46 protein-coding genes, 1 tRNA gene, 1 pseudogene and 2 riboswitches (1 of these 50 running past the window's edge) are annotated in these 57,671 nt (G+C 53.6%); of the genes and pseudogenes, 29 read left to right on the top strand and 19 right to left on the bottom strand.

Going from position 1 to position 57,671, the window contains the following annotated elements; genetic code table 11:
* The 6 genes in view from E9531_RS11895 to E9531_RS11870 are tightly spaced (at most 12 nt apart) and all read left to right on the top strand, a layout consistent with a single transcriptional unit that may run on beyond the window.
* Positions 1 to 2,074 carry the 3' portion of a monovalent cation/H+ antiporter subunit A gene (locus E9531_RS11895; protein WP_136573983.1) on the top strand. 944 nt of this gene lie to the left of the window's left edge, so only the last 2,074 of its 3,018 coding nucleotides appear in the window; the start codon falls outside the window, past its left edge; its stop codon occupies positions 2,072 to 2,074.
* A gap of 12 nt (positions 2,075 to 2,086) precedes the next feature.
* Complete coding sequence (locus tag E9531_RS11890) at positions 2,087 to 2,452, top strand: Na+/H+ antiporter subunit C (protein WP_136573982.1); 366 nt, start codon at positions 2,087 to 2,089, stop codon at positions 2,450 to 2,452.
* Positions 2,449 to 4,191 (top strand): monovalent cation/H+ antiporter subunit D, encoded by a 1,743-nt coding sequence (locus E9531_RS11885; protein WP_136573981.1) that lies wholly within the window; start codon positions 2,449 to 2,451, stop codon positions 4,189 to 4,191. The genes E9531_RS11890 and E9531_RS11885 overlap by 4 nt, the downstream gene beginning before the upstream one ends.
* Positions 4,188 to 4,694, top strand: a complete 507-nt coding sequence (locus E9531_RS11880; RefSeq protein WP_244610093.1) for a Na+/H+ antiporter subunit E — start codon at positions 4,188 to 4,190, stop codon at positions 4,692 to 4,694. Before E9531_RS11885 ends, E9531_RS11880 begins: the two co-directional genes overlap by 4 nt.
* Positions 4,691 to 4,972: a K+/H+ antiporter subunit F gene (locus tag E9531_RS11875; RefSeq protein WP_136573980.1), complete on the top strand. Its 282-nt coding sequence runs from the start codon at positions 4,691 to 4,693 to the stop codon at positions 4,970 to 4,972. The genes E9531_RS11880 and E9531_RS11875 overlap by 4 nt, the downstream gene beginning before the upstream one ends.
* Positions 4,969 to 5,469 carry a cation:proton antiporter gene (locus tag E9531_RS11870; protein ID WP_136573979.1) on the top strand — a complete coding sequence of 167 codons (501 nt, stop codon included), beginning with the start codon at positions 4,969 to 4,971 and terminating at the stop codon, positions 5,467 to 5,469. Before E9531_RS11875 ends, E9531_RS11870 begins: the two co-directional genes overlap by 4 nt.
* A 110-nt stretch (positions 5,470 to 5,579) precedes the next feature.
* Here the strand turns inward: E9531_RS11870 and E9531_RS11865 are convergent, their stop codons facing one another.
* Positions 5,580 to 7,085 (bottom strand): ATP-binding protein, encoded by a 1,506-nt coding sequence (locus tag E9531_RS11865; protein WP_158291776.1) that lies wholly within the window; start codon positions 7,083 to 7,085, stop codon positions 5,580 to 5,582.
* 130 nt (positions 7,086 to 7,215) lie between these two features.
* Positions 7,216 to 7,866 carry a trimeric intracellular cation channel family protein gene (locus tag E9531_RS11860; RefSeq protein ID WP_211343430.1) on the bottom strand — a complete coding sequence of 217 codons (651 nt, stop codon included), beginning with the start codon at positions 7,864 to 7,866 and terminating at the stop codon, positions 7,216 to 7,218.
* A gap of 325 nt (positions 7,867 to 8,191) precedes the next feature.
* Between E9531_RS11860 and E9531_RS11855 the strand changes: the two genes are divergently transcribed.
* Both E9531_RS11855 and queF read left to right on the top strand, forming a co-directional pair.
* Positions 8,192 to 9,277 carry a branched-chain amino acid aminotransferase gene (locus E9531_RS11855; RefSeq protein ID WP_136573977.1) on the top strand — a complete coding sequence of 362 codons (1,086 nt, stop codon included), beginning with the start codon at positions 8,192 to 8,194 and terminating at the stop codon, positions 9,275 to 9,277.
* A gap of 14 nt (positions 9,278 to 9,291) precedes the next feature.
* The gene (gene queF, locus E9531_RS11850; RefSeq protein ID WP_136573976.1) at positions 9,292 to 10,146 is read left to right on the top strand and encodes an NADPH-dependent 7-cyano-7-deazaguanine reductase QueF; all 855 of its coding nucleotides are present in this window, start codon (positions 9,292 to 9,294) and stop codon (positions 10,144 to 10,146) included.
* An 84-nt stretch (positions 10,147 to 10,230) separates the two neighbouring features.
* Here queF and E9531_RS11845 read toward each other — a convergent pair whose 3' ends face one another.
* Entirely contained in the window at positions 10,231 to 10,872 is a 642-nt protein-coding gene (locus E9531_RS11845) for an NYN domain-containing protein (protein ID WP_136573975.1), read from the bottom strand.
* A gap of 370 nt (positions 10,873 to 11,242) precedes the next feature.
* On the opposite strand from E9531_RS11845, the gene uvrA reads away from it, so the two are divergent.
* The 4 genes from uvrA (at position 11,243) to E9531_RS11825 (ending at position 19,676) form a co-directional block, all read left to right on the top strand.
* Positions 11,243 to 17,341, top strand: coding sequence for an excinuclease ABC subunit UvrA (uvrA, locus tag E9531_RS11840; protein ID WP_136573974.1), 6,099 nt, complete (start codon positions 11,243 to 11,245; stop codon positions 17,339 to 17,341).
* Between the two features lie 192 nt (positions 17,342 to 17,533).
* Positions 17,534 to 18,685 (top strand): P-loop ATPase, Sll1717 family, encoded by a 1,152-nt coding sequence (locus E9531_RS11835; RefSeq protein ID WP_136573973.1) that lies wholly within the window; start codon positions 17,534 to 17,536, stop codon positions 18,683 to 18,685.
* A 476-nt stretch (positions 18,686 to 19,161) separates the two neighbouring features.
* The gene (locus E9531_RS11830) at positions 19,162 to 19,416 is read left to right on the top strand and encodes a type II toxin-antitoxin system Phd/YefM family antitoxin (RefSeq protein ID WP_136573972.1); all 255 of its coding nucleotides are present in this window, start codon (positions 19,162 to 19,164) and stop codon (positions 19,414 to 19,416) included.
* Positions 19,413 to 19,676 (top strand): Txe/YoeB family addiction module toxin, encoded by a 264-nt coding sequence (locus tag E9531_RS11825; RefSeq protein ID WP_136573971.1) that lies wholly within the window; start codon positions 19,413 to 19,415, stop codon positions 19,674 to 19,676. The genes E9531_RS11830 and E9531_RS11825 overlap by 4 nt, the downstream gene beginning before the upstream one ends.
* Positions 19,677 to 19,833: 157 nt before the next feature.
* Here E9531_RS11825 and E9531_RS11820 read toward each other — a convergent pair whose 3' ends face one another.
* The 3 genes and pseudogenes from E9531_RS11820 to E9531_RS11815 form a co-directional block, all read right to left on the bottom strand.
* Positions 19,834 to 20,682 carry a HipA domain-containing protein gene (locus tag E9531_RS11820; protein WP_342210861.1) on the bottom strand — a complete coding sequence of 283 codons (849 nt, stop codon included), beginning with the start codon at positions 20,680 to 20,682 and terminating at the stop codon, positions 19,834 to 19,836.
* A gap of 132 nt (positions 20,683 to 20,814) precedes the next feature.
* Positions 20,815 to 21,117, bottom strand: a pseudogene (locus E9531_RS17945) (HipA N-terminal domain-containing protein); the annotation flags it as partial.
* Entirely contained in the window at positions 21,114 to 21,434 is a 321-nt protein-coding gene (locus E9531_RS11815) for a helix-turn-helix domain-containing protein (protein ID WP_136573969.1), read from the bottom strand. The gene E9531_RS11815 and the pseudogene E9531_RS17945, both read right to left, overlap by 4 nt.
* Positions 21,435 to 21,996: 562 nt before the next feature.
* Between E9531_RS11815 and E9531_RS11810 the strand changes: the two genes are divergently transcribed.
* The gene (locus tag E9531_RS11810; protein WP_136573968.1) at positions 21,997 to 22,353 is read left to right on the top strand and encodes an FKBP-type peptidyl-prolyl cis-trans isomerase; all 357 of its coding nucleotides are present in this window, start codon (positions 21,997 to 21,999) and stop codon (positions 22,351 to 22,353) included.
* A gap of 153 nt (positions 22,354 to 22,506) precedes the next feature.
* Here the strand turns inward: E9531_RS11810 and E9531_RS11805 are convergent, their stop codons facing one another.
* Positions 22,507 to 23,292: a transporter substrate-binding domain-containing protein gene (locus E9531_RS11805; protein WP_136573967.1), complete on the bottom strand. Its 786-nt coding sequence runs from the start codon at positions 23,290 to 23,292 to the stop codon at positions 22,507 to 22,509.
* 367 nt (positions 23,293 to 23,659) lie between these two features.
* Between E9531_RS11805 and E9531_RS11800 the strand changes: the two genes are divergently transcribed.
* The 7 genes from E9531_RS11800 to E9531_RS11770 all read left to right on the top strand — a co-directional run bounded on the left by E9531_RS11800 (position 23,660) and on the right by E9531_RS11770 (position 33,468).
* Positions 23,660 to 25,294, top strand: a complete 1,635-nt coding sequence (locus E9531_RS11800; protein ID WP_211343429.1) for an ABC transporter substrate-binding protein — start codon at positions 23,660 to 23,662, stop codon at positions 25,292 to 25,294.
* Positions 25,295 to 25,322: 28 nt separating this feature from the next.
* A complete protein-coding gene (locus tag E9531_RS11795) occupies positions 25,323 to 26,960 on the top strand; it encodes an ABC transporter substrate-binding protein (RefSeq protein ID WP_136573965.1) in 1,638 nt (545 codons plus the stop codon).
* An 81-nt stretch (positions 26,961 to 27,041) separates the two neighbouring features.
* Positions 27,042 to 28,067: an ABC transporter permease gene (locus tag E9531_RS11790; protein ID WP_136573964.1), complete on the top strand. Its 1,026-nt coding sequence runs from the start codon at positions 27,042 to 27,044 to the stop codon at positions 28,065 to 28,067.
* Between the two features lies 1 nt (position 28,068).
* Positions 28,069 to 28,962, top strand: a complete 894-nt coding sequence (locus tag E9531_RS11785; RefSeq protein ID WP_136573963.1) for an ABC transporter permease — start codon at positions 28,069 to 28,071, stop codon at positions 28,960 to 28,962.
* Positions 28,959 to 30,665 carry a dipeptide ABC transporter ATP-binding protein gene (locus E9531_RS11780; RefSeq protein WP_136573962.1) on the top strand — a complete coding sequence of 569 codons (1,707 nt, stop codon included), beginning with the start codon at positions 28,959 to 28,961 and terminating at the stop codon, positions 30,663 to 30,665. The genes E9531_RS11785 and E9531_RS11780 overlap by 4 nt, the downstream gene beginning before the upstream one ends.
* 45 nt (positions 30,666 to 30,710) lie before the next feature.
* Positions 30,711 to 32,012 carry an acyl-CoA dehydrogenase family protein gene (locus E9531_RS11775; protein ID WP_136573961.1) on the top strand — a complete coding sequence of 434 codons (1,302 nt, stop codon included), beginning with the start codon at positions 30,711 to 30,713 and terminating at the stop codon, positions 32,010 to 32,012.
* A gap of 61 nt (positions 32,013 to 32,073) precedes the next feature.
* Positions 32,074 to 33,468: an LLM class flavin-dependent oxidoreductase gene (locus E9531_RS11770; RefSeq protein ID WP_136573960.1), complete on the top strand. Its 1,395-nt coding sequence runs from the start codon at positions 32,074 to 32,076 to the stop codon at positions 33,466 to 33,468.
* A gap of 153 nt (positions 33,469 to 33,621) precedes the next feature.
* Here E9531_RS11770 and E9531_RS11765 read toward each other — a convergent pair whose 3' ends face one another.
* From E9531_RS11765 to E9531_RS11745, 5 genes are all read right to left on the bottom strand, one after another.
* Positions 33,622 to 35,730: a family 2A encapsulin nanocompartment cargo protein cysteine desulfurase gene (locus E9531_RS11765; protein WP_244610092.1), complete on the bottom strand. Its 2,109-nt coding sequence runs from the start codon at positions 35,728 to 35,730 to the stop codon at positions 33,622 to 33,624.
* 15 nt (positions 35,731 to 35,745) lie between these two features.
* Entirely contained in the window at positions 35,746 to 36,684 is a 939-nt protein-coding gene (locus tag E9531_RS11760) for a family 2A encapsulin nanocompartment shell protein (protein WP_136573959.1), read from the bottom strand.
* A 179-nt stretch (positions 36,685 to 36,863) separates the two neighbouring features.
* On the bottom strand, positions 36,864 to 37,223 hold the full coding sequence (locus E9531_RS11755) for a helix-turn-helix domain-containing protein (protein ID WP_136573958.1): 360 nt from the start codon (positions 37,221 to 37,223) through the stop codon (positions 36,864 to 36,866).
* Complete coding sequence (epsC, locus tag E9531_RS11750) at positions 37,223 to 38,137, bottom strand: serine O-acetyltransferase EpsC (RefSeq protein WP_136573957.1); 915 nt, start codon at positions 38,135 to 38,137, stop codon at positions 37,223 to 37,225. Before epsC ends, E9531_RS11755 begins: the two co-directional genes overlap by 1 nt.
* Before the next feature lie 147 nt (positions 38,138 to 38,284).
* Entirely contained in the window at positions 38,285 to 38,764 is a 480-nt protein-coding gene (locus E9531_RS11745) for a rhodanese-like domain-containing protein (protein WP_136573956.1), read from the bottom strand.
* 216 nt (positions 38,765 to 38,980) lie between these two features.
* A riboswitch (glycine riboswitch) is annotated at positions 38,981 to 39,100 on the top strand.
* 12 nt (positions 39,101 to 39,112) lie between these two features.
* A riboswitch (glycine riboswitch) is annotated at positions 39,113 to 39,240 on the top strand.
* A gap of 48 nt (positions 39,241 to 39,288) precedes the next feature.
* Here E9531_RS11745 and gcvT point away from each other — a divergent pair.
* From gcvT to gcvP, 3 genes are all read left to right on the top strand, one after another.
* Positions 39,289 to 40,428 (top strand): glycine cleavage system aminomethyltransferase GcvT, encoded by a 1,140-nt coding sequence (gene gcvT, locus E9531_RS11740; RefSeq protein WP_136573955.1) that lies wholly within the window; start codon positions 39,289 to 39,291, stop codon positions 40,426 to 40,428.
* A gap of 174 nt (positions 40,429 to 40,602) precedes the next feature.
* Positions 40,603 to 40,977, top strand: a complete 375-nt coding sequence (gene gcvH / locus E9531_RS11735) for a glycine cleavage system protein GcvH (protein ID WP_136573954.1) — start codon at positions 40,603 to 40,605, stop codon at positions 40,975 to 40,977.
* Between the two features lie 94 nt (positions 40,978 to 41,071).
* Positions 41,072 to 43,981, top strand: coding sequence for an aminomethyl-transferring glycine dehydrogenase (gcvP, locus tag E9531_RS11730; RefSeq protein ID WP_136573953.1), 2,910 nt, complete (start codon positions 41,072 to 41,074; stop codon positions 43,979 to 43,981).
* Between the two features lie 101 nt (positions 43,982 to 44,082).
* Here gcvP and E9531_RS11725 read toward each other — a convergent pair whose 3' ends face one another.
* Positions 44,083 to 45,534, bottom strand: coding sequence for an MFS transporter (locus E9531_RS11725; RefSeq protein WP_136573952.1), 1,452 nt, complete (start codon positions 45,532 to 45,534; stop codon positions 44,083 to 44,085).
* Positions 45,535 to 45,632: 98 nt separating this feature from the next.
* On the opposite strand from E9531_RS11725, the gene E9531_RS11720 reads away from it, so the two are divergent.
* On the top strand, positions 45,633 to 46,436 hold the full coding sequence (locus E9531_RS11720; RefSeq protein WP_136573951.1) for a helix-turn-helix transcriptional regulator: 804 nt from the start codon (positions 45,633 to 45,635) through the stop codon (positions 46,434 to 46,436).
* A 113-nt stretch (positions 46,437 to 46,549) separates the two neighbouring features.
* Here E9531_RS11720 and E9531_RS11715 read toward each other — a convergent pair whose 3' ends face one another.
* Positions 46,550 to 47,329, bottom strand: a complete 780-nt coding sequence (locus tag E9531_RS11715; RefSeq protein WP_136573950.1) for an enoyl-CoA hydratase — start codon at positions 47,327 to 47,329, stop codon at positions 46,550 to 46,552.
* 130 nt (positions 47,330 to 47,459) lie between these two features.
* Positions 47,460 to 49,382 (bottom strand): M61 family metallopeptidase, encoded by a 1,923-nt coding sequence (locus E9531_RS11710; RefSeq protein WP_136573949.1) that lies wholly within the window; start codon positions 49,380 to 49,382, stop codon positions 47,460 to 47,462.
* A 545-nt stretch (positions 49,383 to 49,927) separates the two neighbouring features.
* Here E9531_RS11710 and E9531_RS17810 point away from each other — a divergent pair.
* Positions 49,928 to 50,617, top strand: coding sequence for a C40 family peptidase (locus tag E9531_RS17810; RefSeq protein ID WP_244610091.1), 690 nt, complete (start codon positions 49,928 to 49,930; stop codon positions 50,615 to 50,617).
* An 83-nt stretch (positions 50,618 to 50,700) separates the two neighbouring features.
* Here E9531_RS17810 and phaR read toward each other — a convergent pair whose 3' ends face one another.
* Positions 50,701 to 51,264: a polyhydroxyalkanoate synthesis repressor PhaR gene (gene phaR, locus E9531_RS11700; protein ID WP_136573948.1), complete on the bottom strand. Its 564-nt coding sequence runs from the start codon at positions 51,262 to 51,264 to the stop codon at positions 50,701 to 50,703.
* Positions 51,265 to 51,476: 212 nt separating this feature from the next.
* Here phaR and fumC point away from each other — a divergent pair, with 212 nt between their 5' ends.
* Positions 51,477 to 52,871 carry a class II fumarate hydratase gene (gene fumC / locus E9531_RS11695; protein ID WP_136573947.1) on the top strand — a complete coding sequence of 465 codons (1,395 nt, stop codon included), beginning with the start codon at positions 51,477 to 51,479 and terminating at the stop codon, positions 52,869 to 52,871.
* Positions 52,872 to 53,027: 156 nt separating this feature from the next.
* Here the strand turns inward: fumC and serB are convergent, their stop codons facing one another.
* Both serB and E9531_RS11685 read right to left on the bottom strand, forming a co-directional pair.
* Positions 53,028 to 53,741 carry a phosphoserine phosphatase SerB gene (gene serB / locus E9531_RS11690; RefSeq protein WP_136573946.1) on the bottom strand — a complete coding sequence of 238 codons (714 nt, stop codon included), beginning with the start codon at positions 53,739 to 53,741 and terminating at the stop codon, positions 53,028 to 53,030.
* Between the two features lie 238 nt (positions 53,742 to 53,979).
* On the bottom strand, positions 53,980 to 54,576 hold the full coding sequence (locus tag E9531_RS11685; RefSeq protein ID WP_136573945.1) for a LysE family translocator: 597 nt from the start codon (positions 54,574 to 54,576) through the stop codon (positions 53,980 to 53,982).
* A 126-nt stretch (positions 54,577 to 54,702) separates the two neighbouring features.
* On the opposite strand from E9531_RS11685, the gene E9531_RS11680 reads away from it, so the two are divergent.
* The 3 genes from E9531_RS11680 to E9531_RS11675 all read left to right on the top strand — a co-directional run bounded on the left by E9531_RS11680 (position 54,703) and on the right by E9531_RS11675 (position 57,147).
* A complete protein-coding gene (locus tag E9531_RS11680) occupies positions 54,703 to 56,160 on the top strand; it encodes an aminotransferase-like domain-containing protein (RefSeq protein ID WP_244610090.1) in 1,458 nt (485 codons plus the stop codon).
* 196 nt (positions 56,161 to 56,356) lie between these two features.
* Positions 56,357 to 56,533: a hypothetical protein gene (locus tag E9531_RS17990; RefSeq protein WP_425293589.1), complete on the top strand. Its 177-nt coding sequence runs from the start codon at positions 56,357 to 56,359 to the stop codon at positions 56,531 to 56,533.
* Between the two features lie 523 nt (positions 56,534 to 57,056).
* Positions 57,057 to 57,147 (top strand) — tRNA-Ser (locus E9531_RS11675).
* Positions 57,148 to 57,288: 141 nt separating this feature from the next.
* Here E9531_RS11675 and E9531_RS17805 read toward each other — a convergent pair.
* Positions 57,289 to 57,671: transposase (locus E9531_RS17805; RefSeq protein WP_342210860.1), on the bottom strand; the 383-nt coding region annotated here is incomplete at its 5' end.

The raw sequence follows: 57,671 nt of genomic DNA, 5'->3' as shown, positions 1-57,671 counted from the left end.
GCTCTTCGGTCTTAACCGCGAGTTGGCAGCTGTTGCGGCAGTATTCCACATCATGAATCATGCCACTTTCAAGGCCTCCTTATTCATGGTCGTCGGCATTGTCGACCATGAAGCAGGAACACGCGATATCAGCCGCTTATCAGGTCTGCGCAAGTTGATGCCGGTCACTTTTGGACTTGCCGTAGTGGCCACAGCTGCCATGGCCGGAGTGCCTTTCTTCAACGGTTTTCTTTCCAAAGAAATGTTCTTTGCCGAAACCGTTTTGGTGCATGCCCCCGCCTACATTCAGGCTAGTTTGCCCGTAATTGCAGTTATTTTCGGTATTTTTAGCGCCATTTATTCGCTGCATTTTGCCTATGACGTCTTTTTTGGACCCAAAGCCGATGACCTGCCCAAAAAACCCCATGATCCTCCGATTTGGATGAATGTTCCGGTCGGCTTTTTGGTCGTATTGTGCGTATTGGTTGGCGTCTTGCCTAACGTGATTGTGGGCCCCTTCTTGGCCGCCGCAGCAACCCCCGTAGTTGGTGGCGACTTACCCTATTACAGCCTCGCTGTATGGCATGGAGTGAACAAGCCTTTGATCATGAGTGTCATCGCGCTTTGCACAGGCACATTCCTGTTTTTCTTTGTCATCAAGTACATCCGTGGCAAAGACTATTTGGCCGACTATGCCTTCTCATGGTCTCTCACAGGCCAGCGCATTTTTGAATACGCCTTGGCCTCCTTAACCAGAACCAGCCGCAGTTTACGCCTGCGCTTGACAACGCACCGCCTGCAGTGGCAAATGTTCTGGGTACTCATGGTCACGTTCTTGGCCGTTGGGCTGCCACTCTGGTACGGCGGCTTAACAATTGGAGACAGACCCACACAACCACTTTCACCAGCATTCGGTGTCATCTGGTTCATTGGCTCTATTTGTGCCATTGCAGCTGCATGGCAAGCCAAATTCCACCGCCTGGCTGCCATGATCATGTTAGGCGCCACTGGTCTCTGCGTGGTACTGACATTCCTGTGGTTTTCTGCGCCGGACTTGGGCTTGACTCAACTTTCCGTAGAGGTTGTCACCACTATCTTGCTGCTGCTTGGGCTGCGCTGGTTGCCACAACGCGATAAATCGATCCGCCCAGCGTCCTGGGTGATCGATCAGAGCGTCGCACAAGCGCGCCGCGCCCGTGACTTGATCATTGCACTGATCGCAGGCATTGGCATCGCCCTGCTCACTTATGCAATGCTCAGTCGCCCATTCGACAATAGTGCCTCAACTTTCTACCTGGAACGAGCCCAACAAGAAGGAGGCGGCACCAATGTGGTCAACGTGATGTTGGTGGATTTCCGCGCATTCGACACGTTTGGCGAAATCGTAGTGCTGGCCATTGTGGGATTGACCATCTATGCATTGCTGCGGCGTTTCCGTCCTGCGCGTGAAACCATGGATTTGCCAATGCAGCAGCGTGTATTGCCCAGCGATTTGATTACGGACTTGTTCAATCCCCGTCAAGCCAAAGATACGGCGATTGGTTACCTCACGGTTCCAGCTGTCTTGGTGCGTTTGTTGCTGCCAGTCACCACGCTCGTCTCGATTTACTTCTTCCTACGCGGGCACAATGAACCTGGCGGGGGCTTTGTAGCAGGCTTAATTTTCTCTGTGGGCCTGCTGCTGCAATACATTGTTTCGGGCACGCAATGGGTGGAAGCCAACTTGACCCTCTTCCCACGCCGGTGGATTGCATTTGGTTTGGTATGTGCCATTGCCACCGGCGCAGGCTCCTTCTATTGGGGCTATCCATTCATGACCACGCACACCGCACACCTCACATTGCCTTATCTGGGTGAGATGCATATTGCCAGCGCCATGTTCTTTGATTTGGGGGTCTTTACCGTTGTCGTGGGCTCCACGCTATTGATTCTTACTGCTTTGGCTCACCAATCAACTCGTGCACACCGTTACCACGCTCGCATGCTGGAGGACGAAGCCGAGGCCAAAGAAACCCAAACGCGTGAAAGTAACTTTGCCCGCATTCAAGCAGCCTACGACAAGGTTGCCCTTTTCAATATTCACCAAAAACCCTGAAAGTACAAGCGCATGGAGATTGTTTTGGCCATTGCCATTGGTGTGTTAACAAGCGCAGGCGTGTGGCTGCTGCTGCGCCCGCGCACCTTCCAAGTCATTATTGGACTGGCATTGCTCAGCTACGCGGTGAATTTGTTTATTTTTTCAATGGGCAGGCTGGGCTTGGCCATTGACAAAGAACCCGTCTTGCGCCCGGGCATTCCTACCGATTTGCAGCACTACGCCGATCCTTTGCCGCAGGCATTGGTATTGACGGCGATTGTGATTGGTTTTGCGACTACCGCCCTCTTCTTGGTCGTATTGCTGGCTTTGCGCGGCATGTCTGGCACCGATCACGTAGACGGCAGTTTGGCCGCTGAGAAGGGCGAGGCATCATGAGAGAGTGGTTAAGTGCATTGATGCCGCATCTCATTTTGGCCCCCATCTTGGTGCCTATGGCTGCAGCAGCCATCATCTTGTTTCTAGGTGAAGAACGCCAACGTATCAAATTAATCGTCAATGTCTTTGCGTGCTTAATCCTGCTTGTATTGTCGATCTTCTTGCTGCAATGGAGTCATCAGCAATCGTCGTCCACCTCAATGGGCGTCTACATGACGGGCAACTGGCCTTCTGAGTTTGGCATTGTCTTGGTGTTGGACCGCCTCTCGGCACTGATGCTCACACTGACCTCCATTCTGGCATTGGCCAGTGTGGTGTATTCAGCCGCGCACTGGCACCGTGCTGGTGTCCACTTTCATCCCATGTTCTTGTTGCAGTTAATGGGGCTGAACGGGGTGTTTCTCACAGGGGATTTATTCAACCTCTTTGTATTCATCGAAATTCTCTTGGCTGCCTCTTACGGTTTGCTGCTGCACGGCTCGGGACGTGTGCGCGTTCAGTCAGGGCTGCACTACATTGCCATCAACTTACTGGCATCGTCATTGTTGCTCATCAGCATCTCCATGTTTTATGGCATCACTGGCACGCTCAATCTGGCCAGTCTAGCCAGCATCATCCCCAACATTGCCGATGAGGACCGTGCGTTACTGCATGTCGCCGCGGGCATCTTGGCCGTCGCCATCCTGATCAAAGCCGCGGTTTGGCCCATGAATTTCTGGCTCACGCGAGCTTATAGCGCTGCCACCGCCCCTGCTGGCGCTTTATTTGCCATCATGACCAAAGTCGGCATCTACATGATTTTGCGCTTATGGACTTTGCTCTTTGGCTATGACGCTGGGGCCTCTGCCTTGTATGGTGGGCAGTGGCTTACTTATGCGGGAATGGCAACGATCGCTGTTGGCTCCATTGGTGTACTCAGTTCCCAAAAATTAGGCCATCTGGCAGGCTACAGTGCCATTGTCTCCTCAGGCACTTTACTGGCCGCGCTCGGGTTTGGTCAGAACTTACTCACTGCGGGCCTGCTTTATTACTTGGTCAGTTCTACCTTGGCCGTTAGCGCCTGCTTCCTGCTGGCGGACCTGATGGACCGCTGGCGCAATGACGGCAAAGACTACGCTCCTTATGAAGAAGAAGACGAAGCCCCCTTCCTTACCCCGGACCTTGAAGGCAAGCAAGATGCATTCAATCTGGATGAGAAAGAGCAAGCCCTAGTCGGGCGAGCCATGCCGGCGGCCGTTGCACTGCTGGGTATGTGTTTTATGGCTTGCACACTCTTGATTGCAGGCTTGCCTCCGCTATCTGGTTTCATCGGCAAATTCGCTATGCTCTCCGCCATGCTCAATCCATTGGGAATGGGCGCGTCTTCAGGACAATCGCCCGGAACAGATGGTTGGTTCCTGTTGGCGCTGCTGATCGCTTCTGGTTTATTGGCACTGATTGCATTTTCTCGTGCCGGTATTCGCCATTTCTGGGCATCGCATGACCGGTCTCCGCCAGTAGTCAAAGTGGTTGAAGGCATCCCCCTCGTGATTCTGCTCGGAGCCTGTGTGGCCATCACCATTCAGGCTGACAGCATCATGCGCTACATGCAAACTACTGCCAACAGTTTGTATGCGCCTGACGACTACATCCAGTCCGTGCTGCAAATGCAACCCAAACCCTACCCAAGCCAAACACCTGTTGGGTCGTCGCTAACGGGTGCTGGCGATAGCGAAACCGATGAAGGAGCGCAACCATGAAGCGATTGTTGCGTACCATTTTTCCAGCCCCATTACTCTCCACACTGCTGATTGCTTTGTGGATGGTAATGACCCAAAGCTACAGCCTGGCCAATTTCGTATTGGCTTTGGTACTGGGCTTAGCAATTCCCATTTTCAGTGATGCATTGCGGCCCCGCTACGTGCGAGTGCGCCATCCAATCACCATTGTGAAACTGGCCTTCACCGTCATGATCGATGCGTGGCACTCCAACCTGATGGTGATTCGGATTTTGTTCAAAAAAAATGCCACCAAGGAAGACACATCGATCTTCATCCGTATTCCTCTGGAAATGCGCGATCCGAATGCATTGGCTGTACTGGCCGTTATTACCACCATTACGCCGGGCAATGCTTGGGCAGAACTATCAATGGACCGCAGCACCCTTCTGCTGCATGTCTTTGATGGCAACGTCAACCAGGACGAAGTCATCAAAACAGTCAAAGAACGTTATGAACGCCCTTTGATGGAGATTTTCGAATGAATGGACAAATTCTCGCCTGGGCTTTACCCATCACGCTGGCCATGCTGGCCATTGCCATGTTGATGGTCATCATTCGCCTGTTGATTGGCCCATCTGCCCAAGACCGCATTTTGGCGCTCGACTGCGTCTTTGTTTTAGGCATGTACGTCATGCTGAGTCTTTCGATGTACTACGAAAGTACCGCTTACTTTGAAGCTGCGCTATTGATCGCTTTGCTGGGCTTTGTCAGTAGTACGGCCATGGCCAAGTTTCTGCTGCGTGGGGAGGTTATCGAATGACCGAAGCACCGAGTTTCATTCTCCCATTGTGGGCTGAAATCGCCGTGGCCTTTTTTGCCTTGTGTGGGGGGCTCATTGCGCTTTTGGGGGCTTCAGGTGTACTACGCTTGAAAACGTTTTTTTCACGCATTCATGCTCCAGCTTTGATCACCACGGCAGGCATCTGGTGCCTCATGCTCGCCACAATCACCTATTTTTCATTTCAAACAGGCAAGCCAGCGCTCAATATTTTATTGCTGGGGGTATTCATTGCCATTACCTCCCCTGTGACCACCATTTTCCTGATGCGTGCGGCCTTATTCAGATCTCGCCAACGGGGTGAGAATGTGCCTCGCAGCGTCAATATGCTGCAGTTGGCAACCCCAAAAATGGCACCAGAAAAAGACGATGATGAAGAAGGGGCCCCCTCTGAAACTGAGTGGCAAACCGAAACAGAAGCTTCAACACCGACATCCGCCGGTGATGCAGAAAAGAACCAATCGCCCCGGTCAGGTTGAAAAATAAGAACGTCTCTCGATTTTCTTAGTCCATTGAGAAATATTAGTAAAAAAAGTCCTGATTAAGGGCTTTTTTTACGATCATTAAATAGAGCCATTCTCAACCCCACTCAAGCAGCCAGCATGCGTTCACGGCGCAGTTTTTCTTGCTCTGCAGCTTGAACGGCTGCTGGGGTCTGCAAGCGAGTGAGCGGTAAATCTATTTGAAAACAAGACCCCTGCCCGACCACACTCTGAATCTGTAAATGCCCGCCATGGCGCTGCGCGACATGCTTGACGATGGCCAAGCCTAAACCAGTACCACCCGTTTCACGCGAGCGGCTTCTATCTACCCGGTAAAAGCGCTCTGTCAAACGCGGAATATGTTCAGCCGCAATGCCCGGTCCAGTATCTCGCACACTGAAACTGGCACTGCCATCTGTATGCCACGACCAAACCAGCGTGATCGAACCTCCGGCAGGCGTATAGCGCACAGCATTGGCCACCAGATTGGAAAATGCGCTGTAAATTTCCTTGTCCACACCAGCCAAACGCCCCATCGTACCAGGCCATGTGGTATTCATCCCCGCAGAATTAAGCGCATCCGTGGTGTCAGGTGGCATGCGCGGATCGTGTCTTGTACTAGACATGGATGAGCCTTTCAAGAGCTGCTCTTGGCCATGTTCATCCGCATATTTCAGCGAGAGTTGGTGCACCGGCTCATTCGCTTGCGGTGCCAATGAAACAGATAACGCAGCGGCTTCATCCAGACAACGTAAAAGCAAAGGCTTGATTTCCACAAACTCACTGAGATTGGGCAGAGGACTGCCTTCCAATCGAGACAAGGTCAGCAAATCCTCAACCAATACCTGCATACGCGTGGCTTGCTGATGCATGCGCTGGTAGTAGCGCTCACGATCGGCCTGCTCCAAAGGCAAGGTTTGCAAGGTTTCAACATAACCAGAAAAAATCGTCAGCGGAGTGCGAATTTCGTGCGATACGTTGGCAATGAAATCCCGGCGCATCGCTTCAGTGCGCTGAACATGTGTCACATCCCGCGAAAGCATCAGCTGTTTATCATCGCCATACGGAAAAACCTGGATCGAAAGTCGGCGTCGATCTCCCACAACAGATCCAACGCCACGCCCATCCATTTCAAGAGTTTCGCGAAAATCTCCGACAGCGCAATAACTGGCGAACTCAGGGTCTCGCACCAAGGTCAGCAAGTTTTGCCCCATGTCTTGGTCTACATTGAGACCAAAATGTTCACACGCCATATGGTTGAGCCAAACAATAGACCATTCATGATCCAGCAACATCACACCATTTGGGGAAGCCTGAATCGCCATACGCAATTCTTGCAAATTACGCTCTTGGCGCTCCTCTCGATACTGGTGTTTTCGCTGCAACTTACGCCAAAAATACTGTAAGTTCGCCCAATACCCCCAAAAACGATTAGATGCTTGGCCTTCTCCTTTCGCCCAATGGTAAAACCGCGCACTTTGCCACGCCGCAAGCAACCACCAAAGCCAAGCTCCAGCCAATGCGCCCAGCACAATTTGCCACCCATGCACGCCAAGCCACCAGGCTGCGGCTATGCCAAGAATTTGTAAAAATAGAAAGCCAAGTAAAGCCATGCGCGCATCGTAAATCAGGCAATGCATTCACTTGCCAAAATGCGATTCGATACCCGTGTAAAAAACAAGGAAAAATGACACTTCATCGCCTTGTCATGGAGAGCGCCGATTTAGTTGTGCTGTGGCGCATCTAGCGCGACTCATCAGGGTCCAAACCGCCAAATGTTGGCAAGTGCCAGTGCCAGCGCAGTGCAGCCAAGCGGATCAACCAAGTCGTCAACATACCCCCAAGCATGGCTGGCAAAGATTGCCCTGTCCAAGCATGCACCGCCGTTAATACAATGCCCCCTGCTATACAGGCTGTCGCATAAACCTCTCGGCACAGCACCATGGGGACTTCACGGGCTAACACGTCTCGAATCACTCCGCCACCAACGCCAGTCAGCACGCCCATCCCCACCGCAACAATCGCAGGAGCGCCCACTGACAGCGCCTTGTTTGCCCCGATCGCAGTAAACGTGGCCAGCCCTAAAGCATCCGCATGCAGCAGCAGCCACGCGACTTTGGCCCGTGAAAGTAACCGAGCCAACGGAATAGCCAGCGCACAAGTCACCACAATCAGAACCAAGTAATGCGATTGGGTAACCCAAAAGACCGGGCGAATCCCCAATACCAGATCTCGAATCGTGCCCCCACCTATCGCCGTCACACTTGCCAGAACCAATAAACCAAAACCATCCATCTGCAAGCGCCGTGCTATCAACACACCGCTGAGCGCAAACACCACCGTCCCCATCCAATCCAGGGCACGAATGAAATCATCAGGAGTCAACATCATCATGGGCGCTATTGTCAGGGCGATTGTTTCTCCCTTGGCACGCCCCACACTCTGGTTAACCCTTGGCGCAATCTAACTATTCGATTAGGCTAATCGCTTCAACAAGGCACACACGACCAAGCCAATATTCACCGATGGCAGCACTCTTCAATTAGAAACACGAATGAAGCAGGCTTTCCTGTCACTTTGGGTGCCAAGGCTCGCCACAATCGTTATCATGCAAGGCTATGCCTGATGTGCGCATGACCGGGGGACTCGCCCTCAGCCCACAGGCAGCACTCATTTCTTTTTTTCGCTATTTGTTGACGAAAGCCTTGCTGGAGCCACTATGTCCAATGCACTGAAATTCAGCCATATTCCTACAGATACCCCTACCTCGGCAGCCGATCGCGAAGCGATTCTGGCCAAAGGTGGCTTTGGTACGGCATTCTCCGACCACATGGTCACTATCGAATGGACGGAGGGGCGCGGCTGGCATGACGCACAAATTCGCAAACGTGAAGCATTCAAAATCGACCCTGCCGCAGCAGTGTTGCATTACGCACAGGAAATTTTCGAAGGCATGAAAGCCTATCGCGGTGAAGGGGACACCGTCACCCTGTTCCGTGCAGACCAAAACGCCGACCGTTTCAATGCTTCAGCCACCCGCATGGCAATGCCCACACTGCCACAAGAAGTGTTTGTTGAAGCAGTAGAGCAGTTGGTGCGCATTGACAAGGAATGGATTCCTGGCGGCAATGGCAGCTTGTACATGCGTCCCTTCATGTTTGCGGACGAGCCCTTCTTGGGCGTGCGCCCAGCGCATCACTTCGTCTTCTGCGTGATTGCATCGCCTGTGGGCGACTATTTCAAAAGCGGCCCTAAACCCGTGAAGGTCTGGGTTTCGAAGGAATACACGCGCGCAGCTGTTGGCGGCACAGGCGCTGCCAAATGTGGGGGCAACTACGCAGCCAGCTTAGTTGCACAAGCGCAAGCTTATGAAAATGGTTGTGAACAAGTCGTTTTCCTGGATGCCGCAGAACACCAATGGATTGAAGAGTTGGGCGGCATGAATATTTTCTTCGTCCAAGACGATGGGCATATTTTCACGACCCCACTGGGTACCATCCTGCCCGGCATCACCCGCGCCTCCTTGATTGAACTGGCCCGCAGCAAAGGCATTACCGTAGAAGAGCGGAAATACTCTTTCGCCCAATGGCAAGCCGATGTGGCAAGCGGCAAAGTCAAAGAAACCTTTGCTTGTGGTACTGCCGCTGTGGTCGCCTCTATCGGTGAAGTCAAATTCGACGGTGGTTCCTTCACCATCGGCAATGGTGAAAGTGGTCCCATCACTAACGCGTTGCGCGACGAGCTCTCTGGCCTGCAGCGCGGCAAAATTGCCGACACACGCGGCTGGGTACGCACTATTAAATAATGGCGCACCAGCACATGCCGGTTACAGCCACTGATCTGCCTTTGGGCAAAGAGGTGGCGTATCCACAAACCTACCAGCCGCAACTGCTGTGCCCCATTCCAAGGTTGGCGCAGCGTCAAGCTTTAGGCATAGGCCTTGATCGCCTGCCATTCATGGGTGCTGATGTATGGACTGCGTTTGAGTTGAGTTGGCTGAATGCGCGCGGCAAGCCGCAGGTAGCCATTGCGCATCTGACGTTCCCGTGCGAAACACCCAATATTGTGGAAAGCAAATCCCTTAAGCTCTACTTGAATAGTCTCAATAACAGCGTTTTTGCGGATAAGGCTGCTGTGCGTGATTGCATTCGTAAAGATTTAAGTGAAGCCGCTTGGCGTGGCAGTCCATTACCAACAGGCAGCATTGGCGTTCGGATCATTGAACCTGCATCTTTCGATGCGGAGCCTATTCACGAACTCAGCGGCTTGGATCTGGATCGTTTGGATGTGGAGTGCTCCCATTACACCCCGCAACCCAATCTGCTCTTTAGCCAACAAGAGCAGTCACACACCACAGAAACACTGACAAGCCGCTTGCTCAAAAGCAATTGTCCTGTCACAGGTCAACCCGATTGGGCCAGCCTTCAAATCAGCTACAGTGGCCACCCGATTGATCAAGCTGGCTTATTGCAATATATCGTGAGCTTTCGCAACCACACTGGTTTCCATGAAAACTGTGTGGAGCAAATATTCATCGACATATGGCAACGCTGCGCTCCCTTGGAGTTGAGCGTTCAGGCGCGCTACACCCGCCGTGGCGGGCTAGATATCAACCCATTGCGAAGCAGCAAGCCACACGCGCTGCCTGCCAACATTCGCACTGCACGGCAGTGACACTTTTCATTCTCCACGCTTGCCAATACCATACAAAAGGCTCCCATTGGGAGCCTTTTTCTATCGTCTGTGGTTTGCGCACTATCAATGAAACAGATCGCCCAGCAAATGCTCATACTCATCATCAACAGTGCCATCAATCAATTCAGACAGCGGCAAGGAGTATGTAGCCTCTTCCAGCAAGCGTTGTGAAGTTTTGGCGTAGTTGGGCAAATCAAATGCGGGTACCATCACGCGGGTTCCAATGCTTTGCAACTTGCGCACCAAAGGCGAAAAATCAGCCGCTCCGGTAAACAATACAACCACATCAAACTGGCGATTCACAGTCAGGTCATAGGTTTCCAGCGCTAGGCTGATATCTACGCCTTTTTCCTCAGGCGGATTGGCCGCTTCATTCATTGGCTGGTAATGCGCCACCACGCCAGCCCACATCAAGACCTGGTCCTGAAAGCGGTCCGTCTCCAGTTGCTTTAACGGATCACGCGTCGCTTGCACTGCCTTGAGCGAAAACCGTCCGCGAAAAAAATGCGCCTCACTAATCTGGCACAGTGTTGCAATGCCATCTTTTTCGATGGCGGCAATATGGTGGCGCAAATAGTTGTGCAGCGCACTGATGTTTAGATGGCTTTGGCGCTCGTGCGTAAAACGATAGAAATTGCTGATGCGCCAGAAAAAACTGCCGTCATAAATGACGGCGATTTTGAGTAAGCTTTGACCGTGGTTCATTGGAGTAGTCAGGTGCCCGAAGAAATATATAAATGATTCAACTCGGTGTAAAAGAATCAGGTTTACAAAGGATACTTGAGCGAAGTCAAGCGAACCGACAATTGTAGATAAAAAGCAAACTCACGTCATATCCATACAAAATCTGCGTATTCACATACGCAAAAAAAAACTTTGCCACCCCAAGAAAACAAGGGTTTACCACTAAGACATCTCAAACCTCATTTGCCATATCTGCATCCCAGGCAAGGCACTTGGTTTCTGTGAAATGCCCCAAAATAAAGACCATACCTTCATGCATGCCTCTCTAAATTTGGCATTCAGCCCTTTGTTTCGCTGATGCAATGCAGCATGAACCTCGCCTGCACTCTCTATGAATACCCCAGAAAACACCTCTGAAATCCGGGCCATCGAAACAGATGAAACCGCAAAACCAGACAGCACCATCCGCATTCGCGGTGCGCGCCAGCACAATCTGAAGAATCTGGATATCGACATCCAAACCGGCGAGCTAACGGTGTTCACCGGCCCTAGCGGTAGCGGCAAGTCTTCTTTGGTGTTTGACACGCTTTATGCCGAAGGCCAGCGCCGCTATGTGGAGACCTTCTCTGCCTATGCACGCCAGTTTCTGGACCGCATGGACAAACCGGCCGTTGACAAGATCGAAGGCGTGCCGCCCGCGATTGCGATTGATCAGACCAATCCGGTGCGCAACAGCCGCTCCACCGTGGGCACGATGACGGAGCTCAACGACCATTTGAAGCTCTTGTTCGCCCGCACCGCGCACTTGTACGACCGCGTGACAGCCGAGCCCGTGCAGCACGACACGCCCGAGAGCGTGTACCGTCGTTTGACGGCGCAATACGGCGAAGGCAAACCCGGCGGCGACGCGCGCCTGATCATCACTTTTGCCGTGGAGTTGCCGGCCAATACCACGGAAGAGCAAATGCAGCAGTGGTTATCCGCCAGCGGCTTTACCAAAGTGCAGGCCGAGCGCATGGTGGATGTAGTGGTCGATGCGGCCAGCGTAGATCCGAAAAAATCCAGCAAAACCAAAGCGCCTAAAACCAAAAAACCGGCAGCGCCCGAGCAGCGCAAAGTGCTGGACGTCGTGGCCGATCGCTTCCGCGCCAGCCGCGTGGAGCAAGGCCGCTTTGTCGAAGCGTTGGAAGTCGCTTTCAAACGCGGCAATGGCCGCTTGGCGGTGTACGTGCAGCCGGATGACTCCGAGGACGTAACCCGACTTCGACAGGCTCAGCCTGAACGGAGTGTGAGTCCTGCAGAAGGAAGCGAACTGACCCTCTCCTTCTCCCAAGGCCTGCACAGCCCTGCCAGCAACATTCGCTACCAAGAGCCGACGCCGTCGATGTTCTCCTTCAACTCGCCCGCAGGTGCGTGTGAAGCCTGCCGCGGGTTTGGCCGCGTCATTGGGGTGGATTGGGGCCTCGTCATCCCCGATGAAAAACTCACGCTGCGCAAAGGCGCCATCAAAGCCATTCAAACACCGGCTTGGAAGGAAATCCAAGACGACCTGATGCGCCACGCCGGTGAAGAAGGCATTCCGCGCGATACCGCCTGGAACCAGCTCACGCAGGAGCAAAAAGACTGGGTCATCCACGGCAGCCCCAAGTGGAATGGCAAGTGGAACCAGACGTGGTACGGCATCGCCCGCTTTTTTGAGTATTTAGAGAGCAAAGCTTACAAGATGCACATCCGCGTGCTGCTCTCCAAATATCGCAGCTACACCACCTGCCCCACCTGCGCCGGTGCGCGCTTGAAAACCGAAAGCCTGCTCTGGCGCATTGGCACCCGAGCCGCAGCCGATGCGGCCATGCCATCAGCCAAACGCTTCAAACCTACCGGCGTGCAATGGAGCGATGCGCAACTGGCCGCCCTGCCCGGCCTGTGTCTGCACGACTTGATGCAATTGCCGCTGCGTGACCTCTATGCTTTCACGCAATCGCTGCAGCCCGAAGCCGACGAACACGATGCCGAGGCGCAAGCCACGCGCATGTTGCTGGAAGAGATCAACACCCGCCTGAAATTCCTAAACGAAGTGGGCATTGGCTACCTCACGCTGGATCGGCAAAGCCGCACCTTGTCGGGCGGCGAAGTGCAGCGCATCAACCTCACGACTGCGCTGGGCACCTCGCTGGTCAATACTTTGTTTGTGCTGGACGAGCCCAGCATTGGCCTGCACCCGCGCGACATGCAGCGCATCAACCAAGCCATGCTGCGCCTGCGCGATGCGGGTAACACGCTGGTGGTGGTGGAGCACGACCCTGCCGTGATGCTGGCGGCTGATCGCATCATCGACATGGGCCCCAAACCCGGTAGCGGCGGCGGCCAGATCGTGTTTGACGGCACGCCCGAGGCGCTGCGCAGCGCCCACACGCTGACCGGCGATTACCTGGGTGCGCGCCTGCGCATCGAAAACCCCGCCCAACGCCCGGTGCTGGCCAACACACCGCGCCTGCTGTTGCAAGGCGCGCGCGCCAACAATCTTCAGAACGTGGATGTGGAGTTCCCGCTGGAACGCATGGTCTGCGTGACCGGTGTCTCCGGCTCCGGCAAATCCACGTTGATTCAAGACGTGCTCGCCCCGGCACTGATGCGCGCCTTTGGCAAAGCCACCGATGCACCCGGAGCGCATGACGCCTTGCTGGGCACGGATTTTCTGGCCGATGCGGTGTTCGTGGACCAATCGCCCATTGGCAAAACTGCCCGCTCCAACCCCGCCAGTTACGTGGGCGCGTGGGATGCCATTCGCACCCTGTTTGCGCAAACACCGATGGCCAACCAGCGCGGCTACACCGCGTCAAAGTTCAGCTTCAACAGCGGCGATGGGCGCTGTCCGGTTTGCGGCGGCAGTGGTTTTGAACATGTGGAGATGCAGTTCCTCTCCGACGTCTACCTGCGCTGCCCCGAATGCGATGGCAGCCGGTATCGGCCCGAGATTTTGGAGGTCAAAATTGAACGGCCAGCAGCGACAGCCTCCTTTGTTGGAGAAACCTCGCACCCCACCGTTCGCCCTGAGCTTGTCGAAGTGCATGAGCATGACGCCGATGCATCTGTGAACCGGCTTCGACAGGCTCAGCCTGAACGGAGCAAGACAAGTTCGCTTGCAAAAAATCACGCTTACAGTGTCGCTGACATCCTCGAACTCACTGTCGAACAAGCCCTACAAGTCTTCGCCCAAGACCGCGATGTGGTGCGCGCCCTGCAACCCATTGCCGATGTTGGGCTGGAATACCTGCGCTTAGGGCAACCGGTGCCCACGCTTTCCGGTGGTGAGGCACAGCGCCTCAAGCTCGCCGGTTTCTTGGCTGAAGCCGCGCAATCGGCCAGCAAAAGCCGCCAGACTTTGGCGCGCAAAGGTACGCTGTTCCTGTTTGATGAGCCAACCACCGGCCTGCACTTTGACGACATCGCCAAGCTCATGCGCGCGCTGCGCAAGCTGCTGGCGGCTGGGCATTCGCTCATCATCATTGAGCACAATCTGGACGTGATGCGCTCCTCCGATTGGCTGATCGACCTCGGCCCCGATGCAGGCGACCAAGGTGGTCACATCGTCGTGCAAGGCACACCGCAAGAAGTGGCGAAGCACCCCACCTCGTTCACCGCTGCGGCCTTGCGCGAGTACGAGGCCACCATGGGGCAGCCGATTGCGGCAGCCAAGCAAGAGCACGCCGTGCACGAAGCTGCTGTGGCCTATGCCGCTGCGGATCGCAAGGCGAATGCCAGCAGCCAAATCGAGGCGATTCAAATCGTCCACGCCCGCGAGCACAATCTCAAGAATCTCTCCGTCAACATCCCGCGCGGCAAGTTCAACGTCATCACCGGCGTGTCAGGCTCGGGCAAATCCACCTTGGCCTTTGACATTCTGTTCAGCGAAGGCCAGCGCCGCTATTTGGAATCCCTCAACGCCTATGCGCGCTCCATCGTGCAGCCCGCTTCGCGCCCCGATGTGGATGCCGTGCACGGCATTCCGCCCACGGTGGCAATTGAGCAGCGCCTTTCTCGCGGCGGTCGCAAGAGTACCGTGGGCACCGCCACCGAGATTTGGCACTACCTGCGCCTGCTCTACGTAAAGCTGGGCACCCAGCACTGCGTGAACGATGATGCCGCCGTGCAGCCCCAGTCACAAGACAGCATCGTCGCCCACATCCTGCGGCAATTCCGTGGGCAGCACATTGGCTTGCTGGCGCCGCTGGTGGTCAACCGCAAAGGCATTTACACCGATCTGGCCGATTGGGCACGCCTGCGCGGCCACACGCATTTGCGCGTGGACGGTGCCTTTGTGCCCACCGCGCCCTTCCCCAAACTCGATCGCTTCAAAGAGCACAGCATTGAGCTGCCCGTTTTCAGCTTGGACATCACGCCCGAGAACGAAGCCGAGCTGCGCACGCAAATCGCCAAAGCCTTGGAACATGGCAAGGGCGTGATGCAAGTCATCAGCCAGCTGGACGGTTTGAGCGCTGCGCTGGAAAACGGCAGCTCTACCCTCGGCATTGGCGAGGTGACGGCCTACTCCACTTTGCGCGCTTGCCCGGTGTGCTGCACCTCCTACCCCGAGCTGGACCCGCGTCTGTTCTCGTACAACAGCAAGCACGGCTGGTGCCCCGATTGCGTGGGCACCGGCGTGGCGCTGACGAAAGAACAGCGTAAAGCCTTGGACGACTCCGGCCCGCAAGACGACAACCGCGGCCGAGAGCGCAGCTTTGAAGAGCCGGACGCCGAAGACATGGGCGATGCCGCCTGCCCCACCTGCCACGGCACGCGCTTGAACGCCACCGCGCGCAAAGTGCGCTTCCACGGCCAAGCGATTACCGACATCGCGCAACTCTCCGTCAGCGACATTCGCCAATGGGTCGAAGCCCTCACCAGCAGCGGCCAGATGAACAGCCGCGAAGCCGATATTGCCCGCGACCTGCTGCCGGAAATCCGCTCGCGCCTCGCGTTTTTAGAGCAAGTCGGCCTCGGCTACCTCACCCTTGATCGCGGAGCGCCCACGCTGTCGGGCGGCGAAGCACAGCGCATTCGCCTCGCGGCGCAATTGGGCAGCAACCTGCAAGGCGTGTGTTACGTGCTGGACGAACCCACCATCGGCTTGCACGCGCGGGACAACCAAATTCTGCTGGGCGCGCTGCAAAGCCTGAGCGACAAGGGCAACACCTTGGTGGTGGTGGAACACGACGAAGACACCATTCGCCACGCCGATTATTTGATCGACGTCGGCCCCGGCGCAGGCGTGCGCGGTGGCACCATCGTCGCCGAAGGCAAGCCCGAGGAAGTCGCGCAAAACCCAGACTCCATCACCGGCAAATACCTGCGCGATGCCATGCGCCACCCCTTCAGCCCGCGCCGCGAAGTTCAACTTGGCATGCCTGCCCTCACCCTGCAAGGCGCAACTTTGCACAACCTGCAAAACGTCGGCAGTTGGGTGCCGCTGCAGCGTTTGGTGGCCATCACCGGCGTTTCGGGTTCCGGCAAATCCACCCTCGCCCGCGATGTGCTGCTGGCCAATGTGGCGCGCGTCGTCAGCCAGCAATCCACCAAAGCCGGCCGCGAAGCCTTGGAGCAAACGGGCCCCACCCCGCACCTGCAGCACCTCAAGGGCCTGCAAGGGTTTGAGGGCATTGACCGCGTGTTGGAGGTGGACCAAACCCCCATCGGCAAAACCCCGCGCAGCTGCCCAGCCACCTACATCGGCTTTTGGGATACCGTGCGCAAGCTCTTTGCCGACACGCTGGAAGCCAAAGCCCGTGGCTACAGCGCCAGCCGTTTCAGCTTCAACACCGGCGAAGGCCGCTGCCCCGCCTGCGAAGGCCAAGGCATGCGCACCATTGAAATGAGCTTCCTGCCCGATGTGAAAGTGCCTTGTGAAACCTGCCACGGCGCGCGCTTCAACCCCGAAACGCTCTCCGTCACCTGGCGCGGCAAAACCATTGGTGACGTGCTGCAAATGGAGGTGGACGATGCCGTCACCTTCTTCGCCAGCATGCCCACCATCGCGCACCCGCTGCAACTGCTCAAAGACGTGGGCTTGGGCTACCTCACCCTCGGCCAGCCAAGCCCCACGCTATCGGGTGGCGAAGCCCAGCGCATCAAGCTCGTGACCGAACTCACCAAAGTGCGCGACGACATCACCAAACGCGGCAACAAAATGTTGCATACTTTGTATGTGCTGGACGAACCCACCGTCGGCCTGCACATGGCCGATGTGGAAAAACTCATCCACGTGCTCCACCGACTGGTGAACGGCGGGCACAGCGTAATCGTCATTGAACACGATTTGGATGTGATTGCCGAAGCCGACTGGATCATTGACCTCGGCCCCGATGGCGGGAAAAACGGCGGTCAGATTGTGGCTGCTGGGACGCCGGAGGATGTGGTGAAGGAAGGGACGTTTACGGGCGTGGCGATTGCGCCGTTGCTGAATTTACATAAAAACGAAAACTTGCTTCAATAGCTTGTATTTTCTCTAGCATCAGTAATTTTACTTATTTTAATTGATGCAGCGATATCAACGGAATATTTAAGTAAAATCTCATACCTAATAAATTTTTAAAAAGAAAATTTATTAGGCATCTTTTGTTTAGCAATTATTTTTGATATAAAATTAAATTTTAATATCAAAAACTCAAAAACCAATTGGATATCTATGATCTTTGACTTTGATGAAATGTTTGGTAGAGATGCAGGCGAAACTGAAAAAATTGAGAACTTAAAAAGCTACTTTTTAAAGCAAAGAAGTTTCAGCAAATTCATCAACGAAAATAACAACTTTCTCATAGCCAGTGGTCGAAAAGGAATGGGAAAGTCGGCACTTCTAAAAATAACTGAACATACCGCCAAAGAAAATGAAAAAAATATTGTTATATCGATAAAAGGCAATGAGCTTCTTGGTCTCACTGAGATTAAAGACAAGTCGCACATATATCTTGAAAATCACTGGAAAAAAGTAATATGCAAAAAAATATGCATGCATATTGGTAGCACTATAAAACTTGCCATAAATGATGATGATATTTATTTAGTCGAGAATGCGGAAATTGAAAATTTCAAGGACAAAAACTTATTTTCATCAATAGCAAATAGACTTGGAGATTTAATTTCAAATTTAACTGGAATAAATCCTGAAGCCAAAAAATTAGAAATAAATAATTACTATCCACTTCTAAAAAGAAAGCAAGAAAAAAATTCATATACCATTTGGTTAATTGTTGATGATATAGATGCGAAATTCAAAAATACAGCTGAATTTCAAGATAGGGTTTCCGCATTTTTTACAGCAACATTCAATCTGGCAAATTCTGTTTCAGGTCTTATTATTAGAACCAGCATTCGCTCAGATGTATGGAGCAATCTTAGAAGTATGGAAGATCAAGACAAACTGAGAGAATTCTTGATTAATATTAAATACACTCAAAATGAACTTGATCAACTGGTTTCAAAAAGAATTTCCAGTTACATTGAGAGGAAAAAAGTTCTAATTTCTGGAAAAAAAATTATAGATAGAAATCCTCATGAAATTTCAAAAATCGTTTTTGAAGACCCGATGCGCTGGAATGGAGGCACCGACAAATGCTTGCTTGTATTAAGGACTCTTGCTGGTCATAGACCAAGATGGATAGGTCAACTTTGCAAAATAGCTGGTGAAAAATCAGAAGGCAGAATCATAAGATTTGAAAATATAATTCATGCAATGGATGTTTTTGGTCGTGATAAGATATCCGACATAACAAAAGAGCACATTCATCAATTTAGTGAAATAGAAAAACTTATAAATAGCTTCCGATCAAAAAAAAAATGATTACAATAAATTTTCAATTGAAAAACACATAGAGCAAAATTTCACAAGCAAATTCAAATCAATTCCAGATGTAAATGGATATCCATTTACAAGCAACGCTCAATTAGCTGCATTTCTTTTTGAGATTGATTTTATATTTGCCACTCCAATGAATAAAAATTTAAACATGACATATGAAGATAATCCAACACTCTACGACTCTAATGACAATTGCGAAAATAAAATAAAATGGGTTATTAATTCAAGCTTTAGAAATTATTTAAATACAAATAAATGATTTTCAAAAATCAAATACAAACATAACGGCTTTATTGCATAAATACCTGTAGCTAAGCGGTAATATTGCAGCTAGCATGAGGTGGGCCACTGTCTACCCACCTTACACCCGCCCTGTGTGATCTCTCCATCACTGGATGGTGCGTATTGCTTTGCATCATCCAAACTTGTACAACTTACGGCACATGTCAGGAGGTGTTATGCAAGTCATCAGTTTCAGTCAAGCGCGTAGCCAGTTGAAAAGAGTGATCGACCGTGTGGTGGCGGATAGCGATACCACGCTGATCCTCCGCCGCGATGGGGAGAATGCGGTGGTGATGTCGGAGTCGACCTATAACAGCATGGTCGAGACGCTGCATTTGCTCTCCACCTCTGCCAACGCTGCGCGCCTGATGCGCGCTGTCGAACAAGACCAACAAGGCCAAGCAGTTCAGCGCGCACTGCTTGACGAATGAGCCGTTCGATTCAATTCCTGCCCGACGCTTGGGACGACTATCTGTATTGGCAAGGTCAAGATAAGAAAACGCTCAAACGCATCAACCTGTTGATCACCGAAGCCAGCCGAGACCCCTTCACCGGCACGGGCAAGCCAGAGCCTCTGGTAGGCAATCTTTCGGGTTACTGGTCACGGCGCATCGACCAAACCCACCGCTTGGTCTACCGTGCAACGGATGATGCCTTGGTCATCCTGCAATGTCGGCTGCACTATGGATAGCAGATAGCGCGGGTAGGATGGATAACTTGTTACCCATGCGGATGGCGTAGTGCGAAACATCTAAGGGGCATCGGACACCAAGTCAACCTCGTATCACGGGCTTTGCGCAACGCACTCTTTTTTCACTTCCGCTGGCGTGGGTAACGAGTTACCCACCTTACGTGATTTGCTGCAGCATTTCTTGCAACACCATGTGTTCCATGACGTTGAGCACGCGGTGTTCTGCCGCTTGGGTGGAAGGCAAATTCAATGTTTGGTGGCGCTCGACCCAAGCTTGTTTTTCTTTCGTAAAAGCCACTGGCAAAGCATTGGCCAGTTGTTGCACCATGCGTTTGGCGGTGACGGGCTTGATGCCCAGCACCTCGCCTGCGGCCAGTAAGTTCGCCATGCGCACGTCGGCAAACGTGCTGGCGCCTGGCAGTGCAATGGTCAATAAGGATTGGGGCCAGTGGGCGGCGTACTCGCTCAAGGCTTTGGTTTCGTAAGCGGCAGTGCAAAGCAAGTCGTAATGCGGGCTCAGGTGAAAGCCTTGTGGAGACACCATGAACGACAGGTTTTTCAAATGGGCGTCGTTATTGCCCATCAAGGTGTTGAACACCAACCACAAGAAAAGCCGCTGACGTGCAATAGCCGGTGCAGCGCAGGCGGATGCGATTTTGACCAAGGTGCTGAGCGAGGCTTCGGTGTATTTGTACGAGCGGCTTTGCCCCAGCAACTGACTGGCATCGATGGTGTGCAGGCGCGATTGGGAGCCGTTGCGGTCAAACCGTTCGATCAGGTAAACCGGCTCTGGCACATAACGCACATACACGTTGGGCACCTGCAAGCCAACCGTTTGGGCGATGCGCATCGTCACGTATCCGTTGATGACGGAGCAGGCGTAGTGCTGCTGGTTGTCATGTTCGGGCTTGAGAATCGCGGTGGAAGCGGTGGCGCCTTCGGGCTCAAACAACTGCTCTCCTTCCTGAATCACCAGCAGTTTGTGCTGCGCCCCTGCGAGGGACATGCGCTTGGGCGATTCGGCAGTCAAGGAGATGCGCGGCAGGTTGCGGATGCGGGCACTGAGTGCGTCATCCGTCAGAAGCCGCTTGGAATGGGCGTGTGGCAATGGTGCATCGGGTGGCAGCAAACTGAGTGCCCCGGCCGATTCCGAGCCCAGATAAGCCAGCAGCGCAAAGGCATCGGCCTCTGGAATGCGCGCTTCCTTGGCCATCAAGCTGCGCAGTTGCTCTTCGGGCAGTAAGTTATCGAAGAACCACTGCACATGCCGATGGGTGCTGCCGTCTTCCACGCGCTGTTGCTGTCAGGTGATGAACGGCGATAAGTCGAACGTGCCCGATTCGATCCATGACGCAGCGTACTCAAAACACCAAATGTCCGAGCGCTCGTGCAACTGACCGATGAGTACATCATTCGTGTAGACATTCAAACTTCGGCTCATGGTTGGGCCTTTGCCGTTTCAGTGGTATCTGTCTGCTTTATGGCGTTCTCTGCCTTTGTTGCCTGCGCTGCTTGGATGTCGGCTAATTTCTCCAGCACTGGCTCTGGCACCTCGACTTCCAGTCGAATACCCAACTCGGCCAAGACCAACAGCACCTTTTCGAGTTGCAGGGTCGGTTTGCCTTTTTCCAGATCAGTCGCAAATTGACGACTGACACCCACCAAACCAGCCAAGTCGTCTTGACGGATGTTGGACTGCTTGCGAACCGCTTTGACGAGTTGGCCAATGTCTTTGGCTGAGCTTAAGTGGTATTTCATAATTCCTTTGATCGTAGGATTTATTAATATCCAAAGAGGCTTGGAATCAATATTCCTATGATCGCAGGTATTTTTTAAAAATCCAAGCAAAATATTTAAATTATCCTATGATCGCAGGATTTTAAAGATTATGGGGTGTATCTGAATAGGTGCCTTGCAGTGCATTGATTGATGCCAAATTTGTGTCAAACAACTGAGGCAATGCATGGCAGTACCAAGCAATAGAAGGTAGGTTTTACGGAGGTCACCACTTCAGCGCCATCGTTTCGGCATGGCCCAAGCTTGGCAAACGGCGCAAAGCATGAACAGCGGCCAGCAGCGATGCGCGGCAAAAACCGCAGTCGGGCTATCTGCACGGCGCAGTATTTTTAAAAAAGCAGCGCGCCTTTTGGACTCCCCCCGAAAGGCAAGGCCCTCAAAAGCGCATGGCAGCGTTTCCTATTTTTTTGAGTCTTGCTCGACTGCGTGAAGATCCTCAACACGCTCTTCACGGCACGAAGACCGCACTGACCACACCACCCTATTACACTTTCGCCTTTATCAACCCATTCAAGGAATTGTTATGCCTTTCATCACCACCGCATCCGGCCTGCAATACGAAGACACCGAAGTGGGCACTGGCGCTGAAGCCAAGCCTGGCCAGCACGTGCATGTGCACTACACCGGCTGGTTATTTGCAGACGGTCAACAAGGCGCGAAGTTTGACTCCAGCCATGACCGTGGCCAACCTATTGCCTTTTCGTTAGGCGTTGGCCAAGTGATCAAAGGTTGGGACGAAGGCATTGCAGGAATCAAAATCGGTGGCAAGCGCACTTTGCTGATTCCTGCGGAATTGGGCTATGGCGCGCGGGGTGCTGGCGGCGTAATTCCTCCCAATGCCACCTTGAAATTCGACGTCGAACTGGTGGACGCGCAGTGACCGTAGGCTGCAACCAAGGCGCGCAACACAAACGCGCCACCAACGGATTGTGGCAACATGCGCCGCTTTGTCGGCGCATTGGCACGGCTGCCGCATTCATGGCTTCGTGGCCGTCTAAACGGTCAGGTCTAAACGGTCAGCCACCCGCCCTTGTTACTGCAACCATTGCAGGGCTTCTTTTTTGAGTTCGCCGCGCAAACTCAATACATCCCAGGTGAACTCCATCACACGCACGTAATCCGCGTCATCCACTGGCAGCATAAAACCCAACTGGTTCACCGGCGTCAAGGTTTTGTCCAAGTAAGCGGCATGCAAGCGTGGATCTGCCTTGCTGTAGTGCAACGCCTCGTAGGTTTCAGTGATCATCACATCCCCTTTTCCTTCTGCAATCAAGCCGGGGATTTCTGCGTTTTTCTCATGCGTGCTGATTTGTGCATTAGTCATGTGCTGCAACACGTAAGCCTCATTGGTACCACCAGGATTTTTGATGACGCGCACTGAAGCGCGATTGAGGTCCTCAGGCTTGGTGAACTGGTCTTTGTCTGCCGCACGCACCAACGCCACTTTGCCAAAAGGCGCATACCCCGGCAGCATTTGCACCTTGCTGATACGCGCCACATTGCGGGTAATACCGCCAACAGCCACATCAAATTGGTTGCTTTGCAAGTCCTCCATCAGCTTGGGCCACGATGTATCCACGTACACCACTTTCACGCCCAGCTCCTTGGCCATGGCTTCAACCACATCAATATCGTGCCCTACGTACTGGCCATCAACTTTCATGGCGAAGGGGCGGTAATCGCCCGGGGTACCCACGCGCAGTACTTTGGCCTGCATGATGGCATCCAGCCGCTCGCCAGCGTGTGCAGCCAACGAACTCAGACTCACAGCTACTGCAACAGCGCACAAACGCCAAGAAGAAAAAGAGCGAATCGCCATAGGAACTCCTAATTTATTTTCAATAGTGGAGTTGGCATTGTCGCTGACCAAGACAGCTGTGGCGCACTCAAAGGTCACGACAGCTGACTACTAAGGCCTTGGGCACGGGGTAACCTTGCACGGGGCGCACAACCCACCCCCCACAAGCTTATGACGCAATGTCCTAAGACATCCTTGGCACAAGCTCATGCCACACAGGCACAACAAAGGGCAAACCCCTTCAATAAAAACAATAAGTTAAGCGTTTTCGCACAAAACCGAAGCGCCTTCATTTCTTCAAAGATGCGCAAGCCCTTTGCTTATACAGGCAAGTCATATCAGAGGCCCAAGAATCGCAAAACATTCACCCCATCAATGGAGTTACATGATGCTTTTGCGCAAAACCATTTTGTTCGCGGCCACGGCACTTGCGATCGTGCAGGCGCCTGCTGCACTGGCCAATTCCGCCCTGCAAAACCAATCTGACACACTGGTCTACCTGCATTCGATTGAGCCCAAGTCACTCTACCAATGGTGGACACAAGCAGAGTATCCGCGCAGACAAATTCTGGATAGCTTGGTCTATTTGGACGGCGAGCAAAAACTCCGCCCATGGCTGGCCAAGTCATGGAAACAAGAAGGCTCCGTTTGGACGTTCACGCTGCGCGATGATGTGGTCTTTACCGATGGCTCCAAGCTTGATGCGGACACGGTGGCCAAAAACTTCAACTTCTGGTTGAAGATATCGACCTCGGTGCCTGACTCTTTCTTCAAAGAAGCCAAAGTGATCGATGCGCACACCATTGCGTTTCACACCACAGTGGCACAACCTTGGCTGCCCGATTTACTCTCCAGCACAGCATTCGGCATCAACTCCAGCCCATCGCTTGACCGCGACTTGAAAGAAATTGGCGAGAACCCGATTGGCAGCGGCCCCTTCACATTGAAGGAATGGAAACGCGGCGAAGAAATCATTCTGGAGCGCAACGATGCCTACCAATGGGGCCCAGAAGGCACCCACGGAGGCCCAGCGTATTTGAAGACCGTACGCTGGAAGTTTGTACCGGATGCCAATGCCCGCTGGCTGGCATTGGAAAAAGGCGAGGCCGACCTCATCCAGGAGCCACCTTCCGTCAAGTGGCAAGAAGCGCAAGGCAAGTACCTGACATCGCAACGTCTGGCACCCGGGCGCAACCAAACACTGTCGCTCAACGTCGAAGCGGGCCCATTTGCCGACAAGCGCATTCGCCAGGCTTTCGCCTATGCCAGCAACCGACAGCAGATTGTGCAAAGCGTGTTCCGTGGCGCCATTCCGTTTGAAGGCAACGGTGCCTACTCGCAAACCACGCAAGACTACTTGGATCTGAATAGCGAATATGGCTATAACCCAGCCAAAGCTATTGAACTGCTGGAAGAAGCCGGCTACACCAAACTCAATGCCGAAGGCTACCGCGTCAACAGCGATGGCAAAGTGCTGGAGGTGGTGTTCCCGCTCTACCCCACCGTCGTCAATGCTGAAGGCGTGATTGCCGCGCAAGCGCTGCAGGCGGAAGTCAAAAAGGTGGGCATTAAGCTCAACGCTTTTGTACTGACACAGACAGAGTTGGCCGCCGGGCGCTACACCAAGGCCGATGAATACGACATCGTGCAAGGCTACTGGACATGGTATGCGCCTACCGTGCTGTCCATCAACTACCGGCCTGCGGGGGTCAATACCCAACCTTCGACCATTTATGGCCGCCAGCAACTGAACCAGTTTGCTGCGGTGGATGGGAACCCGAATCCGCACAACCGCGTGCGCTCCAACGATTGGAAACTGCAGGAATCCATCATCGCTGCGCACGAACAAACCGACCCGGCACAGCGCAAACAACAGTTGCAGGCCATTCAGCAGCACATCAGTGATGAAGCCCTGGCGCTGGGGTTTTATGCATCGGCCTACAACCTAGCCGGTCAGCCCTACGTCAACGGCTTGATTCACAGCATTTTTGGCCCGCAGTTCTACGAAATCAAAAAGAACTAAGCCGCAATTCTCTCGGAGCATCCACACCATGAAGTTTTCCCGTCGCACCGTATTCACAACGCTCGCCTTGACGGCGCTGCTAGGCCATACGCCCTTAATCGCACAAACACCGGCTCAAAAGCAAAACGATACGCTGATTTACCTGCACTCGATCGAGTCCAAGTCGCTCTTCCAGTGGTGGACGCAGGCCACCTACCCCAAGCGCAACGTGTTAGATAGCTTGGTCTATCTGGATGAGAACAACCAACTGCACCCATGGCTGGCCACAGAGTGGAAGCAAGACGGCACCGTCTGGACTTTCAAGCTGCGCGATGACGTGGTATTTACTGATGGCACCAAACTCGATGCGGCTACCGTAGCGAAGAACTTTGATTTCTGGATCAAGCTGTCCACCTCGGTGCCCGATTCCTTCTTCAAAGAAGCCAAGGCGGTGGACGCGCACACCGTGGAATTCCACACCACCGTGCCGCAGCCGTATCTGGCCGATATTCTCTCCAGCGCGTTGTTCGGCATCAACTCCAGCCCTTCGCTGGATCGTGACCTGAAAGACATTGGTGAAAAGCCGATCGGCAGCGGCCCGTTCACACTTAAAGAATGGAAACACGGTGAAGAAATCGTGTTCGAGCGCAACGACGCTTACCAATGGGGCCCGCAAGGCTCGCATGGCGGCCCAGCCTACTTAAAAACCGTGCGTTGGAAATTCGTACCGGACAGCAATGCACGCTGGCTTGCGCTGGAGAAAGGTGAAGCCGATCTGATTTACGAACCACCATCCGTGAAGTGGAAAGAAGCACAAAGCAAGTACCTGACTTCGCAACGCCTAGCTCCGGGGCGCAACCAGGCGCTGTCACTCAACGTGGAGGCAGGCCCGTTCACCGACAAGCGCATTCGCCAGGCCTTTGCCTACGCCAGCAACCGCCAACAGATTGTGGAAAGCGTGTTCCGTGGTGCCGTGCCGTATGAAGGCAACGGGGCTTACTCCAAAACCACGCAGGAATACCTGAACCTCGACAGCGCCTACCCGCATGATCCGGTCAAAGCCGTGAAGCTGCTGGAAGAAGCCGGCTACGACAAACTCAATGCAGAAGGCTACCGCGTCAACAGCGATGGCAAGGTGTTGGAGATTGTGCTGCCACTGTTCCCGACCGTGGTCAATGGCGAAGGCTTGATTGCAGCACAAGCGCTGCAGGCCGAAGTCAAGAAGGTGGGCATCAAGCTCAACACCTTCCTGCTGACGCAAACCGAACTGGCTGCAGGGCGCTACACCAAGGCCGACGAATACGACATCGTGCAGGGCTACTGGACGCTGTACGCACCCACGGTGCTTTCCATCAACTACCGGCCCGCTGGAGAGAACACCAACACGTCGACTATTTACGGTCGCCAGCAACTCAACCAATATGCCACCGATGGCGGCAGCCCCAATCCGCACAACCGTGTGCGCTCCAAGGACTGGAAGTTCCAAGAGGCCATCATCGCCGCGCATGAAGAAACTGACCCGGCTGCACGCACCAAGAAGTTTCAATCGCTGCAGCAGCACATCAGTGACGAGGCTCTGGCCCTGGGCTTTTACGGCTCGGCCTACAACCTGGTGGGCCACAAATACCTGAAAGGATTGGCCCACAACACCGACACACCGGTGTTCTACGAAGTCAAAAAAGACTAAGCCTTGCACGCAGCCGATGAAAGCTTTATTGCCGAATCGGCTGCATGCAGCGCCATGCTGATGCCCTTACAGGACAAGACCATGACCGCTCAAACCATTGCATCACCTGCCAGCGTTCCAGCGACACCCGCAGCCAAGGCAAGCGCCCGAAGCCTGCGCACCAAAACCATCTTGACGCGCTTGGCACAGGCCTTGGTCACGCTCTGGATTACCGTCACTTTGCTGTTCTTCGCACAAGTGGTGCTGCCGGGCGACCGCGCCACGATTTACCTCAATGTGTATGAAGGCCAAAGCGTGGAACGCACGCCCGAAGAACTGGCCCCGATCAATGCCGAGTTTGGTTTTGACCGCCCGCTGCTGGTGCAATACGCCGACTATCTTGGTGGCGTGGTACGCGGCGACTTGGGCATTGCCTTGCAATCGCGCCGCCCCGTGACCGAGATGATTGGGGAGCAAATAGGTGCTACGGCGCAGTTAACGGCGGTGGCAATTGTGTTTGCCTGGCTCATCACGTTGTTCTGGGTCGTTGCCACGGCCGGGCGCAGCAACCGGATTTCCCGTTTCGGCGCGGCCATCGAAGCCTTGCTCGCAGGCATGCCGCATTACTGGCTGGGCTTGCTGCTCTTATTGTTTTTCGCCGTACGGCTGGACTGGTTCCCGGTCGTTGGTGGTTCTGCATTGGCTGGGCTTTGGTTGCCGGCCATCACGCTGGCTTTGCCGCTGGCAGGCTTTCTGGGGCAAGCCATTCGTGCCGAATATGAACGTGCCTTGCAGCAGCCGCATGTGCTGTCGTCGCGCGCACGCGGCACGGCTGATTTGCGCGTGCGCGTGGTGCATGCGCTGCGCCCGGCTTTGATCCCCGGTATCACCTTGTCTGGCTGGGCGCTTGGTGCGCTGGTGTCTGGTGCGGTGATTGTTGAAAACGTGTTCTCACGCCCCGGCATTGGCGCATTGCTGGTCAGTGCCGTCGAGTTGAAAGAGTTCGAACTGATCTCCGGAATCATCCTGATCGTCAGCCTCGTGTATGTGGTGCTGACTTTTGTGACCGACTGGCTCTACACCGTGGTGGACCCACGCGTGCGCCTGAACTACGAAGGAGCGAATTGATATGGCTTCGACAGAATTGACGCTGGCATCGCCAACCGCCTTCCAGACTGCCACACGCGCTGCAAGCCAACGCCTTCTGCGCGAGGTCCGTCGCGCACCTTTTCTAGTGTGGATCAGCGCTGCGGTGCTGCTGTTCACCGCATGGGCGGCCATTGCACCGGGTACGCTGGTGCGTTACTCGCCGCTGGATACGGATTTGCTCAATACTTTGGCGCCTTTTTCGGCCCAGCACTGGTTTGGCACGGACGAGATTGGCCGTGACTTGTATTCACGCATTGTTTATGGCGCACGCGAGTCTTTCTTGATTGGCCTGTTAGCCATGCTGATTGCCATTGTGCTGGCCGTACCGCTGGGGTTTCTCGCCGCACTCACGCCGCCACTCACCCGCAGCGCGGTAGATCGATTCATTGAAATTCTGCTCAGCTTCCCGACTTTGCTGGTGGCGCTGATGTTCGTCACCATTCTGGGCCAAAGCCCGTTGAATGTGGCCATTGCCGTGGGCATTGGCTCAGCCCCAGGCTACGCCCGACTGGTGCGCGGCCAAACGCTATTAGTGCGCACCAGTGCGTATGTAGAGGCTGCCACAGCGCTGGGCCACTCACGCGCCCGCGTGCTGTTGCAACACATCATCCCCAATGCCATTCGGCCGTTGATTCCAGTAACTGGCCTCGGCATTGGCAAGTCGATTGTCTGGTCATCCAGCCTGTCATTTCTAGGTTTGGGCGTCAAACCACCCTCTTCTGAATGGGGCGCACTGCTGGCCGCCGGCAAAGCGCAACTACTGGAAGCGCCTTGGTTGATGATCGTGCCTGGCACCGCTGTGGTTCTGGTTGCATTGAGTTTTTCCACCCTTTTCAGCTACATCCAAGCCCGTTCGGAAGGAGCCAGAACATGAGTGAACCCACCCGCGAAATTTTGCTGGAAGCACAGAACCTGAACGTGGGCTTCCAGACGCCCGATGGCTACCGCCATATCGTCAGCAACTTCAGCCTGCAGCTCTACAAAGGCGAAACCGTAGCGATTGTGGGCGAATCCGGTTCCGGCAAAACCGTGGCCACACGCGCTTTGCTTGGGCTGGCTGGCGAAAACGCGATTGTCAAAGCTGATGTACTGCGCTACCGCCAGCAAGACCTGCGCCAAGCCAGTGCGCGCGACTGGCGGCAACTGCGCGGTTCACGCGTTGGCTATGTACTGCAGGATGCGCTGGTATCGCTCGATCCGTTGCAACCTGTGCGCCGCGAAATTACCGAAGCACTGAAAGCCCATCTGCCACTCAACAAAGTGCAGATTGAAAGCCGAATCATCGAGCTGCTGACAGAAGTGGGCGTGCCGCAACCGGAAGTGCGCAAAGACCAATACCCCGGCGAACTCTCCGGCGGACTGCGCCAGCGGGCACTGATTGCCACGGCACTGGCACTGCACCCGCCCATCATCATTGCCGATGAACCAACCACTGCGCTGGATGTGCTGGTGCAAGCACAAGTGCTACAAGTGCTGCAAGGCCTGATTGCACACGGCACCAGCCTGATTCTCATCAGCCATGATCTGTCTGTTGTGGCACGGCTGGCTGATCGGATTCTGGTCATGAAAGGTGGTGAAATTCTGGAGTCTGGCCCCACTTCGCAGGTGCTGGGCAACCCGCAACACCCATACACGCAGGCACTGATCAAAGCCATCCCCGGCCCTTCTACACGCGGCCAGCGCTTGAGCACGACTCCCGCGGTATTCAACGCCTCGAAACCCGCCAACACGGCCACGCAAGGCGATGCGAGCACCACCGTACTTGAAGCACAAAACCTGAGCAAAGCCTACAACGCGCCGGATGGGCAGACCATCCACGCGCTGCGCCAAGTCTCCTTGCAACTGCGCAAAGGTGAAGTGCTGGGCATTGTGGGGGCATCCGGCTCGGGCAAAAGCACCGTAGCGCGTGTGCTGCTGGGCCTGACCAGCCATGACGAAGGCGCCGTGCTCTACCGCGGTGCCGAATGGCTCAAGGCCGATCAGCAAGAGAAACGCCGGGTGCGCGGGCAAATTGCGATGGTCTACCAAGACCCCTACAGCTCGTTTGACCCGCGCTGGACGGTCAAACGCATCCTCACCGATGTATTGAATCTGCACGGCAATGGCAAAGCACGGCGTGAAGACGTGCTGCAACTGCTGCACACCGTGGGGCTTGACGAGCGCCACCTGAATGCCTACCCGCTGCACCTCTCTGGCGGTCAACGCCAGCGCGTGGCGATTGCGCGCGCATTGGCGGTGAACCCGGAAATTCTGATTCTGGATGAAGCCGTCTCCGCCCTTGATGTGAGCATTCAGGCACAGATTCTGGATTTGCTGGCCGACCTGAAAGCGCAGTACGACCTGAGCATCATCTTCATCTCGCACGATCTGGGCGTCATCCACCATCTGGCGGATCGCGTGCTGGTCATGAAGGATGGGCAGATTGTGGAAGAAGGCACGGCCGATGGCATTTTCAATCACCCGCAACATGCCTATACGCAGCTGCTGCTGGCGGCCTTGCCGCAATTGGGCGCAACACCACTGTCCGATCCCGCACAGCGAACGCCTGCACAAGACCACCTGAAATTCGCGGCATGAGCATGGCCATGCCCCACAGAGACACATCCAACACAACAACACACTATGACAAGCAACCTTCAAATTGAACTCGGCTGGGGTGAAGGCCCATCTGAACGGTATGAATCATTGGCCAACCGCTTTCGCGGACTGTTTTCCGACATCCGCGCCAGTGCAGTTGAGCGCGAAACACAGCGCATCTTGCCGCACGACCAGGTCAGGACGTTGGCCAAGGCTGGTTTTACCGCACTGCGTGTACCCATCGAGTTTGGCGGCAGTGGCGCAACTCTGCCAGAGCTCTTTAACCTGTTGATTGAACTGGGCGAAGCTGACTCCAACGTAGTGCAAGCCATTCGTGCCCACTTGGGCTTTGTCGAAGGCCTGCTCAACTCCAAACGAACCGCTTGGCGCGCCCATTGGTTTGCGCGCGTAGTGGCAGGCGATTTGGTGGGGCCAGGACGCAGCGAAACGGGTGAAGTCACCCAAGGCCAATATGCCACCCGCTTAGTACAACGCGCAGGGGCCTGGATTCTGAATGGCACCAAGTTTTACTCCACTGGCGCTCTGTATGCAGACTGGATTGACGTAGGCGCGCACGGTGAAGACGGCACCGCCTATGTCGTTTTGGTTCAACGCGATGCCGTTGGGGTCGAACCACAAGATGACTGGAATGGTTTTGGCCAACGCTTAACGTCCAGCGGCACAACACACTACCGCAATGTCGCAGTGAACCCCGAACACATTAGGCTGGATGAAGAACGGCCAGCCTACTACCAAGCTTTTTATCAACTGGTGCATTTGGCCACAGCCGTAGGCATTGGCCGGGCCATCAGCCGCGAAACAGCCCAGGCTGTGCGCGAGCGCACCCGCAGCTTCAGCAATGGCAATGCAGCACGCGTGCGCGACGATGCCCAAATTCTGGAAGTGGTGGGCAAGCTGCGCAGCAGCGCCTACAGCACAGGTGCCATTGTGTTGCACACGGCCAAATCGATTGAGCGCGTTTGGCAGGCCGCACAAGCTGGCGATGCTCCGGCACTGCAACAGGCACGAGCCATCGCCGACCTGGAAATTGCCCAATCCCAAGACTTGGTGTTTGAACTGATCATCGATGCTGCCGGGCGGTTGTTTGATGCACTGGGAGCGTCCTCCACGTTGACCCCTTTGGCACTGGACCGTTTCTGGCGCAACGTGCGCACGCTGGCCACCCATAACCCAAAAATTTATAAAAACCGCATTGCTGGCGACTTTGCCGTCAACGGCACTCCTGCACCAGACCAATGGAAGATTGGAGTCGTTAACAGCGCTGAAGCAGTATCAACACCTGATGCAACAACCCACGCAACAGAACCCGTAGGCGCAATAGTTTGAGCGTGTATTAACCCACCAAACGCCCCAAAGGCGCCCATCTCTCTCTTTCAACTGCACAACCATGTCCAATTCCAACAGCAAGCCTTGGATCCTCAATGGCTTTGCCATGAACGTCGTAGGCCACATCAGTGCTGGCTTATGGCGACACCCGCAAGACCAAGCCTTCCGCTATACCGAGCTCGATCACTGGATTGCCCTTGCTCAATTACTTGAAGAAGGCGGTTTTGATACGCTTTTTCTGGCCGATGCGGTCGGCCCGGTCGATGTGTACGAAGGCCGCCCTGATGCGGCTTTGCGCAACGGTGTGCAAACGCCCATTGATGACCCGATGCTGTTGGTCTCTGGCATGGCGGCAGCCACCGATCACTTGGGTTTTGGCATCACCGTCTCAACCACATACGAGCAACCTTTTTTATTGGCGCGCAAATTCACCACGCTGGACCATCTCACCAAAGGCCGTATCGCGTGGAACATCGTGACCTCGGCACTTGACTCAGCGGCGCGCAACCTCGGCTTGAAGCAAGCCATTGACCATGATGAACGCTACAACATCGCGCAAGAATTCTTAGAGGTCAGCTACAAGTTGTGGGAAGGTTCTTGGGAAGATGGCGCCGTGCGCAACGACCGCGAACGCGGTGTGTTTGTCGATGCCAGCAAAGTGCACCCCATCCACCACACTGGCAAATACTTTCAAGTGCGCGATGCCAATTTAAGCCAGCCCAGCGTGCAACGCACGCCTGTGTTGTTTCAGGCTGGCGCCTCATCGCGAGGACGCACGTTTGCCGCGAACAATGCAGAAGTTGTTTTTCTGGGAGGCGCCACAGCGGCAGACATCCGTAACAGCATTGAGAAGACACGCGAGGCAGCCATTGCAGCAGGACGCAGCGCTGACAGCATTCGCTTTATCACAGGCGCCACGGTCATCACGGCAGCAACCGATGCGCAAGCACAAGCCAAATACCAAGAATACCTCGCACTTGCAGATATCGAAGCGGCATTGGTGCTGTTTTCTGCTTGGACAGGCATTGACTGGTCGCAATACCCGCTGGATCATCCACTCGAATACATCGAAACCAATGCAATTCGATCTGCACTGGAAAATTTCACCCGCATAGATGCAGAAAAACGCTGGACACTCGGTGACATCGCCCGCTACATCGGCGTTGGAGGCCTGCACCCGACCTTTGTTGGTGGGCCAGCGACCGTTGCAGATGCCCTTGAACAATACGCCGAAGAATCGGGTGTAGATGGCTTTAACTTTGCCTACGCCATCAAGCCTGGCACCTTCGAGGACTTTGTGCAGTACCTCTCGCCAGAATTACGCAAGCGTGGTCGTATTCAACCCAGGCCTGCGCAGCCCCAAACGTTGCGTGAACGGCTGCAAGGGCAGCCACAGCTGCGCAAAGACCATCCCGGCAGGAAGTGGCGCACGTGGGAATCCTCTGAGCACCAATAAACACGTTCTAAAAGTAACGCGTCCGTAGTATTGGATTCAAGCTCAATCGAATCTAAAAACCATCAAGAAAAACAGGCGATTGCACCGCAAGCACAATAAAACGCCCTGCATCTCAAAAAGTTATCTTGAGATGCAGGGCGTTTTTTCACCCAATCAGTGTCTGCGCTGACCTGCCAATCGTTGGATGATCTGCACCAACTGGTCGATTTCATCAAACGTATTGTAGAAAGCCAGCGATGGACGCACCGCTGTCTCTACACCAAAACGGCGCAAAATGGGTTGTGCACAGTGGTGGCCTGTGCGCACAGCAATACCTTCGGCGTTGAGAATTTGCCCCACCTCATCGGTTGAATAACCGTCAAGCACAAACGACAGCACACTGGCTTTGCCTGGCACAGTGCCAATCAGGCGCACCCCAGCAATAGCTGCGAGCTGGGCCATGCCATAGTCCACCAAGGCGTGCTCATAATGGCTGATGTTGTGAATCCCCAAGCGCTCCACATACTCCAACGCAGCACCTAAGCCAACTGCATCCGCAATATTGCCCGTGCCAGCCTCAAACGTATTGGGCAATGGCTGAAAGACCGTTTTTTCAAACGTGACGTCGGCAATCATGTTGCCCCCGCCCTGCCACGGCGGCATATTTTCCAACACATCACGTTTGCCCCACAGCACGCCAATGCCTGTTGGACCAAAAATTTTATGGCCTGAGAAGACAAAGAAATCAGCACCAATGTCTTGCACATCCACAGGCGTGTGGGCGATAGATTGCGCACCATCAATCACGGTGGTGATGCCATGGCATTTAGCAATATCCACGATCTCTTTGACTGGTACCACCGTGCCAAGAACGTTAGAGACATGCGCTACGGAAACCACTTTGGTGCGGTCGTTAATGAGTTTGCGGTATTCATCAAGCAGCACTTGGCCTTGATCGTCCACCGGAATCACCCGAAGCTTGGCGCCTTTAGCCTGCGCCAACTGCTGCCACGGCACGATATTGGCATGGTGCTCCAAATTCGACACGATGATTTCATCGCCCTCTTGCACGTGCTGGCCGCCCCATGCTTTGGCAATCAGGTTGATGGCTTCGGTAGTGCCGCGCACGAAAATAATTTCATGCACATCGGGGGCGTTGATGAACCGGCGTGCGACTTCTCGCGCATGTTCGTACGCATCCGTTGCACGGGCTGCCAACTCGTGCGCAGCCCGGTGGATGTTGGAGTTTTCATGCTCGTAAAAATAGGCAATCCGCTCAATCACTTGCCTTGGCTTATGGGTTGTCGCGGCGTTGTCAAGCCACACCAATTGCTTGCCATTGATCCTTTCCTGCAGAATCGGAAAGTCGCGGCGTACTGCATGCACATCAAATGCAGGGTGGCGCCCTCGATCGGCCTGTGGCACTGCATGCCCCCCATGGGGATGCGCTTTAGCAGGTGTCACATACCCACTTGGCAAAGTCACGGCATCTACAAAATAGTATTGCGACGTGCGCTCACCAGCACCAGCGGCTACAGGCAGCGCATGCCCTGCTCCAGGCTGGCGGCTTTCAGCCAGCGGCACAGCATGGTCTTGTCCATTCAATGCTGCCAAGGCCTGGCGGCTCAAAGTATCCAAGTCATGGCTATCGCCTGGTCGCTTGTCCGTGCTTGTGCCCAGCCTAGGCTTGTTTGCAGCATCACTGGCAAAGTAAAAAGGGGCTGCCCCACCAGCGGGATGCTGCGCGGCAGCAGCCCCAGTAGCTGCATGGGCCTGCGGCACGCCGGTGGCCAAGCCAGCCAACTTCGGTTCGTAAGCAGGCAAGGTGCTGAATGCCTTATCAGGCACCCCATTCGCCGCCTGCGCATGGGGCACAACAACACCGGCGCGATTTCCCAAAGACAATACCTGCGCATGAGAAGACGGCGTGAAGTTCGCCCCTGGCACTTGCCCTTGCGGAAAAGGCACTCCAGGCACATTGGGTGACGTGCCAGAAGGGCTGGCCAACGGTGAACCACCGGGAGCCACATTCACAGGTGGTTGCTGGCCAAATGGCACACCACTCGGCGCAATAGCGCTTAAAGCACCAGGAGCAGCCAGCGGACTGGCCACGCCACCACTGGATGACTGCAAGCCAGCAGGGGATGCTGCCTCACCGGGCAAGGCGCGAAAGAAGGCATTGGCCAACTGCGCCAACGCGGTCGGATCAATAGGCGTCTCTGGCGCTTGAGGCGGAGCAACAGGCACGGCTGGTGCAGGATTAGAAATGGAGGTAGAAGTCAAAACGCTTCCCCTTGTTTATTTATAGGTATCCAGAGCTGAATAGTCGTGGTACTTGTTGATTTCTACATCATCCAAAACGGCCAGTGCATCAGGCGTGAGCACGGCCAATGAGCAATACAGCGAAATCAGGTAGGACGCGATGGCATGGTCGTTGATTCCCATGAAACGCACAGACAGGCCTGGACTTTGCTCACCAGGCAAACCTGGCTGAAATAGCCCCACCACGCCCTGCCGACGATCGCCGACACGCAGCAATAGAATTTTGGACTTGCCGTCTGCGACAGGCACCTTGTCCGAAGGGATCAGCGGCACACCGCGCCATGTGATGAATTGCGAGCCAAACAAGCTCACCGTAGGCGGTGGCGTACCACGGCGTGTGGCTTCGCGGCCAAAGGCGGCAATGGTCAGCGGGTGGGCCAGGAAAAATGCAGGCTCTTTCCAAACCTTAGTCAACAACTCATCAAGATCATCGGGCGTGGGCGCACCAGTGAGCGGAAAAATACGCTGTTCATCCGTCACTTGCGCCAGCAAGCCGTAGTCTGGATTATTGATGAGTTCGCTTTCTTGGTTTTCCTTGATCGTCTCGATCGTCAAGCGCAGTTGCTCTTTGATCTGGTCGTGCGGGCTGCTGTACAGATCAGAGATGCGGGTGTGCACATCCAGCACGGTCGAAACGGCATTGAGGAAGTACTCACGCGGCAGCTCGTCGTAATCAACAAACGTGCGCGGCAGTTGATTCTCATGCTGCTTGGCGGTGCAGGTGACTTTGATTTCCTCAGGATTTTTCACCTGATTGACGCGGTAAATACCAGCCTCCACAGGAACCCATTGCAGCAAGTGCGTTAACCAGCGGGGGGAAATAGTCGATAGTTTCGGCGCTGTTTTGGTGGCATTGGCCAATTGCCGTGCGGCATTGTCACCCAATGCGGTTGTGCCGCGTACGTTTGTATTCATGGTGCTCTCCACTCTTTCACATTGAAACTGAATCGGTTAAAACGAGCAGTGTTTGCCTTGTCGCTGCCCCGCTCAACCGTCTATCACCAGCAATATGTCGCTGACTCTGGCATCACCGTCGCAAAAGACTGCATCTTGCTGCCCATAGCCATCACGCATCAACCATCATTAACAACGCATCACGCAGCAACGACATGCTGTTGCGGTTTACGGCGCAGTTGCTCGATGTTTTCGCAACGACTGAATAACTCCACCAGACTGACCTCGAAGGCCTGCGCTAATTTGTGTGCCGTCACCACAGAAGCCACGACCCTGCCCCGCTCGACCTCACCCACATACGAGCGGTTCAGGCCCGAACGGTCAGCCAATTGCTCTTGCGACCAACCTTGTTTTTCTCTCAACTGCCGCACGGCAATCCCTAGGTTTTCGACAAAGGCACTGGTTTGCGCTATGGGGTCCACAATCTGCCCCACAGCCCTCAAAGTCGTGACTTTCTGCGCACTGTTTTGTACGTCTGCATGAGGCGTCCATAGCTGCATTACGGTTTCTCCTTGAAGGGTTCTTTACGCAAACTCGCTTGCGACACGCTGGCACCCGGGGCGACGTTTTCTGTAATCCACACGTTGCCACCAATTACCGCACCTTTGCCCAACGTCACACGCCCCAATATCGTGGCGCCGGCATAAATCACTACGTCGTCTTCTACGATCGGGTGTCTTGGCTCGCCCTTACGCAGGTTGCCTGCTTCATCAGTAGCAAAACGCTTGGCCCCCAAAGTGACGGCTTGGTAAATACGCACGTTATGGCCAATGCGTGCAGTTTCACCAATCACAACACCTGTGCCATGGTCTATAAAGAAACCTGCTCCAATTTGCGCGCCAGGATGAATGTCTATACCCGTGCGACTATGGGCCTGCTCAGAAATCAAGCGCGCCAGCAAACGCAAACCATGCCCGTACAACACATGCGCGATGCGGTGGTGAATGATGGCCTGGATACCTGGATAGGACAGCAAGATCTCATCCACCCCCAGCGCGGCAGGATCCCCCCTGAAAGCGGCAACCACATCCTGATCCAGCAAGCGGCGAATGAAAGGCAGCTCTGCCGCCAATGCAGCCACAGCGGCGTGCGCTCGCGCTTTGATGGTGGCTTGTGTCTCTTGCGCATGGCGGGCATTGAATGCCAACTCCAGCCTGGCTTGCTGCTCCAGTGAACGCAAGGCCGCATGCAAGGTGTAGCCAACGTAATAATCTTCGCTTTCATGGTGCAGGTTCTCAGGGCCCAAACGCATAGGGAATAAGGCCCCCTTGAGCTGCTCCACAATTTGACCAACCGCCTCGGGTGAAGGGAGCTCGCGTGCTGAGGGGTCACGAACACGTTGTTGCGCATCACGCCAATCATCACGGGCCCGGTGCAGTGCGTCGACAATGCCTTGAATATCAATATCTGCCATTACTTTTTATAGAGGTCTGTCATGGCGAAGACTGCGCTAGCTGTGCGCAGCAAGAGACCGCAATGGCATCGCGTTCGTATTCAGAACATGATCGCCAAGTCCCGCCATGTTTGTTGTCGTATTAGGCTGAGTGAAGGGAGTAAAGAATCAATCCTGAACCCATGGCAGACCATGAAAGCGCCAACCATCACCATGGCCACGCTGCCCGGCCTCATCAATCTCCCCTTCAAAACCTTCAAGCACATTGAATACATGGGTAAAACCTGCCTGAGTTGCAGCTGTGGCGGCCAGTACAGACCGCTTGCCTGAGCGGCACAGCAACAAAACCACCGCTTGCTTGCCACCATGTGCTGCTAATTTGGCTTCCAGCTCACGCACAAATCGAGGGTTGCGTGTCAGTGCCGTACCACTGGCCCAAGGTACATGCACAGAACCTGGAACATGCCCAACAAATTTCAACTCTTCGCCTGAACGCACATCCACCAGCACCGCCTCCCCAGCATGAAACAAAGCCCACGCTTGCTGCGGCGTCACACCGCCAGCGTAACCGAGTTGCTGCTGAACGGCCTGTTGCTGTGCACGCTGCAAAATAGCGTCCAGCGGTCTCTCTAGGGTATCGACTGTCATTTCTTTTTTCTCCGTCTGTTGAGTCCTGCAAGGTGTGTGTTGCGCGCTTTTGATGTGTATACCCGCGTCAACACGGAGAAACTGTATGCCGTTCTTTATATGCCGCAAAAGATTGTTTTTAAATTTCAAAATAACCAATTTATATTTGAAAGCATCAAAAAAAAGCAAATGCGCATGGAAAACCAGTTTCAGCCCAGAAGGAACTTCACTACAATGCCCAACTTGTCAGGAGAGAGCGAAGCCAAGCTAAACGTTTGCATGGTTTCGCCGCCGAAGGCGCAGGCTGGCTTTACGCACAACCGCAAAACGCTCAGGCAAAAGGACTGGCAACCGTCTGTGATTGCACAGACGTCACCCACTGGAGAGAGTTGGTTCGTCGCATCCGATGCGCGGCACCAGCCACCGAAGGAGCAAGACCCGGCATGCAATGGCCTGCTAGGTTGAATCTCTCAGGTAAAGAGGACAGCAGGGTCTCCCACCGCAGCACATAGCTGGGGTTGTTCGTTTTTTGGAGATCCACTGCCATGACTGCCTCGAACACCGCTTCTGACGTTTTATTACAAACCCCGCTTCACGCCTTGCACAAGGAATTGGGTGCCCGTATGGTGCCGTTTGCAGGCTACGACATGCCGGTGCAGTACCCTGCAGGACTGATGGCTGAGCACCTGCATACCCGAACCCAAGCTGGTCTGTTCGACGTCTCGCACATGGGACAGCTGCGCTTAGTGGGCCCTGATGCTGCTGCCGCACTAGAAACCTTACTGCCCGTTGATGTACTGGGATTGGGGCTCAACAAGCAGCGCTATGGTTTATTGCTCAATGACGAAGGTGGCATCCTTGATGACTTGATGTTCGTCAACCGTGGCAACGATCTGTTCCTGATCGTCAACGGTGCATGCAAAGTCACAGACATTGCATGGATTCAAGAGCACATTGGGTCGCGTTGTGAAGTGATTCCAATGCCTGAGCAAGCCTTACTGGCCTTGCAAGGCCCTGCTGCGGTCAATGCATTGCAAGCCATCGTGCCCGGCGTAGAAAATTTGGTTTTCATGACTGGCGGCTCGTTTACTTGGGAAGGCCATATGCTCTACGTTACCCGCAGCGGTTACACCGGAGAGGATGGCTTTGAAATATCCCTGCCCGGTAGTGCTGCGGAGTCATTTGCCCGCACGCTACTGGCGCAAAATGGCGTCATGCCCATTGGCTTGGGTGCGCGCAACTCACTGCGTTTAGAAGCGGGCTTGTGCCTGTACGGCAATGACATTGACATCACGACCACGCCGGCCCAAGGCGCATTGAACTGGGCGATCCAGAAAGTGCGCCGTACCGGTGGGGAGCGCGCAGGCGGTTTTCCTGGTGCAGCCAAAGTGCTCGCCGAGATTGACCACCCATACAGCCTGCCAAGCAAACGTATCACTTTGCTGGGGCAAGAGCGCGTGCCTGTACGCGAACACACCGAATTGCACAATGAGGCTGGCGAAAAAGTGGGCGAAGTCACCAGCGGCCTGCTTTCACCTTGTTTAAACCAACCCATTGCCATCGCGTACGTGACGCTGTCCAGCGCCACATTGGATACAACCTTGTTTGCCCTTGTGCGCGGAAAAAAAATACCAATGAAAGTCGTGCCCTCGCCTTTTCTGCCCACCCGCTATTACCGGGGCTGAAGCTTTCGTCAAAACAGCCACGCACACTGGCAATCGCCATCTAAACCCAAGCAAGAGTGCAATTGGGCAAGCCATCACGCTGAAATTAGCTACATTGGCAATGGTGTTCACACAATCGCGTTCGAGGCACAGCCTGCTGCCTCTCAATTTTTAGTCATTAACTGGAGCCCTCTGATGAGCCTGAAATTTTCCAAAGACCACGAATGGGTCAACGCCAGCAATGCTGAAGCCGCTATCGTCGGCATTACCGTTCATGCGCAGGATGCGCTAGGTGATGTGGTGTTTGTTGATCTGCCCGAAGTCGGCGCGAGCTTCAAACAAGGCGATGTGGCTGGCGTGGTCGAATCCGTCAAGGCCGCCGCTGACGTGTATATGCCCATCGATGGAGAGATTGTTGAAGTCAACGAAGCCTTACGCGATGACCCAAGCCTGGCCAACACAGCGCCATTGGCTGAAGGCTGGTTCTTCAAAGTCAAATTGAGCAACTCCGCCCAATTGGACGAACTGCTGGATGAAGCCGCCTACGAGGCATTTGCAAAAGACGCTTGATTCCCCTGTCATTGCTTAGCCCGCTTCCTGATCTGGTTTGCCATCTCCATGGCAAACCAGCCCTTTCGTTTTAAATGCGTTGCCGCCCCGCCCTATGCTCAAGCAAGCCCCAAGCCTCACCGATCTGGAACATTCCACCGAATTCTGGTCTCGCCATATCGGCATCACTGAGGCTGATGCCCAGCATATGCTCAGTTGCATTGGCGCCGCATCAGTGCAAGCATTGGTGGGCAGCATCGTGCCGCAAGCCATTACCAGCCAACAGGCAATGGCACTCCCCCAGCCGGTAACTGAAGTGCAAGCATTGGCGCAAATGCGTGCTATCGCACAAAAAAACCAGCGACTCAAAAGCTTTATTGGCCAAGGCTATTACGGCACACATTTGCCCGGTGTGATCTTGCGCAATGTGCTGGAAAACCCCGCTTGGTACACCGCTTACACCCCTTACCAAGCGGAGATCAGCCAAGGCCGCATGGAGGCGTTGGTGAATTTTCAAACCATGGTGACCGACTTGACCGGCATGGACATCGCCAATGCCTCAATGCTGGATGAAGCAACAGCAGCGGCCGAAGCCATGACTCTGGCCAAACGTTCGGTCAAAGCCAAGGGCAATGTATTCATCATGGCTGGCGATGCCCACCCACAAACCATCGCTGTGGTGCAAACACGTGCGGCACCGCTGGGTATTGTGGTGAAGTTGGCCGATTCGCAACAGGAATGGAACGACCTGCTCGCCCAAGACGACTACTTCGCCGTGCTGGAGCAATACCCCTCGACGAGTGGCCGCTTGGGTGAAGAAGGTGATGACGTTAAAACAGCACATGCCAAAGGCGCTGCATACATTGTCGCCACGGACTTGCTGGCTTTGACCTTGCTGGTTCCTCCCGGAGAATGGGGATTGGGCGATCCAGCAGGCGAAGCCGACATCGTTATCGGCAGCACACAACGCTTTGGTATGCCCATGGGGGCCGGTGGCCCACACGCGGGTTTCATGGCTTGCAAGGACAATTTCAAACGCTCGCTACCAGGTCGTCTGGTTGGGGTCAGTGTGGATGCGCATGGCCAACCAGCCTACCGCTTAGCATTGCAAACCCGTGAGCAACATATTCGCCGCGAAAAAGCCACCTCCAATATTTGTACCGCACAAGTGCTGCCTGCCGTCATCGCCAGCATGTATGCGGTCTACCACGGTCCAGATGGATTAAAACGCATTGCCCAGCGTGTAGCACGTTACACCGCCATCCTCAGCCGAGGTTTAGCGCAATTGGGTTACACCGAGGTACATGCTGATGGCGCAGCTTTCGACACGCTGTGTTTGAAAACTGGCGCGCGTACTGCTGAACTGGCGCAGCGTGCTGTCGCTAAAGGGGCCAATCTGCGTACTGCTTGGGAGGAATATCTCTGCATCTCGCTGGATGAAACGACCACCCGCGTCGACATTGAACTGCTCTGGTCCATTTTCGCCAAGGAAGGGCAAGCTCTGCCAAGTATTGAAGCGCTCGACGATGGCAGCGACCTCATCCCCGCCCCACTGCGTCGTGCCAGTGTCTTCCTAACCCATCCTGTATTCAACAGCTACCATTCTGAAACGGCAATGCTGCGCTATTTGCGCCGCCTCTCTGACAAAGACTTGGCACTGGATCGCAGCATGATTCCGTTGGGCAGTTGCACCATGAAACTCAACGCCACCAGCGAGATGATTCCCATCACCTGGCCTGAGTTTGCCGACCTGCACCCCTACGCGCCTGCCGATCAATTGGCAGGCTACGCCGAGCTGGATGCGCAACTGCGCCAATGGCTATGCGCCATCACCGGTTATGCAGGTGTAAGTCTGCAGCCGAATGCCGGGTCCCAAGGCGAATATGCTGGACTCTTAGCGATCAAAGCTTTTCATGAAGCCAAGGGCAACAGCCAGCGCAACATTTGTCTGATTCCATCATCAGCCCACGGCACGAATCCCGCCAGCGCACAAATGGTTGGTCTGCAAGTGGTTGTCACCGCCTGCGATAAGCACGGCAACGTTGATGTGGACGACCTGAAAGCCAAGTGCGAGCAATACAGCGATCGCCTGGCCTGCATCATGATCACCTACCCGAGCACCCATGGTGTGTTTGAAACCCGCGTGCGTGAAATCTGCGACTTGGTACACCAACACGGTGGCCGCGTGTACGTGGATGGTGCCAACATGAATGCGATGGTCGGCTTAGCACAACCTGGCCAATTTGGCGGCGATGTCAGCCATCTGAATCTGCACAAGACATTCTGTATTCCACATGGCGGCGGTGGCCCCGGTGTCGGCCCCGTATGCGTGGTTGAAGATCTGGTTCCCTTCCTGCCGGGCACCATCAACCAAACCAGCACGGTGGGCCCCGTCTCAGCTGCGCCTTATGGCAATGCGGCCGTGCTACCCATTTCGTGGATGTATATCCGAATGATGGGCGATGCCGGGCTGCGCCAAGCTACCCAAAACGCCATCCTCAGCGCTAACTACATCAGTGCGCAACTCAAAGACCACTTCCCCACGCTGTATGCCAGCGATAATGGTCGCGTCGCGCACGAGTGTATTTTGGACTTGCGCCCCATCAAAGACGCCTGCGGCGTGACTGCTGAAGACGTTGCCAAACGATTGATTGATTACGGTTTTCATGCGCCTACGCTGTCTTTCCCGGTGCCCGGCACCTTGATGGTCGAACCGACTGAGAGCGAAAGCCGTGATGAACTGGACCGCTTCATCGCCGCAATGATTCAGATTCGTGAGGAAATTCGGCAAGTGGAAAACGGTACCTGGCCACAGGACAACAACCCTTTGTGTAATGCCCCACACACCGCTGCAACCTTGCTGCGATCAGACTGGAGTGCGCCCTACTCGCGTGAAGTAGCGGCCTATCCGCTCGAAAGCCTCCAGCATAGCAAGTACTGGAGTCCTGTTGGCCGCGTTGACAATGTGTACGGTGACCGTAACCTCTTCTGCAGCTGCTTGCCTGTAGATGCATACGCCAATTGAACATTGGGCATAGATTTGTATAGAGGGACATTTACGGCCCCCTTTTCACCATCGCAAGATGATGGGTGCCAAACCGATTCAGCGCATAACAAAGATGCCGCTCATGGTAATGCGCGCGACCCTCTCGCCAACAGCATGAGCAGCACGCACGCCAACAGCGCAGCCCCTAAGTTGTAATGCATACCAGTGACGAAGGCCTCGGTGTATTGGTTGGCTATAGTGCCCTCATCGCTTGCATCAAGCTGCACAGCGAACAGCACACCGACGACAGCAACACCCAATGCGGCTCCAATTTGCTGCACCGTAGAGATCACGCCAGACGCCATGCCTGCCAGTGCCTCATCAACAAATCCAAGCACCAGATTCAGCAGCGGTGTCATGATCAACCCCTGACCCAAGCCGACGACGATCAGGACAGGAATCAATGCTGAGGGCTCTAAACGCCCTTCCGCGCTCTGCACCTGAAGAATCAGTACTCCAATCGACATAGCATAAACCCATGCCCCTCCAGTGATCGCCTTTGTACCCCAACGAGTCACCCACTTTGGTGCAGCCAACGATGCCAAAACAAACCCCACACTGCATGGAGCAAAGAGACTCCCCGCAGCAAAAGGATCGAGCCCCAGACCTGTCTGCACCAACAGCGCGAAACACAAAAAGAACGAACTGGACGTCGAATAAACCAGCAATACCAACGCGGAGCCCAGCCCAAAGTGGTACTGGCGCAATAAGTGCATATTTACCAATGGGCTCACTCCAGCCAATCGCTTACGCTCTTGCTGTCGATAAAAAAGAACGAGTAAAGTCACACCAGCGGCAAGTGCCCACCAGCACCAAACTGGCCATCCCTGACCCGGTCCCTCCATCATTGGCACGAATAAAAAACTCAACCCAAAACTGACCAATACCAGACCTGACCAATCAAGACTTTGCCGCTCAGGAGCATGCGATTCTGGAATCCATCGTGCAGCAGCAAGCGCAAGCAAACCAATCGGTAAATTAATCAGAAAAATACTGCGCCAACCGAACCCGAACAGATTGGCATGCACCATCCAGCCCCCAAGCACCTGACCGGCAATAGCGGCCAGCCCCAGTGTCATTCCCAAAAAGCCAAAGGCGCGTCGACTGTGCTCTCCGCTGAAGCCAACCCGAATCGATGCATATACCTGCGGGAACAACAAAGCCGCAGCCAGACCTTGCAGCACGCGCGCACCAATCAGAAAATCAGCATGAGGAGCCACCCCACATAAAACCGATGCGGCAGTAAACCCCGCCATGCCGACCATAAACAATCGACGCCGTCCAAAAAGGTCGCCCAATCGGCCACCAGTTATTAGCATGACTCCGAAGGCCAACTCGTAGCCCGCCACAATAAAACCGATCTGAGACAAACTGGCACCAAGCTGGGTCTGCAGGCTTGGAATGGCCACATTGACAACAAACAAATCGAAAATCGTGACAAAACCTGCCAGCAACAGCACAGACAAACCCAACCAAGGCGGTCTGCTGGCGGTCTCTCTAGACTGTATTGAAGTGGTGCATTGAAGATTCATTTGACGCATTCAGAATATGGAAATGCGCATTCTGAAACACCATATAAACAATTACAATTTAACAATTTATGCTATTACTTTAGGCAATGCAATAACCCATGCGTACCTTACAACGGACCCGTTCCGATCTGGCTGCTTTCTTAAAGGCACGCCGTGAGCGTCTTGTGCCTGCAGATGTCGGTTTACCAAGTGGTGGTCGCCGCCGTACACCGGGATTACGCCGCGAGGAAGTCGCCGCGCTTGCTGGTGTAGGCCTGACTTGGTATACATGGCTGGAGCAAGGCCGAGATATTGGTGTCTCAGCCACATTTCTAGACAGCTTGGCGCGCGTTCTGAAACTTGATGCCGCCGAACGACGCCACTTGTTTCTACTGGCTCATGAACGCCCTCCCGCAGAACCAGGTAAGACATGGTGTGTCCTCCCCTCATTGGTTCGGCGCTTGATGCACGACATTCCACATGCGGCGTTCGTACTCAATCTCCGCTGGGACGTGTTGGGCTGCAATGCGCAAGCCGACCAGCTCTTCAACTTCAACGCACATGCACCGCAACGCCGAAACCTGCTCTGGCTGCTGTTTACAGACCCAATCCTTCGGGAGCGAACGGGCGACTGGGAAACTAAGGCCCCCATGATGCTGTCAAGTTTTCGCAGAGATTTTGTACGCGCCACACAAGAGGCCGACATACAAGCCTTGGTGGATGACCTGCAGCGGGTTTCACTTGAGTTCAAACTCTGGTGGCGCACGCATGAGGTTCACGCATCTTGCACTGGCGTGCGCCAGCTTGTCCTCGACGGACAGCCAGTACCTTTCGAACATACGTCACTTACCATTGATGAAGAGCGGCATCTGCGGTTAGTGGTTTATGCGCGGCAGTTGGAGTGCTCCACTGACAACGACTAAACAGACAGCCACAATCGAGCACAATAAGCCACTTGCAATGAATGGGCCAGCGTTCCTAGCGTGAGGATACGCTGACCATTGAACACAGGAGGCAGCCCAGCCAGTTGACCGATTTACTGGTTTTTGAATTGAGCAGTGCGTTTGTTCACGAACGCATCCATGCCCTCTTTTTGATCCTGCGTGGCAAAGAGAGAATGGAACAAACGGCGCTCGAACATGACGCCATCGGCGAGTCCGCTTTCAAAGGCACGATTAACAGACTCTTTAGCGGCCATCGATGCAATCAGCGAGAAGCTAGAAATAGCCAAAGCTGCCCCCAACGCTTCGTCCATGAGCTTGTCCAGCGGAACCACGCGACTCACTAAGCTCGCGCGCTCGGCCTCTTGGGCATCCATCATGCGCCCTGTCAAGGCCATGTCCATGGCTTTAGCTTTGCCTACAGCGCGCGGCAAACGTTGCGTACCACCGGCTCCAGGAATGACACCCAACTTAATTTCAGGCTGCCCAAACTTGGCGTTATCTGCTGCAATGATGAAATCACACATCATGGCCAACTCACATCCACCGCCCAAAGCATAGCCTGCTACAGCAGCAATCACGGGCTTTCGTATGCTGCGCACGGTTTCCCAGTTACGCGTGATGTAGTCACCTTTGTAGGCATCAACAAAGTTGTATTTGGCCATTGCAGGAATGTCTGCTCCTGCTGCAAATGCCTTCTCGCTGCCAGTAACGATAATGCACCCGATTGCATCATCTGCATCAAACGCTTTGAGCGCCTCGCCCAGCTCGGTCATTAACTGGTCATTGAGTGCATTCAATGCTTTAGGACGGTTGAGTGTAATGATGCCAACTTTTTCAGCCTCAATCTTCACTTCAATGGTTTCGTATGCCATGGTGCTTGTATCTCCAATTCTCTTTTTCAACATAGTTTGCAGCACATACGCGTGTGCGCGCTGCGGAAAGCTCAGGCACAGGGATCATGGCGTGCGCCAAAGCCCTTGCCTAAAACAAGCCAACGCCAGTTTATCCGGCATTGATAGCCTTTGCGGCGTCGTCACCGCTTAGTGTTCCATCCAGCCAATCCAACCAAGCAGCCTTGCCTGCATCCAAAGCTTCCAGATACGCCTCCCCATGAATCGCATCAGGAGCGGGCACCTGTAGCTGCAACCAAATCAATTGGCCGTCACGCGCCACAAGTAGGCGTACATCGAAAGCGGTGCGATGGGCATCGGGCACCAAACCATCGAACTCTTCCCATTTTTTGATACGCCAAGCTTTTGCATGAGCGCTCGCTTGCCCTTGTGCAGCAGTTACTGCAGGCGCAACTTCCACGCCAATACATTCGTCCCCCACAGCCAATCCTGCGCGCTCTGCCGCGCTGGCAGTTTGTACACGGCGAACGGTCATACCGGCAGCATTTTCTTGTACCAATATGCCCAAGCGCTGCGGCCAAGTTGCAGTCTTGAACCCCAAGCGCAAGCCCACGCAAGCCAATGCCTCAGCCAAAGGCAAGTCGCCAACCCCATGTACCCATGGTGAGAGTTTTGCAAAAGCATGGTCAGACCCAGTGACAGTTTGCAGTGCGGCGGCGATGTCCTGCTCTCGAATCGGGCCTCCTTGGCTTTGATCCCATAAAGTGCGCATCACTTGGTCGAGCGTGCCAACCCCTTGCTGACGCAAATACAGGTCCAAACACAGTGCAATCAACGCCCCTTTGGTGTAATAACTGACTGTGATATTTGCAGTGTTCTCATCTTGCCTGTAATACTTCATCCAGGCATCAAAACTGGCTTGCGCCACACTTTGCACGTGCCGGCCAGGAGTTTGAGCCACTTGCTGAATGGTTTTAGCCAATACAGTCCAATATTGAGCATCACTCAACAGCCCTGCTCTACGCAACAGTAAATCGTCGTAGTAACTGGTAAAGCCTTCAAAAAACCACAGCAGTTCTGTGTAGTTTTCCTGCTCGTAGTTGTAGCGCTCAAATTCGCTGGGGCGCATGCGCTTGACGTTCCATGTATGGAAGTACTCGTGGCTAATCAATCCCAAAAGGGTGCGATACCCCTCGTTTTTATCTCCATCGCCTAACCGCGGAAGATCACTTCGATTACAAATCAAGGCCGTGCTGCTGCGGTGTTCCAGGCCTCCATAACCGTTGGCTACTGCATTGAGTAGGAAAGTGTAGTGGCCATGGGGTGCAATGCCCTGGGCATGCTTTTTTGCATCTGGGTGCCAGAAAGCGATAGCCGCCTCGCAAATGCGCTGTGCATCACATAACAAGCGCTCTCCATCAAATGCCGCACTCGCGCCAGCCACAACAAACTGATGTGTGATGCCACACGCATCGAAATGACCAGACCAAAAGCACCCCAACTCAACAGGGCTATCGGCTAACTCATCGTAATTTTGGGCGATATAGTCGCCAAAGCCATTCGCGTTGGTTGTGACGGCTTGAAGCGCAGTTGCCAGCTGCCATTGAGGTGCGTGCAATGGCTGCAGCAGTGTAATCGCGTGGAAAGACGACTCCTGCCCATGGGCACGCAAACAAAGACTGGTTGGATTGAAGAAACCACGCTGTGCGTCTAACCAAGCCGTGCGCACCGAAGTGTCAAATGCATACACACGGTAGCGCAACACCAAGGCTTGCGTTGCGCAGCAACTGATGTGCCAGGTGTTTTTACGCGTTTGCACGACTGTCACGGGTTCGCCCGATTGCTGGGCCTCTAACGCACTGAGATGACGCGCAAACTCCCGTATCAAATAGCTTCCTGGAATCCACGCAGGTAAAGAAACGATTTGTTCGGCCGCCGGATTAGCGATGCTCATGCATACATCGAAGTGGTGCCCATGCACATCATTCGCGTCAATTCGGTAATGAACAGGCGCTTCCAATTGCGGCATTGTCTGCCAGAACTGCGGGGAAGAGGGAGTGCTCAAATCATTCATAAGTCGTATCAATCAATGCGCAAAGAATTGCGATTACACCATTGCCGACCTTGCTAAACAGTTGCACCGGCCACGGCAACCCCATCTTTATAACGCGAAGAACGCGTCTCGCCATTACCAAGAGGAAGACAAAGAATGCCTGCGTAACCCCGGAGACTTAGGGGGATAGTTATCCTTCAGCATTGATTTTTGCCCGGATAGTGGGTAAATCCCAATCCAGAATTTATGGCGACCGCCTTTGAAGGTTCATTGCCACCGCATAGATATTGCTCTTTTTTTTGACATTCACTTATGATTTAATGAGTATTTGGTTATTTTCAAGCGTTTGAACATACCTGTTCAAATATGACGATGCCATGCTGATATGCGCTACGCATGAAGCCATGGTCTAACGTTGCAGAACTTGCTCGAGGATGAAGCGCGTCTTTCAAAGCGTTTACTTTTGTTCTGCTTGAAACATTTTTTCACGGTCAAACGAAAAAAATCAGCCAGTTGCATTGGCTTTTTCATCTTGTTTGACATCTTCAATGCTACGCTTGCAGCCCATGAAACGTTTGCACCTGCCATTGATCGCTTTATCCTTGACCATGCTGACTTGTACGGCAACATGGGCAGATCCTCAGTCAGACGATCTTTTAGGACATTTTCTACTGGCGAACACGCAATCCTCTGCAAGTACGGTACTTGGTGCCAAGCACAAAGCCAGTGCTCGCGAACTACTGAATCACCCTCCTCGTTTGAGTTTTCGCAGTGAGCCGCAAACAAGTTCGCAGGAAACAGACTCCGTAGCAAATGCAAGACAGTCACTAGGGATTGACTCGCACACATTGATGATGTCCGATGTCGTGGTGACTGCCATGGGCTACTTGGGCAAACCGTATGCCTACGGTGAAAGCTCGCTAGATGGCGGTTTCGATTGCAGCGGCTTTGTACTGTCCCTCTACCAGCGATCGGTCGGCCACCATCTGCCGCGTACAGCAGCCCAGCAAGCAAATGCCACGAAAAAAATTGCCCGCAACGATTTGCAACCTGGCGATCTCGTCTTCTTCAATACCCTACGTCGCCAATTCAGCCATGTCGGTATCTATATTGGAGATGGTCGTTTCATTCACTCGCCTCGAGCAGGTGCCTCCATCAGGATCGAGAGCATGGAGAAGTCCTACTGGCAAAAGCGCTTCAATGGTGCACGCCGTGTTGAGCCTGCAAACTCAACCTTTATGGCCAGTAGTACCTGAGCATTCAGCACCGTTTAGCTTTCGCTGCGATGTGCTGGCCATAGCCCATTCGACATACAAGCATTGGACGATGCTCAAACGCATTATTTAGTATTTTTAATGCCAAACAACTGCAAAAATTGCTCTGTTTGCTGCCTCACCTGCTCTTGCATTTGCTCTTGTGCTTTCGCCAAGGTCTGACGACTTTGCTCTGCATTAAAGCCCCCCATCATGGCAGGCATGACAGGTTGAGAAAAAGCTTGAAACTGGCCCCAAAATTCAGGAGGCATTTGGCGTGTTTGCTCGGCCCATTGCGATTGCATTTCTGCCATAGCTTGAATATTTTTTTCAATATAGGCCCCCATGAAGCCTTGCATGGTATGGCCATAAAAACGAATCAGGTTCGCAAGCACGGCCTCACTAAAAATGGGTGTTCCGCCAACCTCTTCTTCAAGAATGATTTGCAGCAGAATGCTTCGCGTGAGGTTTTCGCCTGTTTTGGCATCTACCACAATAACGGGCTGGCGATCAATGACCAGTTGCTTGACATCGGCCAGTGTGATGTAGGTGGAGTGAGCTAAATCGTAAAGGCGACGATTAGGGTATTTTTTGATCACACGGCCATTGAAATGGCTGTCATCTGCTTCTGCTTTCTTGCGAGTCACCATGCGTCACGCCCATCCTGTAGAAAATCTGTAATAGGCCCATTCTAACGACGCCATTAAAGAACCCAACTCAGCAAAACCCTTGGTTTGAACGTCAGGCAGCAGCTCTCATAATGTCATAGAATAAATGCGAATAATTTCCAGTACATCACAACCAATGCCGGTTCGTCGATGCAGCCGAAGCCATTCACATCTTCCGACTATTGCTTTTGACCATGACACAGACCAACACGCGTACAGAAAAAGACACTTTTGGCCCGATTGAAGTCCCTGCTGACAAATTATGGGGAGCTCAAACACAGCGCTCGCTGCAGAACTTCGATATCTCAGGGGAAAAGCAACCCAAGGAAATCATTAAAGCACTGGCTCAAGTTAAACGAGCTTCTGCAACCGTGAACCATGCGTTGGGTTTATTGGATGACAAGAAAATGCAGGCCATCGTGGCAGCTGCGCAAGAAGTCATCGAGGGCAAACACCCTGGCGAGTTCCCTTTAGTAGTGTGGCAAACCGGCTCAGGTACGCAAAGCAATATGAACCTTAATGAGGTCATCGCCAACCGCGCCAGTGAATTGCTCGGTGGTGAACGTGGCGAGTCACGTTTAGTCCATCCCAATGACGATGTGAACAAAAGCCAGTCGTCCAACGATGTATTCCCTACCGCATCGCATGTAGCAGCTGTCGATGCCTTGACCAACAAGCTGCTGCCAGCTATTGATGTACTCAAAAATACGTTGGCCGAAAAGGCAAAAGCCTTCGACCACATCGTCAAAATTGGCCGCACCCATTTGCAAGACGCAACGCCACTAACGTTAGGTCAGGAAATTTCTGGCTGGGTTGCGCAACTGGAGCATGGCAAAAAACATGTGCAAGATGCACTGCCGCATTTGTATGAGCTGGCCTTGGGAGGCACTGCCGTTGGTACGGGTTTGAATGCCCCAAAAGGCTATGCTGAAGGCGTGGCTAAAGAACTAGCAGCGATCACTAGCCTGCCTTTTATTACTTCACCCAATAAGTTTGAATCGCTTGCCTCGCAAGATGCTTTGGTACATGCGCATGGTGCACTTAAAACCTTAGCAGCCAGTTTGACCAAAATCGCCAATGATGTGCGTTGGTTGGCCAGCGGCCCACGCAGTGGGATTGGCGAAATCAGCATTCCAGAAAATGAACCAGGCTCCTCCATCATGCCCGGCAAAGTCAACCCAACACAAAGCGAAGCCGTCACCATGCTTGCGGCACAGGTGTTTGGCAATGATGTAGCCATCAATATCAGTGGTGCGTCAGGCAATTTCGAGCTGAACGTCTTCCGTCCTGTCGTTGCCCACAACTTTTTACAAAGCGTTCGCTTGCTTGCGGATGGGATGATCAGCTTCAACAACAATTGTGCGGTTGGTATTGAGCCCAACCAAGCGCGGATCACAGAACTAGTGCAAAACTCCTTGATGCTGGTTACTGCCCTCAACACCCACATTGGTTACGACAAGGCAGCATTTATTGCAAAGAAAGCCCACAAAGAGGGCTCCAGCCTGCGCGAAGCAGCCGTTGCATCAGGGTTTCTCACTGCAGAGCAGTTTGACCAATGGGTGATTCCCGAAAATATGGTTGGCCGTTAACGCTAAGGCAGCCCTTCAGTAAGAGGGGAAGCTTGCTCTTGCATTGATGCAGTATTAGATTACTGCCCTCTGTCCCTGAAAAAAAACCTGTCATTGCATCCATGACAGGTTTTTTTTACGCACTATATGGTGAATGTGCAGTGATCAAGAGATTAATCAGAGCTTAACGACCTCAAGCAAACGATCCAATCCCCCTTCATTAATCGCCACTTTGGCAACGGCCTTAACCCTCGGCTTAGCATGGAAGGCAACAGAAAGGCCAACAGCTTGCATCATAGGAATATCGTTACTGCCATCGCCCACAGCAATCACTTGTTGCGGATCGATCCCCATCAACGATGCCAAATCCAAAACCGCACGGCGCTTTTCATCACCGTCACAAATGTCCCCCCACGACTGATCAGTCATTCGACCGGTCAACACCCCATCCTTGGCTTCAAGCAAATTGGAGCGAGAAAAATCCAATTGCAACTTGGCCCGAATGCGATCGGTAAAGAAGGTAAAACCTCCTGAAACCAAGACGGTTTTCAAGCCGGCCTTTTGGCACGCCTGCACCAGTGATTCAGCACCAGGTGTCAATTGCACCCGTTCGTTATAGACCTGCTCCAATTGCGCCAGCGTCACCCCTTTAAGCAACGCCACGCGTTGGCGCAAACTTTCTTTGTAGTCGGTAATAACACCTTGCATTGCCGCCTCAGTAATAGCAGCTACTTCTGCTTTTTTACCAACCACATCGGCAATTTCATCCACGCACTCAGAAGTCACCAGCGTGGAATCCATGTCAAACGCGATGAGTTTGTATTGGTGCAGTGACAAAGGAGGCTCAATGCCTTGAATTTCCAGGCCTTTGGCCCATTCTTGCTTACTCATGGTGCAGTATCTCGTGCTATCGGTGTAAACGCTTTCGCGGCTCGATCATCCTTGCCAAGCCAAATTCTCTGCACAAAAACGTGCTTAAGAACTGGACATGCAAGCTTATGCGAATTATGCGGTAAATCTCTTGTATCGCATCTTGCACCTTTGCTTCAAAATGCAGTTACACGTTCAGCAAAGCAGTCTTAAAGCACGCTTTCGTACCACACCTCTAGCGCCCACACTGCACACCGAGCTAAACCACCATCGGATAGATCGACAGTACCAACAGCACCGCCATACTGAAATTGAACATGCGCACAGTTCTAGGCTCGCGTAGCCAGCGTTTGAGCGCCACACCAAACAAAGTCCATACCGAAATAGTTGGCAAATTGACCATCCCTGCAATCGATGTTGCAATCAGCAAATTAGCCATGAATTCCTTTGGAGGGACATACACCGCAATCACGCCAAGCACCATTGCCCAAGCTTTGGGGTTGACCCATTGAAAAGCGGCCGCCTGTAAAAATGTCATAGGCTTGCCCTGCTCTTGACCAGCACCCATCGGCCCTGAAAAAGCAATTTTTGCAGCTAGGTACAGCAAATACAGTACGCATACCACCTTCAATCCTGTGTGCAATACAGGCAACCGATTAAACGCGGCTCCCAGTCCTAAGCCCAATACAAAAATCATGGCCATGCACCCCACACTGATGCCCAGCATATGGGGAATGCTACGGCGAAAACCATAATTCAAACCAGAGCTGGCCAGCATGATGTTATTGGGCCCCGGCGTAATAGATGAAGCAAAAAAGAATGTGGCCATTGGAAGCCAAAGCAAAAGCGCATCCATAGATGAAATTTTCTTTCAAAAATGACAGACCGGTTGTCCATCAAACAGCTTCGCAATTTATCCAACAAAACCAATACAGTACCGATACAATTTTCATTCAATTCAAAAACCTTACAGGTTAAAAAAATGAATACCGTACAGATTGACGCTTTTGAACCGCCACTGAGGCAGCATGATCAAACACTGCTGGAGCAAATTGTTCGAATGGTGGAACACAAAATCACCAGTCTGGGACTGCGACCAGGCAGTCGCCTGCCCTCCATTAGAGCGATGGCTGAACATCTGTGCGTGAGCCGTTTCACAGTGGTCGAAGCGTATGAACAACTCACCATGAAAGGCTGGTTACAGGCTCGTCGTGGGGCCGGGTATTTCGTCAATGCCAGACCTATACCCAGAGATGCTGATAGCTTGTCGGCCCACCATGCTGCCGCAGGAGCCTCTGCGCAGCCTATAACCCCCACCACCATGGATGTCTCATGGTTGCTGGAAAGTACTTTGAGAGATATGGGTGGACGGTTCAACCCAGGCACATCGGCATTAATGCCCAAAGCTTGGTTGGATTCAGAATTGGTAGCATCCGCTATTCGCAGTGTAGGGCGTACGCCCTGCACCTCCTTGCTTGGATACGGTGATGCGAGGGGCTATTTACCACTGCGCATTAGCCTGACAGAGCAGCTGCAGAACATCGGTATTGCCGCTCACGCAGAGCAGCACCTGCTGTTGACTGCGGGCGTCACCCATGCCACAGACTTGGCATTACGCACCCTGACTACACCTGGTGATACGGTTCTTGTAGAAGATCCAGCATGGTATTTGGTATTTGCCCGTTTGGCTGCCGCAGGGGTACGTGTCGTGGGTGTGCCCCGAACACCAAGCGGCCCAGACCTCAATATTCTGGAGGAACTGGTTCGAACGCATCGACCAAAGCTGTTTTTCATCAATAGCGCGGTACACAACCCAACAGGCTACAGCCTCTCACCCCGCAGTGCGCACACCATCTTGAAACTTGCACAAGAATATGATTTTCATATTCTTGAAGACGACACCTATGGGGAACTGCACCCTGGCGGCGCCATCCGGATTGCCGCTCTTGATGGATTGGAGAGAGTCCTATTCACTGGCGGCTTTTCCAAACCCCTGGCTGCAGGTCTACGCGTTGGCTACATTGCCGCATCATCCAAACTCACCACACGTTTGACTGAGCTGAAAATGCTCTCGGGCCTGACCACGCCAGAATTACCTGAGCGCGTATTGCAGCACATCCTTGCATCAGGCCTTTACAGCAAGCATCTGCATCGGTTACGCCAATTTGTCGACAACGCACGCATGCAAGCGCTGGATTTCCTCCAATCACTCGACTTAGCGCCTCAGCCAGCCCCCCATGCAGGTCTTTTCATTTGGCTCAACTGCCAACAAGACAGCGAACAACTGGCGCGCCGCAGTGCAGCACAAGGTCTCATCCTCGCTCCAGGCAGACTATTCTCTCCTGCGCAAGTACCAGACACCCACATCCGCCTCTCCGTCTCACTCACAGAAAGCGCTGAAACCATGGCACTGTTCAAAAAACTGCTCACCAATCCATAGAAATAGCCACATTGAGAGCTGCGCTAGACAAACAAGATAGCCGCCGCAGCATAAGTGCAGCGACTACTCGGGCAAATCGCATCGTATGAACGAGTGGCAATCCTTGGAAAAACAAAACTCTGAAAAATAAATCTATGCTGCCATTCATTGTTGCTTGAGCTTCAAAGTGCTGCTCAATTTAGGCTAACGCCAGACCATCGGGCGGGGCGAATCGCTCATCAATATGTGCGTCCTGCCATGGAAGACACCCAACTTCAGCACACTCTGTCATAGGCAAAAAGACTCGGACGTGATTGTGCAATATCATGCCAATGATCCCGCCCCGCAAGCGGGCTCAAAGACGCAAAGGAGCTGCCTTTGCAGCACGCAATGAGCATCGCAGTATGTCGCCGTTTCGGACGCGGCATCTGAAAAAATTGGAGCGTCTTCCACCGCAGATCCTTGGTTAGAGGCCAAAATGAATTGCTTGCAAAAGCCCAGAGAAAAAATCAAGGCCAAGGCCTTTGAGAGACAGGTCGTAGAGCTCAATGTGCGAGCGGCCATCTGGAATCGGCTCACACAATTGGACTGCCCCAACTCAGGCGCCGTAGGATAACTGCGCATGAGGTTTGGAGCGCTATGTTCTGCGCTTGATTTATGCAACAAAACCCATAAACATTGCAAAGCTCCAAGTAGCCCAAGGCAAGCTTTACCTCTTTGTTGCCATATACAGAACCAGCAAATTCAAGATAGATCCGACTCATCAAAATCCGGGGCTAAACACCTAGCGCCTTATGGCGCGACAAAGAGGACGTTTAGACGATTCTAGAGAAAGGAAATGCAAGCGGAAATTTTTTATAGAAAAACAGCATCAAAGCATATATGCTCAAAAAAACAAGATAGAATTTCGCTTTCACGGAGAGGTGGATGAGCGGTTTAAGTCGCACGCCTGGAAAGCGTGTGTAGGTTAATAGCCTACCGCGGGTTCGAATCCCGCCCTCTCCGCCAATGGCATATATAAATCAATGACTTATGAATGAGTTTTTGATTTGTACCACATAAAACCCCACATAAAGCAAACAGCTTATGTGGGTTTTTTCTTGTCCGTCTTGTTTTGAGCTGGTTGAAAAAACTCTAAATAAAAAAATCTCAGCCACAGGCTTTGTTGCACAAATCAAATTTAGCGTGAACGNGGCCAAGTTCGCTGAACCGATTGAGAATAGATGCACGCACATTCAACTCCGTGACCTGTCTCTCAAACATGCGTGCCATCACCTTCTCTCCAAGCCTCTTGAAGCAATGCATCTTTGTCTCCACCAGGGAGCGTCGGTGGTAACCGCTCCAGTCTTTCCATATCGCTCTGCCTAGTCGCCCGCATGCCATGACTGCTTCGTTGCGATGGGCAAAGGCTACACCTTTGCGCAATCGTGCTCTCTTGCATGGCGGGATGATGGGGATAATCTGTCTGTGCTGGCAGGCGGTATACACAGCTTCGGCGTCATAGGCCCCATCACCTGTCATGGTGCCAATCG

Source organism: Lampropedia puyangensis, assembly GCF_004833285.1.
GTDB lineage: Bacteria > Pseudomonadota > Gammaproteobacteria > Burkholderiales > Burkholderiaceae_C > Lampropedia > Lampropedia puyangensis.
Note: the sequence above shows the minus strand (reverse complement) of the source record. Positions and strands in the feature narration are given on the sequence as shown.

Excerpts from the sequence above, each read along its gene's own strand:
- E9531_RS11890 (WP_136573982.1), top strand. The coding sequence starts at position 2,087 with ATGGAGATTGTTTTGGCCATTGCCATTGGTGTGTTAACAAGCGCAGGC.
- E9531_RS11885 (WP_136573981.1), top strand. The coding sequence starts at position 2,449 with ATGAGAGAGTGGTTAAGTGCATTGATGCCGCATCTCATTTTGGCCCCC.
- E9531_RS11880 (WP_244610093.1), top strand. The coding sequence starts at position 4,188 with ATGAAGCGATTGTTGCGTACCATTTTTCCAGCCCCATTACTCTCCACA.
- E9531_RS11875 (WP_136573980.1), top strand. The coding sequence starts at position 4,691 with ATGAATGGACAAATTCTCGCCTGGGCTTTACCCATCACGCTGGCCATG.
- E9531_RS11870 (WP_136573979.1), top strand. The coding sequence starts at position 4,969 with ATGACCGAAGCACCGAGTTTCATTCTCCCATTGTGGGCTGAAATCGCC.
- E9531_RS11865 (WP_158291776.1), bottom strand. The coding sequence starts at position 7,085 with ATGGCTTTACTTGGCTTTCTATTTTTACAAATTCTTGGCATAGCCGCA.
- E9531_RS11860 (WP_211343430.1), bottom strand. The coding sequence starts at position 7,866 with ATGATGATGTTGACTCCTGATGATTTCATTCGTGCCCTGGATTGGATG.
- E9531_RS11855 (WP_136573977.1), top strand. The coding sequence starts at position 8,192 with ATGTCCAATGCACTGAAATTCAGCCATATTCCTACAGATACCCCTACC.
- queF (WP_136573976.1), top strand. The coding sequence starts at position 9,292 with ATGCCGGTTACAGCCACTGATCTGCCTTTGGGCAAAGAGGTGGCGTAT.
- E9531_RS11845 (WP_136573975.1), bottom strand. The coding sequence starts at position 10,872 with ATGAACCACGGTCAAAGCTTACTCAAAATCGCCGTCATTTATGACGGC.
- uvrA (WP_136573974.1), top strand. The coding sequence starts at position 11,243 with ATGAATACCCCAGAAAACACCTCTGAAATCCGGGCCATCGAAACAGAT.
- E9531_RS11835 (WP_136573973.1), top strand. The coding sequence starts at position 17,534 with ATGATCTTTGACTTTGATGAAATGTTTGGTAGAGATGCAGGCGAAACT.
- E9531_RS11830 (WP_136573972.1), top strand. The coding sequence starts at position 19,162 with ATGCAAGTCATCAGTTTCAGTCAAGCGCGTAGCCAGTTGAAAAGAGTG.
- E9531_RS11825 (WP_136573971.1), top strand. The coding sequence starts at position 19,413 with ATGAGCCGTTCGATTCAATTCCTGCCCGACGCTTGGGACGACTATCTG.
- E9531_RS11820 (WP_342210861.1), bottom strand. The coding sequence starts at position 20,682 with ATGTCCCTCGCAGGGGCGCAGCACAAACTGCTGGTGATTCAGGAAGGA.
- E9531_RS11815 (WP_136573969.1), bottom strand. The coding sequence starts at position 21,434 with ATGAAATACCACTTAAGCTCAGCCAAAGACATTGGCCAACTCGTCAAA.
- E9531_RS11810 (WP_136573968.1), top strand. The coding sequence starts at position 21,997 with ATGCCTTTCATCACCACCGCATCCGGCCTGCAATACGAAGACACCGAA.
- E9531_RS11805 (WP_136573967.1), bottom strand. The coding sequence starts at position 23,292 with ATGGCGATTCGCTCTTTTTCTTCTTGGCGTTTGTGCGCTGTTGCAGTA.
- E9531_RS11800 (WP_211343429.1), top strand. The coding sequence starts at position 23,660 with ATGCTTTTGCGCAAAACCATTTTGTTCGCGGCCACGGCACTTGCGATC.
- E9531_RS11795 (WP_136573965.1), top strand. The coding sequence starts at position 25,323 with ATGAAGTTTTCCCGTCGCACCGTATTCACAACGCTCGCCTTGACGGCG.
- E9531_RS11790 (WP_136573964.1), top strand. The coding sequence starts at position 27,042 with ATGACCGCTCAAACCATTGCATCACCTGCCAGCGTTCCAGCGACACCC.
- E9531_RS11785 (WP_136573963.1), top strand. The coding sequence starts at position 28,069 with ATGGCTTCGACAGAATTGACGCTGGCATCGCCAACCGCCTTCCAGACT.
- E9531_RS11780 (WP_136573962.1), top strand. The coding sequence starts at position 28,959 with ATGAGTGAACCCACCCGCGAAATTTTGCTGGAAGCACAGAACCTGAAC.
- E9531_RS11775 (WP_136573961.1), top strand. The coding sequence starts at position 30,711 with ATGACAAGCAACCTTCAAATTGAACTCGGCTGGGGTGAAGGCCCATCT.
- E9531_RS11770 (WP_136573960.1), top strand. The coding sequence starts at position 32,074 with ATGTCCAATTCCAACAGCAAGCCTTGGATCCTCAATGGCTTTGCCATG.
- E9531_RS11760 (WP_136573959.1), bottom strand. The coding sequence starts at position 36,684 with ATGAATACAAACGTACGCGGCACAACCGCATTGGGTGACAATGCCGCA.
- E9531_RS11755 (WP_136573958.1), bottom strand. The coding sequence starts at position 37,223 with ATGCAGCTATGGACGCCTCATGCAGACGTACAAAACAGTGCGCAGAAA.
- epsC (WP_136573957.1), bottom strand. The coding sequence starts at position 38,137 with ATGGCAGATATTGATATTCAAGGCATTGTCGACGCACTGCACCGGGCC.
- E9531_RS11745 (WP_136573956.1), bottom strand. The coding sequence starts at position 38,764 with ATGACAGTCGATACCCTAGAGAGACCGCTGGACGCTATTTTGCAGCGT.
- gcvT (WP_136573955.1), top strand. The coding sequence starts at position 39,289 with ATGACTGCCTCGAACACCGCTTCTGACGTTTTATTACAAACCCCGCTT.
- gcvH (WP_136573954.1), top strand. The coding sequence starts at position 40,603 with ATGAGCCTGAAATTTTCCAAAGACCACGAATGGGTCAACGCCAGCAAT.
- gcvP (WP_136573953.1), top strand. The coding sequence starts at position 41,072 with ATGCTCAAGCAAGCCCCAAGCCTCACCGATCTGGAACATTCCACCGAA.
- E9531_RS11725 (WP_136573952.1), bottom strand. The coding sequence starts at position 45,534 with ATGAATCTTCAATGCACCACTTCAATACAGTCTAGAGAGACCGCCAGC.
- E9531_RS11720 (WP_136573951.1), top strand. The coding sequence starts at position 45,633 with ATGCGTACCTTACAACGGACCCGTTCCGATCTGGCTGCTTTCTTAAAG.
- E9531_RS11715 (WP_136573950.1), bottom strand. The coding sequence starts at position 47,329 with ATGGCATACGAAACCATTGAAGTGAAGATTGAGGCTGAAAAAGTTGGC.
- E9531_RS11710 (WP_136573949.1), bottom strand. The coding sequence starts at position 49,382 with ATGAATGATTTGAGCACTCCCTCTTCCCCGCAGTTCTGGCAGACAATG.
- E9531_RS17810 (WP_244610091.1), top strand. The coding sequence starts at position 49,928 with ATGAAACGTTTGCACCTGCCATTGATCGCTTTATCCTTGACCATGCTG.
- phaR (WP_136573948.1), bottom strand. The coding sequence starts at position 51,264 with ATGGTGACTCGCAAGAAAGCAGAAGCAGATGACAGCCATTTCAATGGC.
- fumC (WP_136573947.1), top strand. The coding sequence starts at position 51,477 with ATGACACAGACCAACACGCGTACAGAAAAAGACACTTTTGGCCCGATT.
- serB (WP_136573946.1), bottom strand. The coding sequence starts at position 53,741 with ATGAGTAAGCAAGAATGGGCCAAAGGCCTGGAAATTCAAGGCATTGAG.
- E9531_RS11685 (WP_136573945.1), bottom strand. The coding sequence starts at position 54,576 with ATGGATGCGCTTTTGCTTTGGCTTCCAATGGCCACATTCTTTTTTGCT.
- E9531_RS11680 (WP_244610090.1), top strand. The coding sequence starts at position 54,703 with ATGAATACCGTACAGATTGACGCTTTTGAACCGCCACTGAGGCAGCAT.